The organism is Streptomyces sp. NBC_00820 (assembly GCF_036347055.1).
GTDB lineage: Bacteria > Actinomycetota > Actinomycetes > Streptomycetales > Streptomycetaceae > Streptomyces.
Genome location: NZ_CP108882.1, coordinates 1,604,196 through 1,660,264 on the forward strand (window position 1 = coordinate 1,604,196; position 56,069 = coordinate 1,660,264).

Here is a 56,069-nt window from a genome sequence, read left to right on the forward strand (position 1 = left end):
GCACGACCGGTCACGCAATTTTCGGTCGCGCTGGATGCGGACAGGTAACCCGCTGGTCGCCTATGTTGGCCGTGACGAAACTGTGGACGATGCCCGAGGGCCGGGAGGCACCTCGCAGGCATCATGTGGAGGAGGCGCTGTGAGCAGCGACCCGTGGGGCCGCGTCGACGAGACGGGGACCGTGTACGTGCGTACGGCCGATGGCGAGCAGGTCGTCGGTTCGTGGGCGGCAGGCTCCCCCGAGGAGGCGCTTGCCTACTTCGAACGCAAGTACGAGGGCCTGGTTGTCGAGATCGGCCTCCTCGAGAAGCGCGTGCAGACGACCGATCTGTCGGCGAAGGACGCCCAGACCGCCATCGACCACCTGCGCGAGCAGGTGGACGCGCACCACGCGGTCGGTGACCTGGCCGCGCTGCGGACCCGTCTGGGCAAGCTCGTGGAGACGGTCGAGACCCGGCGCGAGGAGCGCAAGGTCCAGCGGGCCAAGCAGTCCGACGAGGCCCGCAAGGCCAAGGAGGACCTGGTCGTCGAGGCGGAGCAGCTGGCGCAGTCCGACCAGTGGCGGGTGGCCGGTGAGCGGCTGCGGGCGTTGGTGGACACCTGGAAGGGCCTGCCGCGTCTGGACCGCAAGTCCGACGACGAGCTGTGGCACCGGTTCTCGCACGCCCGGTCGGCGTTCTCCAAGCGCCGCAAGGCGCACTTCGCGCAGCTGGACGCGCAGCGCGAGGACGCCCGCAAGGTCAAGGAGCGGCTGGTCGCCGAGGCCGAGGCGCTGTCGGGCTCGATGGACTGGGGTCCGACGGCCGCGCGCTACCGCGAGCTGATGGCGGACTGGAAGGCGGCCGGCCGCGCCCAGCGCGAGCACGAGGACGACCTGTGGAACCGCTTCCGCGGCGCCCAGGACGTGTTCTTCGCCGCGCGCAGCTCGGTGTTCGCCGAGCGGGACGCGGAGCAGACGGAGAACCTGAAGCTGAAGGAGGAGCTGGCCGAGGAGGCCGAGAAGATCCTCCCGGTGACGGACCTCAAGGGCGCCCGGGCCGCTTTCCGCTCGGTCAACGAGCGCTGGGAGGCCATCGGTCACGTCCCGCGGGACGCGCGTCCCAAGGTCGAGGGCCGGATGCACGCGGTCGAGCGGGCCATCCAGGAGGCCGAGGAGGCCGAGTGGCGCCGGACGAACCCGGAGGCACGCGCGCGTGCGGCGGGTCTGACCGGGCAGCTCCAGGCCGCCGTGGACAAGCTGGAGGCGCAGATCGAGCAGGCCCGCGCCCAGGGCAACAACTCCAGGGCCGACAAGCTGGCGCGTGAGCTGGAGGGCCGTCAGGCGCTTCTGGACCAGGCGCTGAAGGGCCTGGAGGAGTTCGGCGGCTGACGCCCCGCTCCCCCGCCCTCCCGGGCACGCATGCCGAAGGGCCCCGTACACGCCGTACGGGGCCCTTCGGCATGTGTCCCTGGACCTACGACCGGTTGCGCGCCGAGGTCACGCGGTAGACGTCGTAGACGCCCTCCACACCCCGTACGGCCTTCAGGACGTGGCCGAGGTGCTTGGGGTCGCCCATCTCGAAGGTGAAGCGGGAGGTGGCGACGCGGTCGCGGGAGGTCTGTACGGCCGCGGAGAGGATGTTGACGTGCTGGTCGGACAGCACGCGGGTGACGTCCGACAGCAGGCGGGAGCGGTCCAGGGCCTCCACCTGGATGGCGACCAGGAAGACCGAGGACTGGGTGGGCGCCCACTCGACGTCGAGGATGCGCTCCGGCTCGCGGGACAGCGAGTCCACGTTGACGCAGTCACTGCGGTGAACCGATACGCCGCTGCCCCGCGTGACGAAGCCGATGATCGGGTCGCCGGGCACGGGCGTACAGCAGCGGGCCAGCTTGACCCACACGTCGTCGACGCCCTTGACCACGACGCCGGGGTCGGAGCTGGAACGGCGCTTGCGGCCGCGGCCGCGCGACGGCGGGACGCTCTCGTCGATCTCCTCGGTCGCGGCCTCCTCGCCGCCGAGGGCCTGCACGAGCTTCTGTACGACGTTCGGCGCGGAGACGTGGCCCTCGCCGATCGCCGCGTACAGCGCGGAGATGTCGGGGTAGCGCATCTCGTGCGCGAGCGTGACGAGGGAGTCGCCGGTGAGGATGCGCTGGATGGGCAGGTTCTGCTTGCGCATGGCGCGGACGATGGCGTCCTTGCCCTGCTCGATCGCCTCGTCGCGGCGCTCCTTGGAGAACCAGGCCCGGATCTTGTTGCGGGCCCGCGGCGACTTGACGAAGCCGAGCCAGTCGCGGGAGGGGCCGGCGCTGTCCGCCTTGGAGGTGAAGACCTCCACCAGGTCGCCGTTGTCCAGGGTGGACTCGAGCGGGACGAGACGGCCGTTGACCCGCGCTCCTATGGTGCGGTGGCCGACCTCGGTGTGGACCGCGTAGGCGAAGTCGACCGGGGTGGCCCCGGCCGGGAGCGCTATGACGTCGCCCTTCGGCGTGAAGACGAAGACCTCGTTGCGGGACAGGTCGAAGCGCAGGGACTCCAGGAACTCGCTGGGGTCCTCGGTCTCCTTCTGCCAGTCCAGCAGCTGCCTGAGCCACGCCATGTCGTTGACGGCGTCCTTGTCCTTGCCCAGGCCCTTGGGGACGTCGGTGCGGATCTTGGAGGCGCCGGCGACGGCTTCCTGCTTGTACTTCCAGTGCGCGGCGATGCCGTACTCGGCGCGCCGGTGCATGTCGAAGGTGCGGATCTGCAGCTCGACGGGCTTGCCGTTGGGTCCGATGACCGTCGTGTGCAGCGACTGGTACATGTTGAACTTCGGCATCGCGATGTAGTCCTTGAACCGGCCGGGGACCGGGTTCCATCGCGCGTGGATCGTGCCGAGGGCGGCGTAGCAGTCGCGGACCGTGTCGACCAGGACCCGGATGCCGACCAGGTCGTAGATCTCCGCGAAGTCACGGCCGCGGACGATCATCTTCTGGTAGACGCTGTAGTAGTGCTTCGGCCGGCCGGTGACGGTCGCCTTGATGCGGGCGGCGCGCAGGTCGGCCTGGACCTCGTCGGTCACTATGGCCAGGTACTCGTCGCGCTTCGGCGCCCGCTCGGCCACCAGACGCACGATCTCGTCGTACATCTTGGGGTAGAGGATCGCGAAGGCGAGGTCCTCCAGCTCCCACTTGATGGTGTTCATGCCCAGGCGGTGGGCGAGCGGCGCGTAGATCTCGAGGGTCTCGCGCGCCTTCTTCTCCTGCTTCTCGCGCTTGAGGTAGCGCATGGTGCGCATGTTGTGCAGGCGGTCGGCGAGCTTGATGACCAGGACGCGCGGGTCCTTGGCCATGGCGACGACCATCTTGCGCACGGTCTCGGCCTGCGCGGCCTCGCCGAACTTGACCTTGTCCAGCTTGGTGACGCCGTCGACGAGGAGGGCGACGACGTCGCCGAACTCCCGGCGCAGATCGTCCAGGCCGTAGTCGGTGTCCTCGACCGTGTCGTGCAGCAGGCCGGCCATGAGGGTGGCCGGGTCCATGCCGAGCTCGGCGAGGATGGTGGTCACCGCGAGCGGGTGGGTGATGTACGGGTCGCCGCTCTTGCGCTTCTGGCCGCGGTGCCAGCGCTCGGCGACCTGGTACGCCTTCTCGATCTGCCGGAGGGTGGAGGTCTCGATCTTCGGGTCGTTGCTGCGCACTATGCGCAGCAGCGGTTCGAGCACCGGGTTGTACGGGTTCGCGCGCTGTACGCCGAGACGGGCCAGGCGGGCGCGGACGCGGTTGGAGGAGCCGGAGCGGGGCTGGCCCGCGGCAGGGCGCACGGGTGCGGCGGGCTTGGGGCGCGCGGCGTCCGCGGTCTTCTCGACGGGCGCGGACTGGGCGTGCTCGACCGTCCCGCGGCTGTCGTTCTTCGCGTCGGACGCGTTGGGCGCGGGCTTCACCGCGGGTGCCGAGGCGGACTCGGGCTTTGCGGCGGTCAGTGGCTGGGCCTCGTCTGGCAAGAGGACTCCTCGTGCGCGATCCGGGTCCCCCGGTCAGGCTCCGGAGAACCCATGGTAGCGATCCTGCGCCCCACCCTCGCCTCCGGGCGGACGGGAGAACCGTCTACCGGTGGAACACGAGGGACGCGCGCGGGATTCCAGGGGGCGGAATCCAGGGGGTGGACCGGTGGTGGCCGGCGGGTGCCGCGGACATGTCCGGTGGGTGGTGTTGCGGGTACGGCTGGGGCGGCGGGTATGGCTGGGGCGGCTGGGGCGACAGGTACGGCTGGGTCAGCGGGTGCGGCTGGTGCTGCGGGAAGCACGAAGCGGCCTCCGGGTCACCCGGGGGCCGCTTCGTGCGTGTGTCACGTCACCGCGCTCAGACCTGGAGCAGCGCCTCCAGCGGTGCCCCGTTCAGCGCGGACTCCAGGCGCGTACGGCCGCCCAGGAAGCCCAGCTCCATGAGCACCGCGAGACCCGAGACCTCGGCCCCGGCCCGCTGGATCAGCTGGATCGCGGCCTCGGCCGTACCGCCGGTCGCGAGCACGTCGTCCACGATCAGCACCCGGTCACCGGCGACCAGGTCCTCGGCGTGGACCTCGATCTCCGCGGAGCCGTACTCCAGGTCGTAGGCCTGCCGCAGGGTGGCGCCGGGGAGCTTGCCCGCCTTGCGGACGGGGATGAACCCGAGCCCCGCGCGGACGGCGACCGGCGCACCGAGGATGAAGCCCCGCGCCTCGAGACCGACCACCTTGGTCGACCCGGTGCTGGTGGCGATCTCGGCCAGCGTGTCGGTCAGTGCCGTGAACGCCGCCGGGTCCGCGAGCAGCGGCGTGATGTCCTTGAACATCACACCCGGCTCCGGATAATCGGCCACGTCACGGATTCGGCTGAGCAGCAGCTCCTGGATGTCTGTCATCGACGCTTTCCGGTGGATCGGCCGCGGCCCCGGTTGCGGGTCGCGGGCTGGTTACGCGGGCCCACCACGGCGGGCGCTGCGTCATCGTACTCGTCACCGGCGCCGGACCCCGCCTCGGCGGGGTCGCCCTCGGCGCCGGCCTGGGCACGCTTGGCCATGACCCGCTTACGCAGAGCCTTCATCGCCGGCTCGCGCTCCTTGAGGTCGGCGACGAGCGGGGTGGCGATGAAGATCGAGGAGTACGCACCGGCGGCGAGGCCGACGAACAGCGACAGCGAGATGTCGTTCAGCGTGCCGGCGCCGAGGAAGCCGCCGCCGATGAACAGCAGACCGGCCACCGGAAGCAGCGCGACCACGGTGGTGTTGATGGAACGCACCAGCGTGCCGTTGATCGACTGGTTGGCGATGTCGCTGTAGGTGAAGCGGGTCTGCTTGGTGATGTCCTTCGTCTGCTCCTTGAGACTGTCGAAGACGACGACAGTGTCGTAGAGCGAGTAACCGAGGATCGTCAGCAGACCGATGACCGTACCGGGCGTGACCTCGAAGCCCACCAGGGCGTAGATGCCGACCGTGATGGTGATGTCGTGGATCAGCGCGACGAGGGCCGCGACGGCCATACGCCACTCGAAGGCGATCGCCAGGTAGATCACCACGAGCACCATGAAGATGACCAGGCCTTCCCAGGCCTTGTTGGCGATCTGCTCACCCCAGCTGGGGCCGACCAGGTCGGCGTTCAGCTTCTCGGGGTTGAGGCTCAGGTCCTTGGCCAGCGTCTGCTTGATCTCGTCGGACTTGTCGGTGTCGATGCCCGCGATCTGGATGCGCAGGCTGCCGTTGCCGAGCTTCTGCACGACCGCTTCGTGGCCGGAGGCACTCTTGGCGAAGTCCTCGGCCTGCGCCACCGACGCGCTCATGTGCGTCGGCGTGGTGAAGACGGCACCGCCCTGGAACTCGATGCCCATGTTCAGGCCGCGCACCGCCAGGCCGACGATGGCCGTGATGGTGATCAGGATCGAGACGCCGTACCAGATCTTGCGCTTGCCGATGAAGTCGTAGCTGATCTCGCCGCGGTGCAGCCGGGCGCCGAGGTTGCCGAGTTTCGACATTCGCTCACGCCTCCTTCGGGTCGACAGGGCCGGCGGCAGGACCGGCGGAACGGCGGGTACGGCGCAGCGGCGGCTTGGCTCCCAGGCCCTTGGGGTCGAGCCCGGACCACTTGTGGCCGTTCGCGAAGAACTTGCGGCGCGCGAGGAGCGACATGAGCGGCTTGGTGAAGAAGAAGACGACGACCACGTCGAGCACGGTGGTCAGGCCGAGCGTGAACGCGAAGCCCTGCACCTTGCCGACGGTGACGATGAACAGCACGGCGGCGGCGAGGAAGGACACGAAGTCGGAGACCAGGATGGTGCGCCGGGCGCGCGGCCAGGCCCGCTCGACGGCGGGGCGCAGGCTGCGGCCCTCCCGGATCTCGTCCCGGATGCGTTCGAAGTACACGATGAACGAGTCCGCGGTGATACCGATGGCGACGATGGCGCCGCAGACGGCCGGCAGGTTCAGCGCGAAGCCGATGGCCGGGCCGAGGAGCGCCATGAGCACGTAGGTGAGGATCGCGGAGATCAGCAGGGAGGCCATGGCCACGAGCGACAGACCGCGGTAGTAGATCACCAGGTAGATGACGACCAGGGCGAGGCCGATGGCGCCGGCGAGCAGACCGGCGTGCAGCTGCTCACCGCCGAGCGCGGCGGTCACCGTGGTGACGGTCTCTTCCTTGAACGACAGCGGAAGCGCGCCGTAGGACAGCATGTTGGACAGGCTCTGCGCCTCCTGCTGCGTGAAGCGGCCGGTGATCTCGGCCTGGCCGCCGGTGATGGCGGTGCTCACGCTCGGGGCGGAGACGACGTTGCCGTCGAGGACGATGCCGAACTGGTTCTGCCCGGACTGCGCCTGCTGGGCGAGCTGGGCGGTGACGTCTCCGAACTTCTTCGCGCCGCTGGAGGTGAAGCTCATCTGCACCTGCCAGCCGGCGGCGCCCTGGGTGTCGAAGACCGCCTGGGCCTTCTTCACCTCGGTGCCGTCCACGGCGGCCGGGCCGAGCAGGTACTTGAACCAGACCTTGTCGTTCTCACCGCAGGCCACGGTGGGGGCGCCCGGCTTGGCGTTCTGGCCGGCCGTCGCGCGCTGGGCGGGCTTGGAGCAGTCCAGGGCGGCGTACTGGGCCTGGAGCTTGCTGGTGTCGCCGTCGGTGGGGGCGCCGGAGGACGTCGAGGACGGGTTCGCGGAGGACTTGGCGCTCGCGGACGACGAGGCGCCCGGGGTGGCGGAGGACGTCGCCTTGGCGTCGGCCTTCAACGCGTCGGTGACCGCGCGGCCCTGCGGGGTGGCGGGGGCGCTCGGGGACCCGGTGCTGGTCGAGGACGCCTTCTGCCCGCTGGTGGAGGCGCTGCCCGACGGGTTCGCGGAGGCGCTGCCCTTCGGGTTCGGCGTGGTGGAGGCGCTGGAGGAGGCACCCGGCGACGGGGTCGCGGCGGCACCGGTGGGCTCGGTGGCGAGGACCGGGCGGAAGTACAGCTTGGCGGTGGTGCCGACCTGCTGCTGGGCCTCCTTGGAGTTGGTGCCCTTGGGGATGTTGACGATGATGTGGTCGGTCCCCTGGGTCTGCACCTCCGCCTCGGAGACGCCAAGGCCGTTGACGCGGCGGTTCATGATGTCGACCGCGGTGTCCATGTTGGCCTTGTTGATCGCCGACCCCTGGTCGGCCTTCGCCTTGAGCGTGATGCTCGTACCACCGGCAAGGTCGATGCCGAGACGCGGAGTGGTGTGTCCGGAGGCGAACATTCCCCCGGCGAGCGCCACGATGGCGATCAGGATGAGGACCAGCGAGCGCCCTGGCTTGCTCTGAGCGCTCGCGCTCCGGCCCTTCTTAGGTGCTGCCACCTTCTCGTACTCCCTCTCGGGCCGCCCCGCGCCCGGTCGGCGCGGTCGGCCATGACATGGTGTCGGGATCCCGTGCGGGAAACAGACGCGCCCGGGGCGCGCGGGGCGCCGTCCTGCCGCGCCGCCACCGCCCCGGGGCGTGACTACTTGGTGCCGGAGTCGCCTTCGGTCTTCTTCGGCTCTTCGTCCGCCTCGGCCTCGGCGGCAGCGGGCGCGTCGGCCTTGACCTCGGCCTTGTCGGCCGTCTCGGCCTTGTCCTCGGCGGCCTTTTCCTCGGCCGGCTCGTCCTCGACGGCGTCCTTCTTGCCGAAGTCGACGGGCTTGTCGTCGGAGGCGGCGGCAGCGGCGGGCTCGTCGGTCCCGGTGAGGGAGGAGGCGTCGTCCGGGACGATGGAGACGTCGGACTTCAGGTCGTGCTCGACGCCGTGGACGATGCGGTTGTACTCGTCGTCGGTCAGGACGGCACCGATCGAGTTCTTGGCGAAGAGAAGGTCGACACCGGGGCCGGCGTCAAGGAGGACGGTGTCCTCGTTGATCTCCTTGACCGTCGCGTACATCCCCCCGATCGTGCGGACGCCGGAGCCGGGCTGCATCTCGTTCCGCATCTGGTTGGCCTGCTGCTGCTTCTTCTTGGCCGAGCGCGTCATCAGGAACATGGCCGCGATGAGCACGATGAACGGGAGAAGGGTCAAGGTATTCACGGGACGGGATTTCCTTCGCACGACCGCGGCGGACAGCGGCCTGATGGATGGGGGTGAGGTGGGCGCCGCCCGCAAGGGCGGCATCGGCGGAGTCTAAGCGAGTCCGCGTGCATGGAACAACGCTCAGCATGGCACCTGGGTTCCTGCCCCCGCCAATGCCCCCGCCGTCACGCCCTGAACAGGTCCTGTTGTCCGTTTCCCGAGGCCGCCGAGCCCGGCGGGGTCAGGCCGAGATGCGCCCATGCCGCGGGAGTGGCGACGCGGCCACGCGGAGTGCGGGCGAGCAGACCCTCCCGCACCAGGAAGGGCTCGGCGACCTCCTCGACCGTCTCGCGCTCCTCCCCCACGGCGACGGCGAGCGTCGACAGGCCGACCGGGCCGCCGCCGAACAGCTTCAGCAGAGCCTGGAGCACCGCGCGGTCGAGGCGGTCGAGGCCGCGCGGGTCGACCTCGTAGACGGCGAGGGCGGCCTCGGCGATCTCGCGGGTGATCAGGCCGTCCGCCTTGACCTGGGCGTAGTCGCGCACGCGGCGCAGCAGACGGTTGGCGATACGGGGTGTGCCCCGGGACCGGCCGGCGATCTCGGCGGCGCCGTCGGACTCGATCCCGACGTCGAGCAGGCCGGCCGAGCGGTGCACGACCCGCTCCAGCTCGGTGGGCTCGTAGAACTCCATGTGCGCGGTGAAACCGAAGCGGTCGCGCAGCGGGGGCGGCAGCAGGCCCGCGCGCGTGGTGGCGCCGACCAGGGTGAAGGGCGGCAGTTCCAGCGGGATGGCGGTGGCGCCGGGGCCCTTGCCGACGATGACGTCGACCCGGAAGTCCTCCATCGCCATGTACAGCATCTCCTCGGCGGGCCGGGACATGCGGTGGATCTCGTCCAGGAAGAGGACCTCGCCCTCCTGGAGGGAGGAGAGGATCGCGGCGAGGTCGCCGGCGTGCTGGATGGCGGGGCCGGAGGTGATGCGGATGGGGGCGCCCATCTCGGCCGCGATGATCATCGACAGGGTGGTCTTGCCCAGGCCGGGGGCGCCGGAGAGCAGGACGTGGTCGGCGGTGGCGCCGCGCGCGCGTGCGGCGCGCAGGACGAGGTCGAGCTGTTCGCGGACCTTCTCCTGGCCGATGAACTCGCCGAGGTCCTTGGGGCGCAGGGCCGCCTCGACGGCCTGGTCCTCCCGGTCGGCGACCGAGTCCACCAGCCGCTCCTCGGCGGGGCCGCCGAGCCGCTCCTCGGCGGGGGGTTCGGTCGTGTCGTCCCAGTTCACTGAAGTACTCCTAGCGGGGTGGCGCAGGTCAGCGGGCGCGGTTCAGGGTCTGCAGGGCGGCCTTGAGCAGCGCGCCCACCTGGGGTGTGCCCTCGGCGGCCTCGGCCTGGGGGGCCACGGCGGACACGGCTTCGTCGGCCTCGCGACCGGCGTAGCCGAGGCCGACGAGGGCCGCGTGCAGCTGGTCGCGCCAGCCCTGGGTGACCGGGGTGCCGGCCACGGCGGCGCCGGTGGGCGCGCCGAGCCGGTCCTTCAGCTCCAGCAACAGCTTCTGCGCGCCCTTCTTACCGATGCCGGGGACGGCCGTGAGGGCCTTCTCGTCGCCGGTGGCGACCGCGCGGCGCAGGGCGTCCGGGCTGTGTACGGCGAGCATGGCCTGGGCGAGGCGGGGGCCGACTCCGCTCGCGGTCTGCAGCAGGACGAAGACCTGGCGCTCGTCGTCGTCGGCGAAGCCGTACAGGGTCAGGGAGTCCTCGCGCACGACGAGCGAGGTGTGCAGCTTGGCGGGCTGCCCCAGGCGGAGCCTGGAGAGCGTGTCGGGCGTGCACTGCAGGGACATGCCGACGCCGCCGACCTCGACGACCGCCGCGTCCGGGGCGAGTGCGGCAACCGTGCCGCTGACGAAGGCGATCATGCCGTTCGGCCTTTCGGTGATGTCGGTGATGTCGGCGAGGTCCGCGAGGCCGGTGCCTTGGCGGTGTGCAGGGCGACGGCCTGCTGGAGCCGGTTCTGGGCGGGGGCCCGCCAGATGTGGCAGATGGCGAGCGCGAGGGCGTCCGCGGCGTCGGCGGGCTTGGGCGGGGCGGACAGCCGCAGGAGGCGGGTGACCATGGCTCCGACCTGGGCCTTGTCGGCGCGGCCGCTGCCGGTGACGGCGGCCTTGACCTCGCTGGGGGTGTGCAGGGCGACCGGGATGCCGCGCCGGGCGGCGCACAGCATGGCGACCGCGCTGGCCTGGGCGGTGCCCATGACGGTGCTCACGTTGTGCTGGCTGAAGACGCGCTCCACGGCGACGAACTCGGGCCGGTGTTCGTCGAGCCACTGCTCTATGCCCTGCTCGACGGCGAGCAGGCGGTGGCTGAGTTCGGCGTCGGGGGGCGTGCGGACGACTCCGACGCCGATCATGGTCAGCGGGCGTCCGGCGACTCCCTCGACCACTCCGACACCGCATCGGGTCAACCCCGGGTCCACCCCCAGTACGCGCACCCCAGCCCCTCCTTCGATCTCCTGTTTGCGCAGGCTATCGGGTGCCACTGACAACGCGGTGCAGCCGCCCCCGGCAAGGCGACGGGCCGACGGGGTGTCCCGTCGGCCCGTGAGACCCTGCGAAAAGCGCGCCCGGTGTCAGGCGTCGACCTTCTCCATGACCTCGTCGCTGACATCGAAGTTGGCGAAGACGTTCTGCACGTCGTCGCTGTCCTCGAGCGCGTCGATCAGCTTGAAGATCTTCTTGGCGCCCTCCTCGTCCAGCTCGACCTGCATGGTCGGGACGAAGTTGGCGTCGGCCGAGTCGTAGTCGATGCCGGCCTCCTGGAGGGCGGTGCGGACCGCGACCAGGTCGGTGGCCTCGCTGAGCACCTCGAAGGACTCGCCGAGGTCGTTGACCTCTTCGGCACCGGCCTCCAGGACGGCGCCGAGGACGTCGTCCTCGGTCAGCTCACCCTTGGGGACGACGATGACGCCCTTGCGGTTGAACAGGTACGAGACGGAGCCCGGGTCGGCCATGTTGCCGCCGTTGCGGGTCATGGCGACGCGGACGTCGGAGGCGGCACGGTTGCGGTTGTCGGTGAGGCACTCGATGAGCACCGCGACGCCGTTCGGACCGTAGCCCTCGTACATGATCGTCTCGTAGTCGGCGCCACCGGCCTCGAGACCGGCGCCGCGCTTGACCGCGGAGTCGATGTTCTTGTTCGGGACCGAGCTCTTCTTGGCCTTCTGAATGGCGTCGAACAGGGTCGGGTTGCCGGCCGGGTCGGCGCCGCCCGTACGGGCCGCGACCTCGATGTTCTTGATCATCTTCGCGAAGAGCTTGCCGCGCTTGGCGTCGATCACGGCCTTCTTGTGCTTCGTCGTAGCCCATTTAGAGTGGCCGGACATCTGCCTGTCTCCTTCGCGTAACCCAACTCTGTACGAACCCCAGAGATCCTACTAGGCGTCCGGTGTCCGGTTCGCTCGCACCATGTCGACGAACAGGGAGTGCACGCGGTGGTCGCCGGTCAGCTCCGGGTGGAACGACGTGGCGAGCGCGTTGCCCTGCCGGACCGCGACGATGTGGCCGCCGTGCTCGGCGAGCACCTCGGCCCCGGCCCCGACGGACTCGACCCAGGGGGCGCGGATGAAGACGCCCTCCACAGGGGCGCCCGTGACGCCCTTGACGTCGACCGCCGCCTCGAACGACTCGTTCTGCCGGCCGAAGGCGTTGCGGCGCACGATCATGTCGATGCCGCCGACCGTCTCCTGGCCCGAGCGCGGGTCGAGGATCTTGTCGGCGAGCATGATCATGCCCGCGCAGGTGCCGTAGACGGGCATGCCGCCCCGCACGCGCGCGCGAAGGGGCTCCATCACGCCGAAGAGGACGGCCAGCTTGGAGATGGTGGTGGACTCTCCGCCGGGCAGGACGAGACCGTCCACCTCGGCGAGTTCCTCGGGGCGCCTGACCGGCCTGGCCACGGCGTCCGCCGCGGCCAGGGCGATGAGGTGCTCCCGCACGTCGCCCTGGAGGGCCAGGACGCCGATGACGGGGGTGTTCATGGGTGTCAGTGCCTTACCAGCCGCGGTTGGCGTAGCGCTCGGTCTCGGGGAGGGTGTCGCAGTTGATGCCGACCATGGCCTCGCCGAGGTTGCGGGACGCGTCCGCGATGATCTTCGGGTCGTCGTAGAAGGTGGTGGCCTTCACGATGGCGGCGGCGCGCTTGGCCGGGTCGCCGGACTTGAAGATGCCGGAGCCGACGAAGACGCCCTCGGCGCCGAGCTGGCGCATCAGGGCGGCGTCGGCCGGGGTGGCGACGCCACCGGCGGAGAAGAGGACCACCGGGAGCTTGCCCAGCTCGGCGACCTCCTTGACCAGCTCGTAGGGGGCGCGCAGCTCCTTGGCGGCGGCGAACAGCTCGTTGTTGTCGCAGCCGCGCAGCTTGGCGATCTCGCCCTTGATCTGGCGCAGGTGACGGACGGCCTCGACGACGTTGCCGGTGCCGGCCTCGCCCTTGGAGCGGATCATGGCCGCGCCCTCGGCGATGCGGCGCAGGGCCTCGCCCAGGTTGGTGGCACCGCAGACGAAGGGGGTCGTGAAGGCCCACTTGTCGGAGTGGTTGACCTCGTCGGCCGGGGTGAGGACCTCGGACTCGTCGATGTAGTCGACGCCGAGGGACTGCAGCACCTGGGCCTCGACGAAGTGGCCGATGCGGGACTTGGCCATGACCGGGATCGAGACGGCGTCGATGATGCCCTCGATCATGTCCGGGTCGGACATACGGGCGACACCGCCGTCCTTGCGGATGTCGGCCGGGACCCGCTCCAGGGCCATGACCGCGACGGCGCCCGCGTCCTCGGCGATCTTCGCCTGCTCCGCGTTGACGACGTCCATGATCACGCCGCCCTTGAGCTGCTCGGCCATGCCGCGCTTCACGCGGGCGGTGCCGGTCTCGGGAGCCTGGTTCTCATTGGTGGACACGGGGTGACCTCACTGACGGTGAAGAGGGTTTGTGCATCAGCGAGGAAACGTGAACCGACCAGGCCAAAGCAAGGGCCAATGGCAAGCCGGTGGATCGTTTTGGCCGGACCTGACCCGAACCTGGCCCCCCGCGCGTGGCCGGAGGCGCTGCCGAACCGTGCTCTTCAGGAGGCCGGTGCGGCTAGGGGGTGTCGTTTGGATCAGCTCGGGTCCGCGACGCCCGGCACGGCACCTCGCCGCGTTGTCGGATCGGCCGAGTACGTCCGGTACGCGGCAGATCCTCCGCCTTGCGAGGCACCGCACCGGACGCCGCGGCCTGATCCGAACGACACCCCCTAGGCCATGCGCTTCACGAGGGCCGCGGGCGGCTCGTCGTCCATCTCGAAGGCCAGCGGGAACGGGGCGTGGCCGGCCAGCCGGAACCAGCGCACCTTGCGGTGCTCGCGGAGCCTGCGGGCGGCTCCCACGGCGTCGTTGAGGAAGCGGCGGGCCATCGGGACCCTGCGCACCGCCTCGGCCAGCTCACGGGCCGCCTCCTCGCCTCCGGGGGCCATGCGGACGGCCTCCACCTGCCCCGGGTCCCCGAAGACCGCGCGCAGGGCCTGGCTCAGCTCGCTCTCGGCGACCTCCCGGTGGTCCTCCTCGGCCTGGCGGGCGGCGTGCGCGGCCTCGTAGAGCACGATCGAGGCGGCCGGGTCCAGCACACCCGAGGTGGCCAGCTCCTGCGCCACGGAGGCTCTGCGCAGCAGCTGCGCGTCGAGCGCGGCGCGGGCGGCGTCCATGCGCACGTGCAGCCGGTCCAGCCGTCCTGCCGTCCAGCTCAGGTACACGCCGATCGCGACGAACGCGACGAGGATCCAGATGAGTGTTGCGGTCACGGGCGAAGGCTATCGGTGGGCCGGCGGCCCACCCGCATCCCCGTCCGGGCCGGGCGGTGCCGGCACGGCGTCCCCGCGGTCCGTCGCGATCCCGCGAGGTACGCCGCGTGCCGCGCCCCGCGCCGTCGGTGCCTCAGTCCCGGGCCAGCCCGAAGCGCGCCCACAGCCCCGTCCGCTCGTCGGCGTCGACCGCGCTCGTCCCCGCGGTGACCGTCTCGTACACCGACAGGATGTCCGCGCCGACCGTCGACCAGTCGAACCGCCGCACGTGCGCGCTTCCGCGCTCGCGCAGTTCGGCCCGCCGCGCGGGGTCCGCGAGCAGGCGTACGGCGGCCTCGGCGAGGGCGTCGGCGTCCTCGTTGGCGAAGACCTCGCCGGCCGCGCCCCGGTCGAGGACCTGGACGAAGGCGTCGAGGTCGGAGGCGAGGACGGGGGCGCCCGCCGACATGGCCTCGACGAGGATGATGCCGAAGCTCTCGCCGCCGGTGTTGGGCGCGATGTACAGGTCGACGCTGCGCAGGAGGCTCGCCTTGTCCTCGTCGCTGACCATGCCGAGGAACTCCACCCGGGACCGCAGTTCCGCGGGCAGCTCCGCGACGGCGGCCTCCTCGTCGCCCCGGCCCGCGACCAGCAGCCGCGCCCCCGGCCGGGCCGCCAGGATCTTCGGCAGGGCCCGCATCAGGACCGGCAGGCCCTTGCGGGGCTCGTCGATACGGCCGATGAAGCCGATCGTCTCGCCCTGCCACCGCGCCTTGGCCTCGGCCTTGGCGAAGAAGCCGACGTCGACGCCGTTCGGGATGACCACCGCGTCCCCGCCCAGGTGCTCGACCAGGGTGCGGCGCGCGTACTCGCTGACGGCGATCCGGGCGCTGATCTTCTCCAGCGCGGCCTGGAGGATCGAGTACGCGGCGATCATCGCGCGCGAGCGCGGGTTGGACGTGTGGAAGGTGGCCACGATGGGGCCCTGCGCCGCCCAGCAGGTGAGCAGGCCCAGCGACGGCGAGGTCGGCTCGTGGATGTGCACCACGTCGAACGCGCCGTCGTGCAGCCAGCGGCGCACCCGCGCGGCGGACAGGAACCCGAAGTTCAGCCGGGCCACCGAGCCGTTGTACGGCACCGGGACCGCTCGGCCGGCCGAGACGACGTACGGCGGCAGCGGTGTGTCGTCGTCGGCGGGCGCGAGGACGGACACCTCGTGGCCGAGGCCGATGAAGTACTCGGCGAGGTCGCGGATGTGGAACTGGACGCCCCCGGGCACGTCCCAGGAGTACGGGCAGACGATCCCGATTCTCACGACGGTCCCTTCGCCGGGTCGAGGTCGGCGAGCCACAGACGCTGGAGCATGTGCCAGTCCTCCGGATGGTCGGCGATCCCGGTGGCGAAGGCGTCGGCCAGCGCCTGTGTCATGACAGACGTCTTCTCCGCCCGGGTACCTGATTCCGGCACCTCGATCGGAGCGTGCACCTTTCCCTGCATGACGGGCGATTCGTCGTACCAGAGCGTGACCGGCAGCAGCAGCGCGCCGGTCTGCTGGGCGAGCAGGGCCGGGCCGGCGGGCATCCGGGTCCGCTCGCCGAAGAAGTCGACCTCGACGCCGGAGGCGGACAGGTCACGGTCGGCGACCAGGCAGACCAGGCCGCCGTCACGCAGCCTGCGGGCCAGGGTGCCGAAGGCGGAGGCGCCGTTGTGCGCGAGCACCTCCATGCCGAGGCCCTCGCGGTAGGCGACGAAGCGGTCGTACAGCGTCTCGGGCTTGAGGCGCTCGGCGACCGTGGTGAAGGGGGTCTCCAGTTTCGTGGTGACCCAGGCGCCGGCCAGGTCCCAGTTGGCCAGGTGCGGCAGGGCCAGTATCACGCCGTTTCCGGCGGCGAGCCCGTCGACCAGGTAGTGCTCGCCCTTGGGGTCGAAGCCGCCCTTGATCCGCTCGGGGCTCCAGGCCGGGAGCCGGAAGGACTCCATCCAGTAGCGCAGGTAGGAGCGCATGCCCGCGCGGGAGAGTTCTGCGAGGCGCTCGGGGGTCGCGTCCGGCACCACGCGCGCGTAGTTGGCCTCCAGGCGCTGGACGCCCTTGCCGCGCCGTTTCCAGGCGAGGTCGGCGATGGTCCGGCCGAGGCGGACGGCGACGGGCTCGGGGAGCTTCTTGACGGTGCTCCAGCCCAGGCCGTACAGCGTGTCGGTGATCCGTTCGGTGGTGCTCACTCGGCAGCCCCGCTCCCCCGGACCGCGTCCTGCCGCGCCGCCTCCGCGTCCGCCTCGGCGGACTCGCGGCGGACGGTGACGACCCGCTGGACCAGCGTGACGAGGCTCCCCACGGCGACGATCCACAAAGCGATCGGCAGCAGCCACTGGATGCCCGGCACGCCGAACTTGTGCAGGCCCGCGAAGCCGGCCGCGACCAGCGAGATCACCAGCCGTTCGGCGCGCTCGACGAGCCCGTTGACGGCCACGGGCAGCCCGATCGACTCGCCGCGCGCCTTCGTGTACGACACCACCTGGCCGCTGGCCAGGCAGAAGATCGAGACGGCGCACATGACGTTGTCGTCGCCGCTGCCCGCGTACCAGAGGGCGAAGCCGCCGAAGATCGCGCCGTCGGCGACCCGGTCCAGGGTGGAGTCGAGGAAGGCGCCCCAGCGGCTGGAGCGGCCCAGCTGGCGTGCCATGTTGCCGTCGACCAGGTCCGAGAAGACGAAGAGCGTGATGACGATGGTGCCCCAGAAGAACTCGCCCCGGGGGTAGAAGACCAGCGCGCCCGCGACCACGCCGGCCGTGCCGAGGAGCGTGACCGTGTCGGGGCTCACGCCTCTGCGGATGAGAAACGCGGCGAACGGTGTGAGGACACGCGTGAAGAATGCACGCGCGTACTTGTTCAGCATGGCCTTCCCGAGGGTCGGTGTAGCCGCGGCCCCTGGTGGCCACCGGCTGGCCCATCGTAGCCACGCACGCGGGCGCGTGGCGGGCGGGCACCCGCGGTCCGCGCCGATCCGGGGCACCCGGGCCCGCGCGGGGGCGCATGGCGTGATCGCCGTCCGCCGTATGGACGCGGCATGACGGGAGTGGAAAGCTCGAAGGACCGCGGGCGTCGCAGGAGCCGCCAGTGCACGCGGTACCGCGTGTCCGCGCCCACAGTGACCTCACCGTGCACGGGAGGCAGGATCATGGGCGACAAAGCACAGTCACACCCCGGAGCCGCCGGCAGGGCTATGGCGGCCGACCACCCCGCGTCCGTAAGGAATGTGGTGCTGGTCGGCCACTGCGGATCCGGCAAGACGACCTTGGTGGAGGCCCTCGCGCTGACCGCGGGGGCGGTGAACCGGGCGGGCCGCGTGGAGGACGGCGGCACCGTCTCCGACTACGACGACATCGAGCACCGGCAGCAGCGCTCGGTACAGCTCTCGCTGGTCCCGGTCGAATGGGACGGCATCAAGATCAATCTCCTCGACACCCCCGGCTACGCCGACTTCGTCGGGGAGCTGAGGGCCGGTCTGCGGGCGGCGGACGCGGCCCTCTTCGTCGTCTCGGCCTCGGACGGGGTGGACGGCTCGACCCGGATGGTGTGGGACGAGTGCCAGGCCGTCGGCATGCCCCGCGCGATCGTCGTCACGCACCTGGAGTCCGCGCGCGCGGACTTCGAGGAGATGACCCGGGTGTGCGCGGAGGCCTTCGGCGGCGACGACCCCGACGCCGTGCTCCCGCTGTACCTGCCGCTGCGCGGGGCGGAGGGCCCCGACGGACACGCTCCCGTGACCGGGCTGACCGGGCTGCTGACCCGGAAGCTGTTCGACTACGCGTCCGGGGAGCGCAAGGAGTCCGAGCCCGGTGAGGACCAGCTTCCGGGCATCGAGGAGGCCCGCAACCGGCTCATCGAGGGGATCATCGCCGAGAGCGAGGACGAGACCCTCATGGACCGCTACCTCGGCGGCGAGCAGATCGACGTCAAGACGCTGATCGAGGACCTGGAACGGGGCGTGGCACGCGGCACGTTCTTCCCGGTGGTGGCGGCCGCGCCGGCCGCCGAGGGCGCCCGGCAGGGGCTCGGCACCATCGAACTGCTGGAGCTGGTCACCCGCGGCTTCCCGACCCCGTTCGAGCACCCCATGCCGGGGGTGACCACGATCGACGGCAGGCCGCGCGAGCTGAAGGCGTGCGACACGGACGGACCGCTGGTCGCCGAGGTCGTCAAGACCTCCTCCGACCCCTACGTCGGCCGGGTCTCCCTGGTCCGCGTCTTCTCCGGCACCCTGCGCCCCGACGACACGGTGCACGTCTCCGGGCACGGCCTGACCGACCGCGGGCACGAGGACCACGACGTCGACGAGCGGGTCGGCGCGCTGTCCATGACGTTCGGCAAGCAGCAGCGCCCGGTGCCGCACGCGGTCGCGGGCGACCTGGTGAGCGTGGCCAAGCTCGGCCGGGCCGAGACCGGGGACACGCTCTCGGCCAAGGACGACCCGCTGCTCATGGAGCCCTGGCAGATGCCCGACCCCCTGCTGCCGCTCGCCATCCAGGCGCACAGCAAGGCGGACGAGGACAAGCTCTCCCAGGGCCTTGCCCGGCTGGTCGCAGAGGATCCGACGATGCGGCTCGAACAGAACCAGAACACCCACCAGGTGGTGCTGTGGTGTCTGGGCGAGGCCCACGCGGACGTCGCCCTGGAACGGCTGCGCAGCCGGTACGGCGTCCAGGTCGACGTCGTACCGCACAAGGTCTCGCTGCGGGAGACGTTCGCGACGAAGGCCGGCGGGCGCGGCCGGCACGTGAAGCAGTCCGGCGGGCACGGCCAGTACGCCATCTGCGAGATCGAGGTGGAGCCGCTGCCGGGCGGCTCGGGCATCGAGTTCGTGGACAAGGTGGTCGGCGGTGCCGTACCCCGCCAGTTCATCCCGTCCGTGGAGAAGGGTGTACGGGCCCAGGCCGCCAAGGGGGTCGCGGCCGGTTATCCGCTGGTCGACGTGCGGATCACGCTGCTGGACGGCAAGGCGCACTCGGTGGACTCCTCCGACGCCGCGTTCCAGACGGCGGGCGCGCTGGCCCTGCGCGAGGCCGCGGCCGACACGCGGATCCATCTCCTTGAGCCGGTGGCCGAGGTGACCGTGCTGGTCGCCGACGACTACGTGGGCCCCGTGATGAGCGATCTGTCGAGCCGGCGCGGCCGGGTGCTCGGCACCGAACAGGTCGGTTCGGGGCGGACCCTGGTCCGGGCCGAGGTCCCCGAGTTCGAGATCGGCCGCTACGCGATCGACCTGCGCTCCCTGTCGCACGGCACGGCCCGCTTCAACCGCGTGTACGCGCGGCACGAGCCGATGCCGCCACAGGTCGCCGACCGCATCCGCGAACAGGCGGGCGAGACACCGTAGTCCACCACTGACACACACCGTGCGCCGGCGGGCGGCTTCGGCCGTCCGCCGACGGACTGTCAGTGCCTGCGGATACGCTGACCGACGGATCACGTCGTGCCGGCGTCGTGCGACAGCGCCATACGGCACGGTACTGCGGCCTGTTCAACATTCGGCCTGTTCAACAGGTGTGCGGAGCGCGGAAGTCGGGAAGGCCGCAGGAGCGGCACCGGCGGCGATGGGGGCGGGAATGTCGGTCGGAACGGAGTGGGACGGGCCTCAGGTGCCCGTCTCCGGCGACGAGGGCCAGGCGGCGACCTTCGCACTGGCCTCGGCTGCCTACCGGGACAACGAGTACGGGGAGATCAAGAAGACCGACAACGAATGGCACGAGTCGACCGTCAAGGACGGCAGGATCCGTCTGCTCCGGCCGAACCTCGGCGAGGCCTTCTCCCGGGCCGTCGTCGACCGCATGCTCACGAGCGGCCGCAAGCCGCTCATCCAGTCCTTCGGCACCGATCCCCAGGTCGTCGTGGAGCACTGCCTGGCGGCGAACAACATCCGCCGCGAGCGCGACAACCGGCTGGCCGCCGTGATGGTGGTGTGCGGGCTGATCTTCCTGCCCGGCCTGATCGGCTGGCTGCTCGTCTTCCAGTTGCGCACCTACCTCGCCAAACGCGACGACAAGCGGGCCGGGACGCTGGCCACCGCGCTGCTCGCCGGGGTCGGCGTGCTGGCCGCGCTGTTCCTGCTGAAGATGCCGTTCACCGGATTCTGGGCGTGGTACGCGCGCGCGGCCGTCATCGCCCCGGTACTGGGCTGGTACTGGGCCAAGCAGATCTGCGAGCGCACCGCGAAGGACCTGCGGGCACGCTGGGACGGTCTGCTCTCGGGCAGCAGCGTCGGCGCCAAGGTCCCGGAGGCCGTGCCGCGCGCCCCCGGCGAGACGGCGGCCGAGCAGCTGCGCCAGTCGCTGGCCCGGCTCAGCGCCGAGCAGCAGTCCAACTCCGTCTTCTACGCCGGTCCCAAGGGCATACTCGGCATGGGCACCCGCTGGGGTTCCTGGCAGCTGGCCGAGGACCTGGTCGCCGCCGACCCCACCCGGGAGATCCACCCGTTCCGCAGCTGGGACGTCATCCGGTCCATCCACGACAAGCTGCGCATGCTGGAGCGGGGCCCGCTGAACACCGGCGGCTTCCCCAAGCCGTCCATACGGCACTGGATCGTCACGCCGATCGGCGAGGGCGCCAAGGCGGTGTCCCGGCCCGAGGGCACGGACGTCGAGGCCTTCCAGGTCAAGCCGCACGCCATACAGGACATCTGCAACAAGCAGCAGTTCGGCAGCGGTGACCGGCACTACCTGGGCGTGCAGTGGACGCTGTGGGACGGCCAGTTGATCCTCACCATGATGATCACGGTGACCGTGCTGCACGAGACGCTGCGCATCGAGGTGACGGGGCACGCGCTGGGTCCAGTAAACCCGCTGTTCACCACCAAGCCGGAGGCGCCGACCAAGGAGGTCGCCAAGTCCCTCAAGCCCTGGGAGAACCGCACGATCAAGCTGCCGCTGGTCCCCGCCGACGAGGTGGTAAGGCTGGCCGCGCGCGCCCCGCTGACCTGGTACCCGCCGGCGCTCAACTGGCTCGGCGGCTCCATCGCCCTGCCCGAGCCGTTCGGCCTGCGGCACGCCTGGGCCGACCAGCCCTGGCGGCACCGCTTCATGGCCGACGACGCGCTGCGCGCGGCCACGCCGGTGCTGCGGGTGGTGCACGCCTCCGCGCTCAGGGTCCTCGAGGAGAACGGCGTGAACACGGAGAAGTTCGGCAACCGGTCGTCGATCCTCAGCGGACTGGTGCAGGACCCGACGCCGCGGAAGGCGGACCTCTACGACGCGTAGGCCTCCGGCGGTTCGGCGGGGGCGTACGGGTTCTGACGGTGGGGTTGCTGGGGGCTGCCGCCCCCAGGCCCCCGCTTTCGGCCCTTGAGGGGCCTCGTCCTCAGACGCCGGACGGGCTGAGTGGTGCGGGCGGTGTCGAACGCGGTGGCGGTCAGGCCGTGGGCCAGGCGTCTGCCAGCATCTTGCGGGTGTCCGCGAGGAGCTGCGGCAGGACCTTGGTGTGGCCCACCACGGGCATGAAGTTCGTGTCGCCGCCCCAGCGGGGGACGATGTGCTGGTGCAGGTGGGCGGCGATGCCGGCGCCGGCCACCGTGCCCTGGTTCATGCCGATGTTGAAGCCGTGGGCGCCGGAGGCGGTGCGCAGGGCGGTCATGGCCTGCTTGGTCAGCTCGGCCAGTTCGGCGGTCTCCGGACCGGTCAGGTCGGTGTAGTCGGCCACGTGCCGGTAGGGCACGGTCATCAGGTGGCCGCCGTTGTACGGGTAGAGGTTCAGTACGGCGTACACGTGATCGCCACGGTGGACGATCAGACCGTCCTCGTCGGACTTGGCCGGGATCGAGCAGAACGGGCAGCCGTCGTCGGCTCCCGGGCCGCTCGGCTTGTTCTCGCCCTGGATGTAGGCCATCCGGTGGGGCGTCCACAGGCGCTGGAACGCGTCCTGCGTCCCCACTCCGATCTGCTGCTCCGGCTCACTCGTCATGCAAGGCAGCATATGGCTTCCCCCGTTCGCGGCGTGTCGGCGGGGCGGAGGGAGCGCGGTGACCGGCCAAGCTTGGCCGGTGGACGACGACAGCCGTATGCGGCGCTGGCAGCGGTGGACGGACCGCCCGCTGGCCGTCGCCTCACTGGTCTATCTCGGCGCCTACGCGGTGCACGTCCTCGCGCCGGGCCTGCCCGGGCCCGTGCACGACCTGCTGCTGTCGCTGTCGTGCGCCGCCTGGGCGTTCTTCGTCGGCGACTACGTGGTGCGCTGGCGGCTCAGCGGCGAGAGGCTGCCGCGGTTCGTGCGGCGGCACTGGCTGGACACGGTGGTCATGGTGCTGCCACTGCTGCGGCCGGTACGGATCGTGCGGACGTACGAGCTGGTCGAGCGGCGGCACGGACACACGCAGCTGCCCCTGCAGGCGCTCGTGATGCTCTACGCCGGGATGTCCTCGGTGCTGCTGGGCTTCGCCGGCGCACTGCAGGTGTACCAGTTCGAGCACACCGCCCCGCACGCCTCGATCCGTACCTTCGGGGACTCGGTGTGGTGGGTCTGCTCGACTCTGTCGACGGTCGGGTACGGCGACGTGGTGCCCGTGACGCCCAAGGGGCGGATCGTCGCGGTGGTCCTGATGATCTGCGGCCTGGCACTGCTGGGCGCGGTGACGGGCTCGTTCTCGTCGTGGCTGATGCAGCGGTTCGCCGGCGGCAGCGACAGGGAGGGCCCCCGGGGAAGTGATCCCCGGGGGCCCTGACGCCGTGCGCGCCGACCGGATGAGCAAGCGTCCGGATCAGACCTGGACGCGCTCCTCCACGACCTTCGCGATCTTCGCGATGGCCTCGTCGAACGGGATGCCGTTCTCCTGCGAGCCGTCGCGGTAGCGGAAGGACACCGAGTTGTTCGACATGTCCTCGTCGCCCGCGATGACCATGAAGGGCACCTTCTGCTTCTGGGCGTTGCGGATCTTCTTCTGCATGCGGTCGGAGGAGGAGTCCACCTCGACCCGCAGGCCCTTCTTCTTCGCCTCGGCCGCGAACTTCTCCAGGTACTCGATGTGGCCGTCGCCGATCGGGATGCCGATCGCCTGGACCGGGGCGAGCCACGCCGGGAAGGCACCCGCGTAGTGCTCCAGGAGCACCGCGAAGAACCGCTCGATGGAGCCGAACAGGGCGCGGTGGATCATGACCGGGCGCTGCTTGGAGCCGTCGGGGCCCGTGTACTCCAGGTTGAAGCGCTCGGGCAGGTTGAAGTCGAGCTGGATGGTCGACATCTGCCAGGTCCGGCCAATCGCGTCCTTGGCCTGGACGGAGATCTTCGGGCCGTAGAAGGCGGCGCCGCCCGGGTCGGGCACCAGGGGCAGGCCCTGCTTCTCGGCGACCTGGCGGAGCGTCTCGGTGGCCTCTTCCCAGGCCTCGTCCGAGCCGACGAACTTCTCCGGGTCCTTGGTGGAGAGCTCCAGGTAGAAGTCGGTCAGACCGTAGTCGCGCAGCAGGCCGAGGACGAAGGTGAGCGTCTTGTCGAGCTCCTCCGCCATCTGCTCGCGGGTGCAGTAGATGTGCGCGTCGTCCTGGGTGAAGCCGCGGGCACGGGTCAGGCCGTGCACGACGCCGGACTTCTCGTACCGGTACACGGTCCCGAACTCGAACAGACGCAGCGGCAGTTCGCGGTAGGAGCGGCCGCGCGCGTCGAAGATCAGGTTGTGCATCGGGCAGTTCATGGGCTTGAGGTAGTAGTCCACGCCCTCGTCGAGCTGCATGGGCGGGTACATGCCGTCGGCGTACCAGTCCAGGTGGCCCGAGGTCTCGAAGAGCTTCCCCTTCGTCGCGTGCGGGGTGTAGACGAACTCGTAGCCCTCCTCCTCGTGCCGGCGGCGCGAGTAGTCCTCCATCACGCGGCGGATGATGCCGCCCCTGGGGTGGAAGACGGCGAGGCCGGAGCCGATCTGCTCGGGGACGGAGAAGAGGTCCAGCTCGGAGCCGAGCTTGCGGTGGTCGCGCTTCTCGGCCTCGGCGAGGAAGTCCAGGTGCGCCTTGAGCTCGTCCTTGGACGGCCAGGCGGTGCCGTAGATGCGCTGGAGCATCGGGTTCTTCTCGCTGCCGCGCCAGTAGGCGGCCGCGTTGCGCATCAGCTTGAACGCCGGGATCAGCCGGGTGGAGGGCAGGTGGGGACCGCGGCAGAGGTCCTTCCAGCACAGCTCGCCGGTCTTGGCGTCCAGGTTGTCGTAGATCGACAGCTCTCCGGCGCCGACTTCGACGTCCGCGCCGTCGTCGGAGGAGGCCGAGCCCTTGAGGCCGATCAGCTCCAGCTTGTACGGCTCGTCGGCCAGCTCCGCGCGGGCCTCCTCGTCGGTGACGACGCGGCGGGAGAAGCGCTGGCCGCGCTTCTGGATCTCCTGCATCTTCTTCTCGATGGCCTTGAGGTCATCGGGGTGGAAGGGCTTCTCGACGTCGAAGTCGTAGTAGAAGCCGTCCTTGACGGGCGGGCCGATACCGAGCTTGGCCTCGGGGAACAGCTCCTGCACGGCCTGCGCCATGACGTGCGCGGTGGAGTGGCGCAGGATGTTCAGACCGTCCTCGGACGAGATCTCGACACCCTCGACCTCGTCGCCGTCGGACAGCTCGTGACTGAGGTCCTTCAGCTCGCCGCCCACACGCGCGGCAACGATCGAACGTTCGCCCGCGAAGAGGTCGGCGGCCGTAGTGCCCGTCGTCACCACGCGTTCTTCCCGCTCGGAATCGCGTTGGATGATCACACGGACGTCTGACACCGGTCTCTCCTGACTGAAGGTGGAAGCGGCGCCATACCAGGAGCGCGCGCACAAAGGATCGTACCGACCCGACACCGCCGACCGCGAAACGGTTACCGGCGGCCCTCGGTCAGGCCTCGCTCCCGTAGCCCTCGTCACAGGCCTCCCCGCAGGCCTCCTCGAAGAAATCGAGGTTCTCCTGGAGGGACTTCATCAGCCGGTCCCGCTCGGCCTCGTCCACCTGGACGGGTACGACTCCGGTGGCCCCGGTGAGCCTGCGGAAGCCACCCCGGCGCTCCAGCCGGCCGTGCACCCGCACCGGGAGGCCGACGAGGTGGGCATGGCCGGCGATGCGGTAGTCCTCCTCACCCAGGGTGACGCGGACATGCGGTACCTCGGCGCCGGCGAGCACGCGCAGCCGTACGGTGCCCTCGCCGCGCGGCGCGGACCGGTGCAGGCGGACCACGACGCCGGTGACGCGGACCGGCACGGAGGGTTCCTCCCGCAGGTAGCGCAGGCCGGCCGCGCACAGCACGGGCAGGTCGCCGGGCGAGAACTCGACGGGTTCGGCGGAGGCGGCGCAGCCCTCGGGGACGCCTGCTCCGGGGGCCCAGGCGACGGCGACGCGCGCGCCCTCGGTGCCCCGGACGAGTGTGCCGAGCGCCTCGGTCAGTTCGCGGCTGACGCCGGCCTCGACGGCGCCGTCGAAGGCGTCCATGCCGCCGGTGGCCCGCTGGTAGTCGATGGCCTCACGGGCGGCGTACAGGGCCTGGTGGAGGCGGACGGCGAGGGGGCGGGCGGCGGGCGCGGGCACGAAGGCGGTCAGTCCGCCGTCCCCGGCGGCGGGGCCGACCAGGACGTTCTCCAGCAGGGCGGCGGCGGGGCGCCGGTGCCGGGCGCCGTAGTAGCCGGCACGCGCGCGGGTGGCGAGCGCGGCCGCGAGCAGCATCCGCCGGGCCGCGGCACGCAGTTCCCCGTCCACGGTCCAGGGCGCGGCGCCGACCGGACCGCGGGGGGTGTCGCGCCACCAGCGGATCTCGTCGCTGGGCACGGCGAGGGAGATCAGCACTTCGCGTGCGGAGGGGGTGTCGCTGCGGGCGAGGGCCGCGAGGGCGTCGCCGAGCAGGTCGTCGCTGTCGGGGAAGGCGCGGCTCTCCGGGACCAGCAGGCTGGTCCCGGCGCCGGCGGGGTCCGGCGGGGTCCAGCGGCCGTACCGCCCGGGGGCGCCGCCGCGCCGGTGCCAGCCGTGCCGGCGCAGCAGGGCGCCGAGGACGGCCGGGTCGACCCGGGCGGGGTCGGGGGGCTGGTTCCAGGGGACGGTTCCGGGAGAGGTGTCGGGGTGCGGCCGCACCTGCCGGAGCGGCTCGTCGTACGGACGGCTCCTCATGGCCTGCCTCCGGTTCCGACCCGCGTCATGATCTCGCACAGCGCCCGGTCGTCGAAGATGCGCGAGGTCGGTATCCGCACGGTGGTCCGGTGCCGTCCGGTGACGGGGTGACCGGCGAGGTTGACCCAGTAGCAGCAGTGCCGCAGGTCGAGCCGGTCGTGGCCGGCGCGCAGCCAGTCGTCCTGGGAACGCGGGACGAGCATGACGACCAGGATCTTGTGCACCGAGACGGGTGTGCGGGCGAGTTTGCGCAGGTGGTCGTTGTCGAGGGTGAAGGAGAAGGAGGGGCCCGGGGGGTTGGGCGCGATCTGGTAGGTGCATTTGAGCTGCACCTTGATGGTGACCTCGTCGTCGACGGTGTGGCCGGGCGCGCTGTGGCTGACGTGCCAGTCGATGCCGTTGTCCGGGAACGGCTGGGACAGCGAGCAGCCCGCCGCGGCGGCGACCGCGTGCAGATAGCCGACCTGCAGGGTCTCCATGCAGGCGGTGGTGGCGAGGGTGCCGCGAAGGGCGCCCGAACGGTCGGGCAGCAGCCCGCCCCGCTCGGGCTGCGCTATGGCCATGACCAACAGCCTTCCAAACCAAGACTCTCCCCGGTGCGGGCCGCTGAACTGCAAAGACCCGTACTCCTGTTGTGTCCTTCCGGCGTACGGCGCAAACGGCCCGGGTATCACCAAACGGGCAGAAGACGGTACGTCATCTGCCGTGGGTGAACAAGGAGTTGGGTGGGATGGCGAACTGGTACGAGGGGCCGCTCGCGGCCTTCGACACGGAGACGACGGGCGTGGACGTCGAGACCGACCGAATCGTTTCGGCCGCCGTCGTCGTCCAGGACGCGCCGGGTACCCGGCCGCGGGTGGTCCGCTGGCTGGTGAACCCGGGGGTGCCGGTGCCCGAGGCGGCGACAGCGGTGCACGGGCTGACGGAGGAACACCTTCAGCACAACGGCCGCTGGCCCGCGCCGGTGATGTACGAGATAGCCGAGCAGCTGACGGAGCACGCGGCGATGGGCCGTCCGCTGGTGGTGATGAACGCTCCGTTCGATCTGACGCTGCTGGACCGGGAGTTGCGCCGGCACCGCGCGTCCTCGCTGGAGCGCTGGTTCGAGTCGACGCCGCTGCGGGTGCTGGACCCGCGGGTGCTGGACAAGCACCTGGACCGCTACCGCAAGGGCCGGCGCACCCTGACCGACCTGTGCGAGCACTACGGCGTGACGCTGGAGGGCGCGCACGACGCGGCGGCGGACGCGCTCGCCTCGCTGGACGTCGTACGGGCCCTGGGCCGTCGGTTCGCGGCCCGGCTGGAGCGGTTGTCCCCCGCCGAGCTGCACTCGCTGCAGGCCACCTGGCACGCGGCGCAGGCGCGCGGGCTGCAGGCGTGGTTCGCACGCAGCGGCTCGGAGGAGACGGTCAGCACGGACTGGCCGCTGCGGCCGGAGCTGTCGGCGGCGGCGTAGGGCGTCGGCGTAGGGCGTCGGCATCTGGGCCGGCGTCTGGTGGTGTTCGTGTTGTTCGTGTTGTTCCTGGTGGTGTTCGCCGTGCCCGGCCGCCCCGGATGCCCGGGCGGCCGGGTACGGCGTGTCACCAGGAGCCGCCGCCTCCGCCGCCCGATCCTCCGCCGACGCTGCCGGAGGAGCCGCTGTTGAACGAGCTGCCGCCGGAGCTGCCCGAACTGCTGCTGGCGGGCCGCGTGTGCGTGCGCGCGCATGCCGAGTGGAGTCCGAGGGCCAGGCTGGGCTCCAGGGTCCTCACCGTCGAGGTGCGGCGGGTGGTGGTGACGGCGGAATCCTCCAGGGCGCGTTGCCAGCTGCTGCCCAGGCCGAGGGCCACCGCCCACGCCGTGTACCGCTCGACCTGCCTGTCGTCGAGGTGTCCGGAGTCCGGGAGGGCCGCCGGGTCGGCGAGGTAGCGCCGCAGGGCCTCGACGCGGAGCCAGAGCCTGGTGCCCGCGGGCGTGCGGGAGTGGAGCTCCATGCCGAAGAGCGCCGCGGCGAGGCCTGCGCCGAGGGCGATCGCGCCCGCGAGGAGGGCGGGATCCCCGGCCGGGTTGCGGCCGCCGCCGAGCACGGCGCCCACGACGGCGGTCACGAAACCGGCCCCGGCGAGGGCTGTGCCGACGCGCCGTACGACGGTGACGCGGCGCGCGGCGCTCTCGTCCCAGTTTCCGCTGCTGCCCTGCCATCTCTCCAGGTGGCTGCCGATCGCCTCCCAGGCCGCGAGGAAGCCCGGGTCGTAGCGGCCGAGGGTGAGTTCGTCGAGGCCGCCGAGCATCCGGCGCAGGATGTCCCGGGTGTCCGGGTCGGCCGTCGCGATCCCGGTGCCGCGCCTGATGGTCGGAGCTTGCGTGGAGCCGGACAGGGTGATGTGCCCGTCGACGGCGGCGCCGAGCAGCCACGCGATCCGGTGCTCGGGCTCGACCCGTTCGGCGAGCAGGACGCCGCCCTGAGCGGGGGTCAGCCCCTCGGGGAGTGCGGCGCTCGGGGTGAGGGCGGAGATGAGTCCGCGGTGCCCGACGCGTCGCGCTCTGCCGGGAGTCCCGTCGGGTCCCTCGGGCGCGTACCGGTCGCGGCCGGCGACCCGGAGCAGCCCGCACGCGATCACGGCGGCGGCCAGGGCGGCGCCGACGGCGAGCAGCACGGCCTTCAGGGGCCGCTCGACGGTGGTGCCGACGGCCTTCCCGGTGGGCGGCGCGGGCAGCCGGTCCGCGGCGCCGGTCCCCTTTTTGCCGCCGGTGGCGTACAGAGTGACGCCTTCTTTGCCCTTGAGCACGGCGAGCCGGACGCTCAGCGCGCCGGGTCCGGTCCGCTCGACCCGGCAGCGGTCGGTGGCGTTCCACCCGCCGTGCACACAGCGGGTGCCCGTGAGGCCGTAGGGCGCCACGACGTGGATCTCGACGTCCGCGCGGTCGACCCGCCAGCCGGTCCCGACCGCGTCCCAGGCGAGCTTGCCGTTCTTCACGACGTCCTGGAGCGTGTACTGCACCCGGTAGCGGTGCAGGCCCTCGACGCCGCCGCCGGGGTCGCCCACCTTGATGCGGGTCGCGATCTCGTCGCCGCCGTCCTGTCTGCGGTAGTGGTCGCCGTAGTCGAGCTCCCACGGCACCACGGCGCCGTCCTCGGTGGCGCGGACCTTGGCCTCTTCGTGGTCGTAGGGCAGGTCCGGCAGGTCCCGGTAGATACCGTGCCGGGGGGTGTCCCTGTAGCCGAAGTCGTAGTCGATCACCTCGGTGATGCGGGCGCTGCCGTCCTCGGCGATCTCGGCGCCCACCCACATCCTGGTGACCCGCTCCTCGTTCCCCAGCAGGCGTGCGACCCCCACGGACGCGGCGAGCACCAGCAGGGCGGCGAGGATGCCGATCAGGCCTCGGATCCTGCGCCGCCGTACCGAAGTTCTCCGGCCGGGTCTTCCTCCACGTGTTCCGTCGCTCACGGCGCCCCCCTCAAGACGTACCTGTGAACAAAGCAGAAGAGCCGGTCCGCGTTGACGGACCGGCTCTCTCCCGGTGGGCGATACTGGGTTCGAACCAGTGACCTCTTCGGTGTGAACGAAGCGCTCTCCCACTGAGCTAATCGCCCGGGAACGCACTGAACAATACAGGTCCTGGCGGGGTTGGTTCAAACCGCTGCCGGATGACGGAGCGGTTCGCGCCCGCCGGCCCGCGTCATCGGGCGGTGGCCGACGCGGAAGGTGAGCTGCCCCGGGCGGCCGGCCATCGGGGCGAGGGCCCGCGGACCTCGGCGATCCGTTCAGGGACCACAGGGCGGAGGCGGCAGTGGGTCCCGCCTAGGAGTCGAGCCCGCCCGGCCGGCAGTGGGTCCTGCCCAGGGGCCGAGCCCGCCCGGGCGGCCGCCGGGGATTCTGAGTACGCGTACTCATGCGCCGCGCCGTGACGCGGACCACACTCGGGGCGAGCGCCGCCGCCCGTGCGACGGCGCTCGTCCGGCATCGATGTGACCGGGCCTCAGATCACCCTCTCGCACAGGGCACTTGAGGTCGTCGAGAATTTCCCCCATGTCGCGCTTCCGGGGAAATCCGACAGCATTCCTGAATAGGTCCGGGGAATTTTCCGCCGGCGACCGGAGGCGGGAACTCCCCGCCGGAAGGAAGGTCGGTCGCGGGTAACGGATCGTCACCGTCCTCTTTCCGGTGGGGCGATCGCCTCGCACGCATACGACGACGACCCACCTGCTGTTCGCAGATGGGCCGTCGGTCCGGGTGGGCGATACTGGGTTCGAACCAGTGACCTCTTCGGTGTGAACGAAGCGCTCTCCCACTGAGCTAATCGCCCGGGCACAGGAAGAACATTACCCCATGTCAGGGGGTGCCTCCGACCAGGGACGGACCCGGTGGACGGGGGAGGCCGGACCGGCGGGCTCGCGGTCCGGCCCGATCGGCGCCGGGGTCCGGGCCCACGGGCGGCCGCAGCGCCCGCGCCGGATCACTGGTCCTTGATCTTCCAGGGCATCACGGCGCCGAACTTCCACACGTAGATCCCGAGCAGGACGCCCACGATCACCAGACCGAGCACCGTGAGGACGATGTTGCGGCGGCGCACCCTGGGGTCGAGCGCTCGCTGGGCCGCCTCGGTCACCTTGCGTTTCGTCCAGCGGAGCACGAGCTGGGCCCAGACGAACTCGGTCGCCCAGATCGCCATGCCGCCGAAGATCACCAGCCAGCCCGGTCCGGGCAGCGGCAGCATCACGACGCCGGCCACGACGACCGCGAGGCCGACCACGAAGACGCCGACCTGCCAGCTCAGGTGCAGGGCCCGGCGGGCCTTGATGAATTCCGGCGCCCGGGAGCCCAGCCCCGGCCCGGACCGCTGATCGCCCGCCTCCACCGCACCCGCCTCGTCCGCCGTCTCCGTCCGGTCCGTCCGGTCCGCCCGGTCGACCGTCACGACAACCTCGCCCGACTCGTCACTCCCCGTATTCATACAGACAAACCCTACCGGAGTGAATCCGGTCACTGGAATGGTCGTAGACCTCGTCGGAGTTCTCGGCCGGAAGGGTTACGTAAAGGCACGCAAAACCCTCAGAGGGGTTTACAACGGCACCGTAGGTGGCATGTCGATTTCGCCGACGTGCGAATCCCCGAGCGCACACTGAGCGAAAGGCCCTGGCGCTTATGAACACCACGGTCAGCTGCGAGCTGCACCTGCGCCTCGTTGTGTCGAGCGAGTCCTCCCTGCCTGTCCCCGCAGGCCTGCGGTACGACACGGCCGACCCCTACGCCGTGCACGCCACCTTCCACACCGGAGCCGAGGAGACCGTCGAGTGGGTGTTCGCCCGCGACCTCCTCGCCGAGGGGCTGCACCGGCCCACGGGCACCGGCGACGTCCGCGTCTGGCCATCGCGCAGTCATGGTCAGGGCGTCGTGTGCATCGCCCTCAGTTCTCCGGAGGGCGAGGCTCTGCTCGAGGCCCCGGCGCGGGCCCTGGAGTCCTTCCTGAAGCGAACCGACGCCGCCGTGCCGCCCGGCACGGAGCACCGCCACTTCGACCTGGATCAGGAGCTCTCGCACATCCTGGCGGAAAGCTAGCCGCGCCCCTTCAAGCAGCCCGGCGCCGTCCACTCGGGGAGACGGCTCGGGCCAAGACAACCGCATACGGCACAGGCCGACGCCGTCACCGTGAGCGTTCGCGGGACGGCGTCGGCCCGTGCGCGTTTCCTGACGGGCCCCTACCGGCGCCGGGAGCCCGGGGCGGGCCCGGTGGGCACCCCCGGGCGGCCGGGGCGCTCCAGCGGCCCCCGCGGCGGGGTGAGGGCCGATAACGCCGGGCCCGGATGTCGCTACCATCGGCCAGCACCGGCGGGCGCCCGCGCCCGCCCCCAGGCCAGGGAGCGAAACGTGCTGATCACCCACGACACCCGGTGTGCGCTCGACACGGTGGTGGATCTGGTGAACACCGCACCGGAGGACGACACGGCGAAGGACGGACTGCCGGACGTCACGACGCTCGCCGATTTCGTACGAAGCCACAAAATCAGTGATGTCGGGGTGCTCTCCGAGATCGACCTGGCGGCGGTACGCGGGGTCCGGGAGCGGTTCGCCGGGATCTTCGCGGCCCCCGAGCCCCGGTCCGCCGCCGGGATGATCAACGAGCTGATCGCCGCGGCGGGGACCACTCCGCGCCTGACGGACCACGACGGCTACGACTGGCATGTCCACTACTTCGCCCCGGGCGCCTCGGTCGCCGACCATCTCGCCGCCGACTGCGGGATGGCGCTCGCCTTCTTCGTGGTGGCCGGGGAGCAGGAGCGGCTGCGGCGCTGCGAGGCACCGGACTGCCGGCGGGCCTTCGTGGACCTCTCCCGCAATCGCTCACGCCGGTACTGCGACAGCCGCACGTGCGGGAACCGGCTGCACGTGGCCGCCTACCGGGCCCGGCGCAAGGAGGCCGCGGGCTGATCCGCGGGCGAGCGTGCCGGACGCCAGGCGCGTGGCGAACGTCTGACGGACGCCGGGCGCGTGGCGAACTTCTGGCGCGTGCCGGCTCGTGTGCTCGCAGGGGGGCGACGCCTGTCCCGGCGGGTGGCGCCGGGACGGACGTGTACGGCTCACAGCAACAGCAGATCGTGCAGCGCTGCCATGAGGATGAGACACCCGATCACCGCCAGGAAGATCATCAGCGGTGGCTGGGAAAGGGCGAAGAGGCACCCGCGCGGCTCGTCCTTCGGCGGCGCGGCCTCGCTCTGTGTCGTGTCCAGCATCTCGCCGCCGATGATGACCCAAGGGGCCCCCTTTACGCGATCAACACTCCTGTAAAGTGCGGTAGTTCGCGGAAATCGCCCCGTCCCGCTCGAGTTGCTCCGTGTCGTGAACGGTTTCCGGACACACCGGGACGGTCTGTGTCGTTCAGCTCGTCATGAGCGGGTCATATGCCGTGCTTCTTGAGAATGGCCTCGATGTCGCTGAAATCCTCGGCGGAACCCGCGGAGCCCGCGGAACCGGCCGACCCGGTGGCCCGGGGCGCTGTCGCGGTCCGGGCGGCGGGCCGGACGCCCTGGCCGAGAGCCGGGGTCGGCGTCGTGGTCGTGGTCGTGGCCACCACGCCGCTCTGTCCGGCGGCGGCCGCGGCCTCGCGCTCGGCACGCGTGCCGCCGCGCCGGCGCTCGACGGCGCGTGTGCCGGCGAACAGGAGCCAGGCGGCGCCCAGCACGCCGAATCCCGCCCAGGCCACGGGGCTGAACGCGGTGCCGGAGAGCCAGCCGACGACTCCCGTCATCACCAGGCCGACCGGCACCAGCGCGTACGCCGCGATGCGGGCGGCGGCCAGGAAGCGCTTGCGGTAGGCCGTGACCACAGCGATACCCAGGCCCGCCGCGGACACGGCGGAGCAGACGGTCTCGGCAATCATCCGGTCCTCCTGGCGGGCTCGGTCGTACGGCGGGGGACGCGGGGCACGGACAGGTGCGCCTCGTCCCTTCCATCCTGCACCGCCCGGTGCCCGCGATGCCATGCTCCGGCCCGACATCAGGGACATCTCCGGGTCGGCTCCTCCGGGGGTGTCGGGGGCGTGCGCGGTCGTACGACCGTGATCGCGAGGCCTTCGGGCCGTGATTGGGTGGCCCGCGTCCGGCCTGGAAGACTGGGACTCATGAGCGACTCCTCCCCCGTACCCACCGAACCCCTCGTCCTCGACGTCTGGTGCGAACTCCAGTGCCCCGACTGCCGCGGCGCCCTGGACGACGTCCGTGCCCTGCGTGCCCGCTACGGCGACCGGCTCGAGGTGCGGCTGCGGCACTTCCCGCTGGAGAAGCACAAGCACGCCTTCGCCGCCGCGCAGGCCGCCGAGGAGGCGCTGGAGCAGGGCAACGGCTGGCCGTACGTCGAGGCGGTGCTGGAGCGGGTCGAGGAGCTGGACGGTAAGGGAGAACCCTTCCTGGTCGAGGTGGCCCGGGAACTCGGTCTGGACGCGGAGGAGTTCGACACCGCGCTGATCGACGGCCGGCACATCCTGATCGTGGACGCCGACCAGGCCGAGGGCAAGGCGATCGGAGTGACCGGCACCCCCACCTACGTCATCGGCGGCGAACGCCTCGACGGCGGCAAGAGCCAGGAAGGCCTGCGCGAGCGCATCGAGGAGATCGCGGACCGGCTGCTGTCCGGCGAGGCCTGACCCGCGGTCCTACAGCAGGGGCTTGGCGAGGGTGCGGCTCACCGTCTCGTACCCGAGTGACTCGTAGAGCCGCTCGGCCGGCGCGTTGTCCGCGAACACGTTGAGCCCGAGGACCGTCCGGCCGGCGGCCGCCGCCCGGCGCTCCGCGAGCAGCATGAGGGTACGGCCGTGACCCCGTCCGCGATGCGCCACGTCGGCTTCGACGTCGAAGACGAACGCCTTGGCGTCCCCGAGGGCCACCCACAGGGTGCCGACCCGCGACCCCTCGTGCTCCAGGACGCTGAACTCCATGCCCTCGGTGTCGAGACCGCGCGGGAGCAGCGTCTCGTGGTCGCGACGGGCCTTGGCGCGGGCCGCCGCCTCGGGGACGCCTCGTTCGATCCACGTCCGGGCGTAGTGCTCGGACTCGTACGCGTGCCACGCCTCGAACTCGGCCGGGGTCATCGGGCGCCCGTGGCTGCCCGGGGGCAGTGCGGGCGGCGTCTTCCCCAGGCGCTTCTCCATGCCGCGGTTGCGCATCGTGTAGCCGAGGGCGCCGACGAGCCGCAGCGCGGCCTCCGCCTCGGCGGGCACCAGGGCCTCGATCTGCGCGCAGCCCCAGCCCCGCGCCACCTCCTCCGCGGCGAGCGCGGCCACCGTGCCCCGGCCGCGCCGCCGGTCGGGCTCGTCGACGCGCAGTTCGATGATGCGGGCCACCGAGTCGCCGAGTGAGGGCGAGGTGCCGAGGTGGACGCCGCCGACGGGACGGCTGTTCACGCACACCTGATAGCGGCGCGAACGGGTTCCGTCGGCGTGCTGCTGGAGCGGCTCGACCGGCCGCAGGGTCGTCGTCATCACGGATGTTCTACCCGCTGCGCGACCCCCGGTCAGCCGGATTTCCCGTCCCCGTCAGGGATCCAGGTCGTCGCCCGACCGCTCGGCGAAGATCCGCATCGCCTTGGCGGTCACCGGGCCGGGCGCGCCGGCCAGTTCCTGGTCGTCGATCCGGTGCACGGCCTGTACGTCGCGCAGGGTGGAGGTCAGGAAGACCTCGTCGGCCCGGTCCAGGACGTCCAGCGGCAGGTCGGTCTCCTTGGCGCCGGTCCACTCCACGGTCAGGGCGCGGGTGATGCCGGGCAGGCAGCCGGAGGCGACCGGCGGGGTGTGGATCTCGCCGTCCAGGACGACGAAGACGTTCGACCCGGTTCCTTCGCAGAGCTGCCCGACCGTGTTGGCGAACAGGGCCTCGGAGGCGCCGTGTTGGTGGGCGCGGGCGAGGGCGACGACGTTCTCGGCGTACGAGGTGGTCTTCAGGCCGGTGAGCGCGCCGCGCTCGTTGCGGGTCCACGGGACGGTGATCACGGATGTCGTGTCGGGGCGGCGGGTGGTCTCGCCGAGGGCGACGACCAGGGTCGGGCCGTGCTCTCCGCGGTCGGAGCCGAGCGGGCCGTGGCCGCCGGTGTAGGTGATGCGCAGCCGGCCCAGCGGCATCGGGTTGGCCTTCACGACCGCCGCGCAGGCCTCGCGCACCTGGTCGTGGTCGGGGTCGGGCAGGCCGAGGCCCCGGGCCGAACGGGTCAGCCGGTCGAGGTGGCGGGTGAGCGCGAACGGGCAGCCTTCGACCGTCTTCACGGTCTCGAAGATGCCGTCGCCCACGGTCAGCCCGTGGTCGAAGACGGAGACGCGGGCGGACTCGAGGTCCTGCAGCCCGCCGTCCAGCCAGATCCTCATGTGAGTGCCTCTCCACTTGCCTCTTACGCGCCGCTTGCCTCGTACGCACCATCAGCCTCGTACGCGCCCGACGCTACCGCGAGCAGGCGGGACGCCTTCAGCTCGGTCTCCCGCCACTCCCCCTCGGGGTCGGACCCCCAGGTGATGCCGGCGCCGGTACCGAAGCGCAGTCGCGCCGCGCCGTCGCGGGACCGGTCGATCCAGAAGGTGCGGATGCCCACGGCCAGCTCGCCCACGCCCCGGTCGGCGTCGACCCAGCCGATGCCGCCGCAGTACGGACCGCGCGGCGCGGTCTCGAGCGCGTCGATGATCCTGAGGGCGCTCGACTTGGGGGCGCCGGTGACCGAGCCGGGCGGGAAGGCGGCGCCGAGCAGTTCGGGCCAGCCGGCGCCGTCGCGCAGCTCGCCCCGGACGGTGGAGACCAGGTGGACCAGGCCGGGGTGCTTCTCGACGACGCACAGGTCGGGGACGGTCACGCTGCCGGTGGCGCAGACGCGCCCGATGTCGTTGCGGACCAGGTCCACGATCATCACGTTCTCGGCGTAGTCCTTCTCCAGGAGGTCCGCCTCGGTGCGGCCGGTTCCCTTGATCGGGCCCGACTCGACGGTCCGTCCGTCGCGGCGCAGGAACAGCTCGGGCGAGGCGGTGGCGATCTCCACCCCGTGATCCGGCAGCCGGATCGTGCCCGCGTAGGGGGCCGGGTTGCCGCGGGCGAGGAGTGCGGTCAGGGCGTCCACGTCGGCGTCGCGCGCGAGGGGCGCGCCGAGCACCCGGCAGAGGTTGGCCTGGTAGACCTCGCCGGCCGCGATGTGCTCGCGGATCCGGCGGACGGCGGCCGTGTAGGCGGCGTGGTCCAGGGAGGAGGTCCAGTCCCCCACCGCCGGTCCGTGCCAGCCGCCCGGCACGGGCGCGGGCACGGGCTCCTCCCTCACGTGCGCGAAGCGGGCGCAGGTCAGGCGCCCCTCGAAGTCCGCGGCGACCGCCCAGAAGCCGGTGGAGTCCAAAGCGGCCGGGTCGCTGGTGACGTCGACGAGGCCGGTGGCCACGCGGTCACCGAAGCGGGCAAGAGGGGCCGGAAGAGGGAGGGAGGGCGGAAGGGGGAGCACGTGGTCGAGTCTAGGTCGGGGGTCCGAAAGGCGACTCGAGGATGTCCCTGAGGGGGCCCTGACCACGTCCTCCGCCGAGTGCACCGCAGCACGCTGCGCAAACGCGTTTTTGTACTGGCCCAGGAATCCGCTAGAGTTCAACACGTCGCCGGGACGCGGAAGCGAAACGGAAACGACAAGCGGACGTAGCTCAGTTGGTAGAGCGCAACCTTGCCAAGGTTGAGGTCGCGAGTTCGAGCCTCGTCGTCCGCTCGAAGGAAGTAGGGGTCATCCCGATCCCCCACACTCCTGGTGGAGTGGCCGAGAGGCGAGGCAACGGCCTGCAAAGCCGTCTACACGGGTTCAAATCCCGTCTCCACCTCCAAGGACGATTAGCTCAGCGGGAGAGCGCTTCCCTGACACGGAAGAGGTCACTGGTTCAATCCCAGTATCGTCCACTTGATCCTGCCTCCCCGGACGATTAGCTCAGCGGGAGAGCGCTTCCCTGACACGGAAGAGGTCACTGGTTCAATCCCAGTATCGTCCACTGGTCCGCAAGGACCTTGATCGGCAAGGATCATCCCGCGCGATTAGCTCAGCGGGAGAGCGCTTCCCTGACACGGAAGAGGTCACTGGTTCAATCCCAGTATCGCGCACGCAGTGTTCACGATCGGCTCCACGGAGCGATCGTGGTCCCGAGGACGATTAGCTCAGCGGGAGAGCGCTTCCCTGACACGGAAGAGGTCACTGGTTCAATCCCAGTATCGTCCACACGCCAAGGAGCCCCCGGCCGTCTCGTACGGTCGGGGGCTCCTTCGTGGTCGTGGTCCGTCCGCCCCTGGCAGGCTCAGCTGGAGAACAGCATGTGGCCGAAGCTCTTGTGGCGGTGGTGACCGTAGTGGCCGCCGTGGCCCCCTCCGTGGCCGCCGTGCGGGGCGCCCCAGGCGGGCGCGGGCGGGGCCGGGTACGCCTGCGGGGCGGGCGGCGCCGGCGGGCCGGGCTTCGTCCACTGGGACTCCAGCTGGGTCAGCGCCTCCAGCTCGCCGTAGTCGAGGAAGATGCCGCGGCAGCCGCTGCACTGCTCGATCTGGACGCCGTTGCGGTTGTAGGTGTGCATCGGCGCATGGCATTTCGGACACTGCATGCTCGGCTCAACTCCTCGCCGGTCGGTCTTGCTTGGTGTTTCCCCTGGACAGACTCCCGTCGGGCCCGGGTCGGTTGCAGCCTACTTCGGGAATCAGTGCGTCAACTAATGTGGAACAGCCGTCATTCGGGCACAGGCGTCCACCACGGACCGCTCCACCTCGTCCAGCGGGCGGCCCGCCGCGAGTGCCTTCGCGAGGGCCAGGGCGGCGGTCTGCACGGTGAGCGCGCGGGCCGGTACGTCCAGGGCCGGCCAGGGATCGCCGTCCGGCGGTACGGCAGGCCCGTCGGCCTCGCGGTAGGCGTTCAGGAAACGGGCCCACTCGTCGGGCGCGAGCAGCCCGCACGCGAACCAGGCGGCGGGCCGGGCGAGGTCCCAGGCCGGTACGCCGGTGCCGAGGTCGTCCACGTCGATCAGCCGCCACGGGCCGTCCGGTGCCGGGTACCGGACCAGCTGGCCGAGATGCAGATCTCCGTGGCAGAGGACCGGCGGACCGGGCATGGGCGCCTCGGCCCGGGTCCAGGCCGGCAGGGAGGCCCAGGCCCGCAGGACCGAGGGTGCGGCCGCCGCGTCGCCCGCCGCCGTGCGGGGCGCGGCCTCCAGGGCCTCTCGCAGCCGGCCGACGGCGCGGACGGCTTTGGCGGGGCCGCGCATCGGGGGCAGTACTGCCGGAGGGGCGGCGCGGTGGAGCCGGGCGAGCAGGGTGGCGGCGGCTTCCCAGGGGGCGGCGTCCGGGTCGTCCCGGTCCACCGGGGTGCCGTACGGCCAGAGGGTCACGAGCCGGCCGCCCAGGGGTTCCGGTGCGGCCGTGTGCGGGGCGAGCAGGACGTCCGGGAGCCGGGCGGCGGTGGCGAGGCGCAGGGCCAGCGCGGTGGGTTCGGTGTCCGCGGCGTGGGCCTTCGCGACGGTGCCGCCGTGCCGGACGACGGTGGCGTCGGGGCGATCGGCGAGGGTCGTACGGGGGCAGTCGCAGCGGTCCCCGCCATCGCCTGGACTGTCAACGCGGAGCCCGTCCCCGCCGGGACCGTCAACGCGGAGCCCGTCAATGCGGAGCCCGCCATCGCCGGGACCGTCAGCTCGGGGACCCTCGCCGCCGGGATGCGCGGCGGTTCTGGCCCTCGCGGTCAGCGCGTCGGGAAGGACGGGGGTGTCAGTGGTCACGGGGTCCTCGCACGGATGGGCGGTCACGAACGGCTAATGCCGGCGCAGCTCCCCAGCCGCGCCGGCATCTGTGCCGTCCGCCGTACCCCCGTCCCCACGGGGTTTCATGGATGGATGTCCCCGCCCGGACCGCTCTTCCGGGCCTGGGGTCGCCGCTCAGCGCCCCAGCATCGCACCCACGGACGACGCCTGTGTGGCCACCGTCTCCCAGCCGTCGAAGACGAGCAGGAGCAGGGCCGCCAGGGGAAGGGCCATGAGCGTCGCCACCAAGGGGTGGCGGCGACCCGTGCGGCGGGTGGCGAACATCGTGCGTCGCGGTGCCGTGCGGGCCATGGTCCCTCTCCTGACCGATTCGGTTGTCCTCTGCGGCGGCGGGTGTTTGACCTCGGGGGACGAGTGCTGCACCCGCCGCTTGACTTCAAATCTAGGCGCGCGGCGCCCCGCGTACGTCATGCCCTCGTATCGAATCCCGGGCCTCCCGGAGGATGAGCCGTCTCCCGGCGAGTACTCCCCTGGGTGGAGACGCGGCCCCGGGTCTCGGGGTCATCCCGGAGGGGTTGCCCGGTGTGCCCCATGATGCCCGGACACTCCGATGACCGGATTCGAGTGACTTCGATCACTTAGGGCGCCTTGCGGAGGTCTCCCGCGTCCAGGGGGCGGGCCACCCCGCCCCGGCCCTGCCGCCCGCCGTCCCACCCCCGTGACCGACGGCCCCCACACCTGGTCAACCGCGCCGTGACCAACGCCCGCACACCGGCGCCGGGTTGGAGTCGCCCGAGACACAAAGACACCATCGGGAAAGGTGTCCTGACCGTCTTTCACCTCACACGCGCCGCACGCACAATCCGTCCGCCCAAGAGGGCGCGGCCTCTGCGCGCCGACGGCCGTGGAATCGTAAGCTGTGCCACGTCACAGAGGCCGGGCAGCGGGGATGAACATGGCGATGATGCGCCTGAGGCGCGAGGACCCGCGCGTCGTCGGCTCGTTCAGACTGCACCGGCGACTCGGCGCGGGCGGGATGGGCGTGGTCTATCTCGGCTCGGACAAGAAGGGGCAGCGGGTCGCCCTGAAGGTGATCCGGCCCGACCTCGCCGAGGACCAGGAGTTCCGTTCGCGGTTCGCCCGCGAGGTCTCGGCCGCGCGCCGGATCAGGGGCGGGTGCACGGCCCGGCTGGTCGCGGCGGACCTGGAGGCCGAGCGGCCCTGGTTCGCGACCCAGTACGTGCCCGGCCCGTCCCTGCACGACAAGGTCGCCGACGAGGGGCCGCTGGGCGCGGCCGACACGGCGGCGATCGGTGCGGCCCTGTCCGAGGGGCTCGTCGCCGTGCACGAGGCCGGTGTCGTCCACCGGGACCTGAAGCCGTCCAACATCCTGCTGTCCCCGAAGGGGCCCAGGATCATCGACTTCGGCATCGCCTGGGCCACCGGCGCCTCCACGCTCACCCACGTCGGCACGGCGGTCGGCTCCCCCGGCTTCCTCGCCCCCGAGCAGGTGCGCGGCGCCGCCGTCACCCCGGCGACGGACGTCTTCTCGCTGGGAGCCACGCTCGCGTACGCCTCGACCGGCGACTCGCCCTTCGGGCACGGCAGTTCCGAGGTGATGCTGTACCGCGTCGTGCACGAGGAGCCGCAGCTGCACGGCGTGCCGGACGCGCTCGCCCCGCTGGTGCGGGCCTGCCTGGCCAAGGACCCCGACGACCGGCCCAGCACCCTCCAACTCTCGCTGCGACTCAAGGAGATCGCGGCCCGCGAGGCCCAGGGCCTGAGCGACGTACGGACGCCCGCTCCCCGCGCGGGTGAGGAGGACCGGCCCACCGGGCGGCTCGCCGACACCTACCCGGAACAACAGCGGACCCAGCGCCGGACCTCCCCGGGCACCCCGGTGCCGCGCGGCGGGCCCGCCCGGGGGCCGGTGCCCTCGCGGGGCGGTGGCGGTTCGCGCGGCGGCGTCGTCTCACGGCCGGGCGGCGCCCGGCCCACTCCGGCGCCGCGCGGTGGCGGCCCCCGCTCCGGCAGCGGCAGCCGGCCCGCCCCACGCAGCGGTGCCGGGCGCCCGGCACCGCGTACGACGGGTACCGGGCTGCGCCCGGCCAACCCGCGGCTGCTGCGGCAGCGGCTGTTCGTGTTCGTGGTGGTGACGCTGCTGGTGGCGCTCGGCATCGCGGTCGCCCAGGGCTGCCAGGGCCCGGCGCGCGGACTCGGCGGCCACGGGACAGGCGTCGTACAGCGGCAGCAGACACACCACAGGCTGACGCCAGTTGGAACGCCCGGCGGGACGCTCGGGCAGAGGTCCGGGCAGCCGCACGGACAGACGGACGGCCGGTCGGACGGACGGACGGACGGCGCGGAGCGGATGGCTCAGCGGTACGGCACGGAGTAGCGGACCGGCGTCGGCCCCGGCGGCGAGAAGTAACCCCGGGGCGCGATCAGGGCTCGGGGCGGCATCAAGCCCCCGGGCGAGGCCAGGACTCCGGTCAGGCCAGAGCCCCTGGCGGGGTCAGGACCCCAGGCGGAGCCAGGACCGGGGCGAGGCCAGGTCAGGCCCCAGGGCGGAGTCACGACCCCTGGCGCGCCAGGACCCGGGGCGAAGTCAGAACCCCGGGCGGGGTCACCACCCGGGGCGAGGCCAGGACCCCGGCATGGTCAGGACTCGGGGCGTCCCGTCGCCACCGCGTAGAACGCGACCGCCGCCGCCGCGCCCACGTTCAGGGAGTCGACGCCGTGGGACATCGGGATGCGTACCCAGGTGTCGGCGGCACCCAGGGCCTTGGCGGACAGCCCGTCGCCCTCGGCGCCGAGCATGAGGGCGACCCGGTCCATCTTCTGGGGGGCCACCTCGTCGAGCGCGCGGGCCTTGTCGGCCGGGGTGAGCGCGAGCAGCGTGAAGCCCGCCTCGCGGACCGCGGCCAGGTCCGCCGGCCAGGTCTCCAGGCGGGCGTACGGCACGGAGAAGACCGCGCCCATGGAGACCTTGACGCTGCGGCGGTACAGCGGGTCGGCGCAGTCGGGCGAGAGCAGCACCGCGTCCATGCCGAGGGCGGCCGCGGAGCGGAAGATCGCGCCGATGTTGGTGTGGTCGTTGACCGCTTCCATGACGGCCACCCGGCGGGCGGGGCGCAGCAGTTCGGCCGCCGTGGGCAGCGGCTTGCGCTGCATGGAGGCGAGGGCGCCGCGGTGCACGTGATAGCCGGTGACCTGTTCGGCGAGCTCCGGGCTCACGGTGTACACGGGGACGGACAGTTCGTCGACGACGTCGCGCATGACGTCGATCCACTTGGGGGTGAGCAGCATGGAGCGCATCGCGTAGCCGGCGTCCGCGGCCCTTCTGATGACCTTCTCGCCCTCGGCGATGAACAGGCCCTCCGCGGGCTCGCGCCTGCGGCGCAGCTCGACGTCGGTCAGGTCCGTGTAGTCGCGCAGGCGCGGGTCGTCGGGGTCGTCGATGGTGATGAGCTCGGCCACGGGTCGATACTGCCTTGTCCTGGGTGTGGTGCCAAAGATGGGAAGCGGCGCGGGCGGTCGCGTCCGCGCCGGTGGTGGGGGGTCAGGCCCGGGGCGGCGAGCCCACGGTCACGACGTCGCCGATGACGATGACCGCCGGCGGCCTCACCTCTTCGGCCCGTACGGTCTCGGCGACCGTGGCGAGGGTCGCGTCCACGCGTCGCTGCGCGGCCGTCGTCCCCTCCTGGACCAGTGCGACGGGGGTCTCGGGGGACTTCCCGTGCGCGACGAGCGTCTCGGCGATCTTCCCTATCTTGTCGACGCCCATCAGGATCACCAGCGTACCGGTGAGCTTCGCGAGCGAGGGCCAGTCGACCAGGGAGCGCTCGTCGTCGGGGGCGACATGACCGCTGACGACGGTGAACTCGTGGGCGACGCCCCGGTGGGTGACCGGGATGCCGGCCGCGCCCGGCACCGAGATGGAGCTGGAGATGCCGGGGACGACGGTGCACGGGATCCCGGCCTCGGCGAGCGCCTGGACCTCCTCCATGCCGCGGCCGAAGACGAAGGGGTCGCCGCCCTTGAGCCGGACCACGGATCTGCCCTGCTTCGCGTGCTCGATCAGGGCGTTGTTGATGGCCTCCTGGGCCATGTACCGGCCGTACGGGATCTTCGCCGCGTCGATGACCTCGACGTGCGGGGGCAGCTCGGCGAGCAGGTCACGCGGGCCGAGCCGGTCGGCGATGACGACGTCGGCCTCGGCGAGGAGGCGGCGGCCGCGCACGGTGATGAGGTCCGGGTCGCCGGGTCCACCGCCGACCAGGGCGACGCCGGGCGTACGGGTGCGGTGGTGCGGGGCGACCAGGGTGCCGTCGCGCAGGCCGGCCACGACCGCGTCGCGGATCGCGGCGGTGTGGCGGGGGTCGCGGCCGCGCGCGTCCGTGGTCAGGACGGCGACCGTCACGCCCTCGCTGGTTCCGGTGGCCGGCGTCCAGGCCGTCGCCCGGTCGGCGTCGTCGGAGCGGACGCACCAGACGCGTGCGCGCTCGGCCTCGGCGGAGGCGGCGGCGTTGGCGTCCGGGTCGCTGGTGGCGATCAGGGCGTACCAGGCATCGGTGAGGTCGCCCTCGGCGTACGGACGCTGCTCCCAGCGGATCTCCCCCGCGTCCGCCATCGCCTCGACCGAGGGGGTCGCCTGCGGGGACACGAGGAGGACGTCCGCGCCGGCCGCGATCAGGGCCGGCAGGCGCCGCTGGGCGACCTGGCCGCCGCCGAGGACGATCACACGGCGGCCGGAGAGGCGGAGACCTACGGGGTAGGCGGGGTGTTCGGCCATGAGGTACGGCTCCTCGTGCAGCTCTGGCGTGGGCGCGCTGCGGCTCCGAAGCGGCCCTGACGTGCGGATCTTATGGGGTGGGCAGGATGTACGGCAGGGGTGGTCCGGCTGTTGAACACCGGACCACCCCTGCCGCGACGCCTGCTTCCCGCTTCTCGGTCTACTTCTCGGTGACGCCTGCCGAGTCGAACGTCGCCACCTCGTGCATCGCCCGGGCCGTGCTCTGGACCAGGGGCAGTGCGAGCAGGGCGCCGGTGCCCTCGCCGAGGCGCAGGTCGAGGTCGACCAGCGGGCGCAGGCCCAGCTTGTTGAGGGCGGCGACGTGACCGGGCTCGGCGCTGCGGTGGCCGGCGATGCAGGCCGCGAGGACCTCGGGGGCGATGGCCCGGGCGACGAGGGCCGCGGCGCCGGCGCTGACGCCGTCCAGGATCACCGGCGTACGCAGGGAGGCGCCGCCGAGGAGCAGGCCGACCATGGCCGCGTGCTCGAAGCCGCCGAGGGCCGCGAGGACGCCGACGGGGTCGGCCGGGTCCGGCTGGTGGAAGTCGAGCGCGCGGCGCACGACCTCGGTCTTGCGGGCGAGGGTCTCGTCGTTGATGCCCGTGCCCCGGCCGGTCACCTCCGCCGGGTCGGCCCCCGTGAAGACGGAGATCAGCGCGGCGGACGCGGTCGTGTTGGCGATGCCCATCTCGCCGGTGAGCAGGGCCTTGTTGCCGGCCGCGACCAGGTCGCGGGCGGTCTCGATGCCGACCTCGATGGCGGCCTTGGCCTCCTCGCGGGTCATCGCGGGGCCGGTGGTCATGTCGGACGTGCCGGCCCGGATCTTGCGGGGCAGCAGGCCGGGCGTGGCCGGGAGGTCGGCGGCGACGCCGACGTCGACGACGCACACCTCGGCGCCGACCTGGGCGGCGAAGGCGTTGCAGACGGCGCCTCCGCCGAGGAAGTTGGCCACCATCTGGGCGGTGACCTCCTGCGGCCACGGGGTGACGCCCTGGGCGTGCACGCCGTGGTCGCCCGCGAAGATCGCGACGGCGGCGGGCTCCGGGATCGGCGGCGGGCACTGCCGGGACAGCCCGGACAGCTGTGCGGAGATGATCTCCAGCATGCCCAGCGCGCCGGCCGGCTTGGTCATGCGCTTCTGGCGCTCCCAGGCCTCGCCGAGCGCCTTGGCGTCGAGCGGGCGGATCTGTGCGACGGTCTCGGCAAGCAGGTCGTGGGGTTCCTCTCCGGGAAGGGCGCGGCGCCCGTATGTCTCTTCGTGCACGACCCACGACAGCGGGCGTCGCTTGGACCAGCCGGCCTGCATCAGCTCGGGCTCGTCCGGGAATTCGTCGACGTACCCGACGCACAGGTAGGCGATGACCTCCATGTGCTCGGGCAGGCCGAGTGCGCGCACCATCTCGCGCTCGTCGAAGAAGCTGACCCAGCCGACGCCGAGGCCCTCGGCGCGGGCCGCGAGCCAGAGGTTCTCGACCGCGAGCGCGGCGGAGTACGGCGCCATCTGCGGCTGGGTGTGCCGGCCGAGGGTGTGGCGGCCGCCGCGGGTGGGGTCGGCGGTGACGACGATGTTGACCGGGGTGTCGAGGATGGCCTCGATCTTCAGTTCCTTGAACTGCTTGGCCCGGCCCTTGGGCAGCGACTTGGCGTACGCCTCGCGCTGGCGCATGGCCAGTTCGTGCATGGCCTGCCGGGTGTCGGCGGACCGGATGACGACGAAGTCCCAGGGCTGCGAGTGACCGACGGAGGGCGCCGTGTGGGCCGCCTCCAGGACACGCAGCAGCACCTCGTGCGGGATGGGGTCGGAGCGGAAGCCGTTGCGGATGTCCCGGCGCTCGCGGATCACCTTCAGGACGGCTTCGCGCTCGGCGTCGCTGTAGGCGGGCGCGGCCGGTCCGGTGGACTGTCTTGCCTCTTCCACCGCGGCCGCACCCTCTTCCTGGTCCGCGGCCCTGGTCTCCAGGTCGTCCGCGTGCTGTACGACGTCGGGGGCGTCCTCGCCCTCCTCCGACGCGGCCGGTTCGGCCTCGCGAGGCGCGGGCACCGCGGCGACGGGTCCCTGCGGTGCGCCGTCCTGTTCCTGTGTGGGAAGGATCAGGGGGTGCGGCGGGGTCGGGGCGAGATGCGGTGCGGTCGGCACCAGGCCGTCGACGGCCACGAACTGCCCGAGCGGCTGCTCCGGGTGCGGCTCCAGCGAGACGTGGGAGGGCAGCGGGTCGGGATGACCGGCCGGGACGGGCTCGGCGGGCGCGACGGGTACGGCGGGCGTGGCCGCGATGGAGCCGGTCCCCGCCACGGCCTCGCCGGCGGGCGGCGCGGGGGTGGCGTCGGCGTGCTGGAGCAGGGGGCCGGCGGGGGTGCCGGCGGCCGGGGTCGCGTGGTCAGGGGCGCCGTCGCCGGGGGCCGGGGCGGCCGCCGGGGTCGGCTGGTCCTGCCCGGGTACCGGCGGCTGCTGCTGGGGGGCCATCGCTGTCACCGTCTCGGCGTCGTGCGCGAAGGCCGGGGCGAGCTGCGGCCCCTGCGCCTGGAGAAGTGCCGGGTCGTGCACTCCGGAAACCCCGGCCGCGGCGGGGACGTCGTCGGCGGACGCGTCCGGTGCCTCCGGTGCGGCCAGTGCCTCCGGTACGACTGCTTCGATCTGGACGGCGAGGGGCTCGGCGTCCGGCGCCTCCGTCACGGGAATGCCGGGGGCCTGCGCCGCGGGCTCGCCGGCCTGCGCCGGGACGGCGAGGGGGGCCGGTGCGTCCACGGCGTCGGCCGGGACGGGTGTGGGCTGGACCTCGATGGTGCCGGTGGCGTGCGGGGCGGCCTGCGCGGACGGGTCGGCCTGCGCGGGGGCGAAGTCCGCGGCACCGGCGGCCAGGGGCACGCCCTGGGCGGCCACCAGACCGACGGCTTCGGCCGCGACCTGCGCGGGCACGGCTCCGACGGCCTCGGGCATGCCCTGCGGCGCCTCGGCGACCTGGGCGGCCTGGGCGGCATCCTCCGGCTGCGTGGGTGCTTCGGGAAGCGCGGCGTCGGGGGATACGGCCTGCGGCGCGGCCTCGGGGGCCTCGACCGGCTCGGCGATCTCGATGACGTCGGCCGTCTCGATGACGGCGACCGCCTCGACCGCCTCCACGGCCTGCGCGCCCTCGGGTGCCTGGGCCTCGACGGCATCGCCCTGCGGCTCCTGAACGGGAGCGCCCTGCGCCGCAACCTCCGCGGCGGGTGTCTCCTGCGCGGCAGCCGGAGCCTCCGCGACCTGCCCGGCCTCGGCGGCCTCGTTGACCGCCACGGCTTCGGGGACCTCGGTGGCCTCGACGACCGTCACGGCTTCAGCTGCGGGGACCCCGGCGTCGGCGACCGGTGCGTCTGCGTCTTCCTGGGACTCGGCGAGCGCCGGTGCCTCACCGAAGCCCGTGTCCGCGAACTCGGCCTCCACAGCGGCCTCGGCCACCTCAGCCGGGACCTGGACCGATACCTGAACCTGATCCTGGACGGAACCCTGAGCCGACTCCTGGACGGAACCCTGAGCAGGTTCCTGAGCCGCATCCTGAGCGGGTTCCTGCGCGAGTTCCTGAGCAGGGTCCTGCGGAAGTTCCTGAGCCGGAGCCGGAACCGGCTCCTGAGCGCCCTCGACGCCGTACCCCATGTCGGGCCCGTGCGCCGGCTGAAGGCCTTCGTGGCCGTGCACGGCGTCGGGCTGTCCCGGGGCCGCGACGGCGGCCTCGACGGGAACCTGCGCCACCGCCTGCGGGGCGAGGGGGTTCATGGCGGCCCCCTGCGTGGCGTCGGTCGCGTCGGCGAACGGCTCGGCCGCCGGGCCAACCGTTTCCGCAGCCGTGGCCCCGACACCGGCCTGAGCCGGGGCGGGCTGTGCCGCGCCCCAGGGGGCCGCGCTCGGCGGGGTCATGTGGCTCGGGGGCTGGACGTCCAGGTACTCGGGCCCCATGGTGGGCGGTCCCGGCTGCCGTACCGGCGCTCCCGCGGGGCCGCGGTCGGCGAGGGAGCGGACCGGGCTGGCGGAGGCGTCGGGGATCGGCGGACCGAGGTGCAGCGGCCGGCGCGGCGGCTGCGGCGCGGCCGACGGGTCGTGCGGGGCCGAGAGGATGGGCGACTGCGGGACGGAGACGGGCCCCGAGTCGGGCAGTCGTACGCCGCTGAGGTCGACGGAGCCGCTGTCCCGGCCGTCGGTCTCGTGCGGGCCGGGCTGATGGACGGCCTCGACGACGGGTTCCGGGGCGGGAGGCGGTACTTCGTTGCCCCACGCGCCCTGGGCACCCGGAAGCAGCAGGTCCTCGTCCTCGGCGGGCGCCTCGGCGAGGTAGGTGTACGCACCGTGCGCGGGAACGCCCGGCTGCTCCACCATGCCTGCGCTCTCCGGCTGCCCCTCGCCCGGGACCTGGCCGGTGTCCGTCATGCGTACCCCTCGCCCATCGGTTAGTGCTCCTACGACCAGCTCATCCGGAGCGGCGCACCGACCGCCCCGCAGTGAAGTAACGAGCGTCCGTGCCCAGCGGCACGAACGACCCGCCGGAAATGGCGACAAAGCCATTCAGTGGCATTGTCCCGGTCGATACGCCGTCGCGACAGCGTGATCCGCGACAGCCCGCTGTGGACTGCGCCACTTTGCGCGCCCACCGGCTCCGCCGTACCCCACCCACCCCAAAACGGGCGTGCTTTCCGGACATTGACGAACGAACTTCCGGGCCACCGGTGCGGTACAACGATCGGCCAGCCTACCGCGCGCAGTACGACAACAGGATCACGGGGCGCGTTCGGGCAGGACTCCACTCAGCAGGAACGCGACGCTCCGCTCGGTCTCCGTCCAGGCCCGGGTGTCGAGTTCGACGGACTGGAGCAGGGCGCACTGGACGCGATATCCGTGCTCCGTCAGGTCCCGGCCGACGAGTTCGGCGGCGTCACGGGTCGCGGCGTGGGCGACGATCCGCCGCGGGCGTCGGTCGGCCACCGCGGAGACCACGGCGGCTCCCCCGCCGCCGACGCGCACGACGTCCGGTTCGGGCAGGTTCTCCAGGACGTGCGGGGCGGTGCCCCGGACGATCTGGAGCTGGACCCCGAAGGCGCGGGCGGCCGCCTCGGTGCGGGTGCAGGCCGCGAGATCGTGGTCGACGGCGATGACGGCGGCCCCGGCGCGCGCGGCCTCGGTGGCGAACGCGCCCGAGCCGCAGCCGATGTCCCAGACGAGGTCGCCCACCCGGGGGCCGAGGTGGGCCAGTTGGGCGGCGCGGAGCAGTTCGGTCTCCCCTTCGCCGAGCCCGCCGCCGTACGCATCGTCGGGCTGTACCCAGCCGCGTGGGCCGGTGGCGGGGTCGCGGCCGGCGATCCAGCCGCCGCCCTCGCCGCCGGCGCCCGGTGCGGCGGGGCCGCCGATGACGATGACGACGTTGGGGTCGCGCCAGGCGTGGTCGGTGGCCCGGTCGGAGGTGACGACCGTGACCCGCTCGCGTTCGGTGCCCAGTTCCTCGCAGATGACGAAGGTCCGGTGGACCTCGTCGAGGAGCAGGCCGAGTTCGGCGGGGCCGGCGCCCGGTGAGGTGAGGACGGCGACCTTGGCGTGGGCGCGGCACACGTTGACGGCCCGGCGCAGGGTACGGGGGTGGGCGACGACCACCTGGGCGTCGTCCCAGGGCATGCCGGCGCGGGCGAAGGCGGCGGCCACGGAGGAGACGGCCGGGACGACCTCGACCTCCAGGCCGAACTCGGGTGCGCGCAGGGTGCGTACGACACCGAAGAAGCCGGGGTCGCCGTCGGCGAACACGACGGCGGTGCCGCGGTGGCCGGCGATCCGGCGGGCGGCCAGGGAGACGCTGCCGAGGCGGACGCGTTCGGCGGCGGGCGGGACCTCGGGCAGCGCCAGGTGGTGGGCCGCGCCGGCCACGAGTGTGGCGGCGCCGAGGGCGCCGCGTGCCGCGGCGGTCAGCGGCGAGCCGTCCCAGCCGATCACCGTGACCCGGTCGGCCATCGTCGTCAGTCTCCAGGTCTTCGCAGGTCGTCAGGGGCACGGGGCCCGTGCGCGGGCTCCGTGAGAGTACCTGGTGGGCGGCCGCGGGCGCGCGGGGCCGGGGCCGTGACGGCCGGTCCGCCGGACTCGTCCGGCAGGGCGGGGCTCGCCGGGGTCAGTTCCAGTCGGCGTACGACGTGAAGCCGCCGGTGTCGGCGAACTGCTCGTCGGTGCCCTCCAGGTCCTCGGGGAGCAGGCTCCACACGATGAAGTCGGTGCGCAGGTCGGCCCAGGTGCCGTCCTCGGTGCGGACGTGCACTATGCAGGCGTTGCGCAGGACGCCCTCGCTGATGCAGCCGATCTTCTGGGCGACCTGCTGGGAGGCGGTGTTGTCGGCGGCGGTGCGCAGCTCGATCCGCTCGAACTTCTGGTCGCGGAAGAGCCAGTGGGCGGTGGCGAGCGCGGCTTCGGAGGCGTAGCCCTCGCCGCGTGCCCAGGGGGCGATGACGTACGACAGTTCGGTGGAGCGGATGTCCCAGTTGGTCTTGCCCAGCTGGACGATGCCGACCAGGCGCTGGGTGAGGAACTCCGTGACCGCGAGGTCCAGGCCCCGGCCGGCGGCGCGTTCGGCGGGCGCGTACTCGGTGATCCAGCGCCGGGCGGCTTCCTCGGTGCACGGCTGGGGTACGTCCGTCCAGGCGGCGACCTGTTCGTCGTTCATCATCTCGGCCAGGGCGGGCACGTCGTCCTCGTCGAGGGGACGCAAGCCCAACCGCTCCGTGCTGATGGAGATGGTGGGGAAGGTGCTCGTCATGCGCCGCTCCGTAACCTTCGGAAACTTCTTGAGGGACCGTCAGGGCCCTGCTGAAATGCCCAGCATGCAGCATGAAACCACTGAACCGCACGACGGGCCCCACTCCGGGTGCTGAGCGAGTGGGGCCCGTCGGCGGCGGCACGCCGTGCTCGGCGCGTTCGGTCCGAGGTCAGTTCGGGGTCACCGGCAGGACGGATCCCTGGTACTTGTCCTCGATGAACTTCTTCACCTCGGGCGAGGTGAGCAGTGCGGCGAGCTTGCGGACCCGGGGGTCGTCCTCGTGGCCGCGCTTGACGGCGAGGAGGTTGGCGTAGGGGTTGTCCTTGGCCGACTCCAGGAGGATGGCGTCCTTGGTGGGCTTCAGGCCCGCGTCCTGGGCGTAGTTGTTGTTGATGACGGCCGCGTCCACGTCGTCGAGCGAGCGCGGCAGTTGGGCGGCCTCCAGCTCCTTGAACGTCAGGTGCCGGGGGTTGGCGGCGATGTCGGCCGGTGAGGCGTCCGCGCCGGCGCCCGGCTTGAGCTTGATGACGCCCTCGGCGGCCAGGAGTTTGAGGGCGCGGCCTTCGTTGGTGGTGTCGTTGGGCACGGCGACGGTGGCTCCGCGCGCGAGCCCGGTGACGGCCTTGGCCTTGTGGGAGTAGACGCCCATGGGCGGCAGGTAGGCCTTCACCACCGACACCAGGTCGGTGCCCTTGGACTTGTTGAACTCGTCGAGGTAGGGCTGGTTCTGGTAGAGGTTCGCGTCGAGCGAGCCCTCCTGGAGCGCGGTGTTCGGCAGGACGTAGTCCGTGAACTCCTTGATCTCCAGCTTGAGTCCGGCCTTGGCGGCGAGGTGGTCCCTGACGTAGGTGAGCACCTCGCCGGCCGGGACGGGGGTGGCGCCGACGACGAGGGCGCCGTCCTTGCCACCTCGGTCGCCGGAGTCCGAGCCGGTTCCGCAGGCGGTGAGGCCGGCGGACAGTGCCGCGGTCACCGCGAGTACGACGGTCTTGCGCATGAGTCGATCCCCCTGTCGGTCAGACTGCCGGAAACTGTCAGAACGACGGGATGACCGAGCCCTGGTACTTGTCCTCGATGAACTTCTTGACCTCGGGCGAGGTGAGGAGCTTGGCGAGCTTCTTCACGCGCGGGTCGTTCTCGTTGCCCTGCTTGACGGCGAGGAAGTTGCCGTAGGGGTTGTTCTTCGGGGACTCCAGGACGAGGGCGTCCTTGGCGGGCTTGAGGCCGGCGGAGATGGCGTAGTTGCCGTTGACGACGGCCGCGTCCACGTCGTCCAGGGAGCGCGGGGTCTGGGCCGCCTCGACCTCCTTGAACTGGAGGTGCTTGGGGTTCTTGACGATGTCCTGCGGGGTCGCCTCGTTGCCGACGCCGCTCTTGAGGGTGATGAGCTTGTCGTCGGCGAGGAGCTTGAGGGCGCGCGCCTCGTTGACGGCGTCGTTGGGGACGGCGACGGTCGCACCGCTCTTCAGGGCGTCGGCCTTCTTGACCTTGTGGGAGTACAGGCCGAGCGGCTCCAGGTGCACCGTGACGACGGGCACGATGTGCGTGCCGCGCTTCTTGTTGAAGTCGTCGAGGTACGGCTGGTTCTGGAAGTAGTTGGCACCCACCGAGCCGTCCTCGGTCGCCGTGTTCGGGACGATGTAGTCCTGGAACTCCTTGACCTCAAGGTCGAGTCCCGCCTTCTTCGCCAGGTGGTCCTTGACGAAGTTCAGGATCTCGGCGTGCGGGGTCGGGCTCGCGGCGACGATGAGCGGGCCGTTGTGGTCGGCGGAGGCGGAGTCCTTGCCGGAGCCGCAGGCGGTCAGCCCGAGGGCGAGGGCTCCGAAGGCGACGGCGGCAGTGGTGAGCTTGGCGGTGTTACGCACGAAAAGTGCCTTTCCTTGGGTGGTGCGGTGGCGCGACCCCGTATGGGGTGGACGGGGAGTCTGCGGGGTTGGGCTTTACGCGACCTTGCCGACCTCGGCCGTCGCGGGTTCCTTGGCCTTGAGCAGGCGGAGCCTGGGCGCCGGGCCCGAGCGTCCGCCGCGGCCGTGCAGGGAGCGGGCCGCGTAGTCGCCGGCGAACTGAATGAGCGAGATGACGACGGCGAGGATGGCCACGGTGATCCACATGAGCTGGGTCTCGAAGCGCTGGTAGCCGTAGCGGATGGCGATGTCGCCGAGGCCGCCCGCGCCGACCGTGCCGGCCATGGCCGAGTAGCCGATGAGCGCGACGATCGTGGTGGTGGTGGAGGAGATCAGCGACGGCAGGGACTCGGGGACGAGCACCTTGCGCACGATGGTCCAGGTGTTGCCGCCCATCGACTGCACGGCCTCGACGAGTCCGCCGTCCACCTCACGGACAGCCGTCTCGACCAGGCGGGCGAAGAACGGGATCGCTCCGATGGCGAGCGGCACGATCGCTGCTTCCCGGCCGATGGTCGTCCCGGTGATCAGGCGGGTGAAGGTCATGAGCGCGACCATCAGGATGATGAACGGCATCGAGCGGGCGATGTTCACCACCTGGCCGATGACCTTGTTGACGACGACGTTCTGCAGCAGGCCGTCCTTGTCCGTGAGGACGAGGAGGATGCCGAGCGGAAGACCGCCGACGATGGCGATCGCCGTGGACCAGCCCACCATGTAGAGGGTGTCCCAGGACGCCTGCGACAGCAGCGGCTGCATCTCCGACCAGGTCACTTCGCGCCTTCCTTCACCAGCAGGGGCTCCTGGCCCTCGTGTCCGACGACGTCGATCTGCAGGCCCTGCTCGCGCAGGAACCCGACCGGCACCACGTTGTCCTCGTAGCGGCCGGGCAGTTCCAGGCGCATGCGGCCGATCTGGAGGCCGCCGACGGTGTCGATGGCGGCGCCGAGGATCGAGATGTCGATGTTGTACGTGCGCGAGAGCTGGGAGATGACCGGCTGGGTCGCGGCCTCACCGTGGAAGGTGACGTCCAGGACGGTCCGGTCGGCGCCGGTGGCCTCGCCGCCCACCGGGAACAGCGCGGCGGCCAGCTCCGAGCCCGGCGTGGCCAGCAGCTCGCTGACCGTGCCGGACTCCACGATCCGGCCCCTCTCCATCAGGGCGGCCGAGTCGCAGACCGACTTCACGACGTCCATCTCGTGGGTGATGAGCAGGACGGTGAGGCCGAGCTGCTGGTTCAGGTCGCGCAGCAGCTGGAGGATCGAGCGGGTGGTCTCGGGGTCGAGGGCGCTGGTGGCCTCGTCGGAGAGCAGGACCTTGGGGTCGCCGGCGAGGGCGCGGGCGATGCCGACGCGCTGCTTCTGTCCGCCGGAGAGCTGGGCCGGGAAGGCCTTGGCCTCGTCGGCGAGGCCGACCAGGTCGAGGAGTTCCAGCGCCTTGCGGGAACGTTCCTTCCCGGAACTGCCGAGGATCTCCAGCGGCAGTTCGATGTTGTCCTGCACGGTCCGCGAGGACAGCAGGTTGAAGTGCTGGAAGACCATGCCGATCCGGCTGCGCGCGTGCCGCAGCTGCCGGCCCGCGCGGGGTCCGCGGCCGGCGAGGGCCGTGAGGTCCTGTCCGTCGACGCTCACCGTCCCGGATGTCGGACGCTCCAGGAGGTTGACGCAGCGGATGAGGGAGGACTTGCCGGCGCCGGACTGGCCGATGACGCCGTAGACCTCGCCTTCACGGACGTGCAGGTCGACGCCGTCGAGGGCGGTGACCTCTCGGCCGCTTGAGCGGTAGACCTTGGTCAGGCCCGAGGTGGTGATCACAGGATTTCCGTCACTGTCGAGTGCGCGGGTGTGAGTGTGCCCGAGCACGGGTGCATTGATCGCGTTCGTTCGGGGACGCGGCACGGCTCTCGCGGGGGCGGTGAACCAGGTGAGAACACCAGGGAGAACGTCGTGTGCGCGGGGGCGGCGTGAGTCCCGTACGGCGACGTTGCCGACGTGGGACGCCGCGGCACTCGCTTCGGGGCGCGAGGCTCAGACGGTGCGGGGGCCCTCTAGAAGGCGCACATTCGACACATACAACGAGCACCGGGCGTCGTGGTCGCCTCGGTCGCAAGGGTGCGGCTGCTCGTCGTGGTCATGTGAATCAGTAAAGCAGAAGGACGCTCCTGACCGGAGGACGCTGTCCATATGCTGGACAGACGCGGACATGGCCGCGGACCTGCGGGGATCTCCCCGACGGTGCCGCCGCGCAGTGCGGACAAGGGCGGCAGGCTCCTCGCCGCCGGGTCCGCGCGCGGCTCCCGGCCGGCGGTCTGTGGCCAACGCCACGACCGTCCGCCGGGTGGAGAGAGGCGCGCGCGACGCGCGGGCCGGGGCGGACGGCGGGGGCGGCGACGGCGGGCCATTTCCGCCGTAATAAGGTCACCGCATGCTCAATGCCCTGACGCTGGTGACCGGGATCACCGCGCTGCTGCTCGCCGCGTGGTGCGGCTGGGCCGCCTACCGGCACCAGCCGACCAAGGACTGGCACTTCATCGGCATGGCCGTGGTGTCGCTGCTGGCCGTGATCCAGCTGGTCGTCGGCATCGTGCGGCTGGCACAGGGCGACAAGCCCGAGCAGGGCACGGCCATCTTCCTGGCGTATCTGCTGGGCGCGTTCGCGTGCGTACCGACGGCGGGCTTCATGTCCCTGGCCGAGCGGACGCGCTGGGGTTCGGTGACCGCGGCCGCGGGCGGCGTGGTGCTCGCCGTGCTCGAGGTGCGGCTCTTCGACATCTGGGGAGGCTGAGATGACGGCGGTGGAGGAGAAGCCGGCCCGCTTGATCAGCGGGCCGGGGATGCTGCTCGTGTGGTTCTACGGCGTGATGGTGGTCGCCGCGATGTCGCGCTCGGCGTACCAGATCGCGACGGACTTCGACCGGGCGCCGCTCGCCTACACGCTGTCGGCGGTGGCGGGCGTGGTCTACGGGTTCATCACCTACAGCCTGGTCCGCGGCGGCGAGACCGCCCGCCGGGCGGCGCTGCTGTGCTGCGCCGCCG

General features: G+C 71.9%; 49 protein-coding genes and 8 tRNA genes (1 of these 57 only partly in view). 17 read left to right on the forward strand and 40 right to left on the reverse strand.

The genetic code is table 11. The features are described 5' to 3' along the window. The first annotated feature begins 139 nt into the window (after positions 1 to 139). A complete protein-coding gene (locus OIB37_RS07335; protein ID WP_330456714.1) occupies positions 140 to 1,369 on the forward strand; it encodes a DUF349 domain-containing protein in 1,230 nt (409 codons plus the stop codon). 85 nt (positions 1,370 to 1,454) lie between these two features. Here the strand turns inward: OIB37_RS07335 and OIB37_RS07340 are convergent, their stop codons facing one another. The 15 genes from OIB37_RS07340 to pgsA form a co-directional block, all read right to left on the reverse strand. Next, on the reverse strand, positions 1,455 to 3,965 hold the full coding sequence (locus OIB37_RS07340; protein WP_330456715.1) for a RelA/SpoT family protein: 2,511 nt from the start codon (positions 3,963 to 3,965) through the stop codon (positions 1,455 to 1,457). A 358-nt stretch (positions 3,966 to 4,323) separates the two neighbouring features. Next, the gene (locus tag OIB37_RS07345; protein ID WP_330456716.1) at positions 4,324 to 4,863 is read right to left on the reverse strand and encodes an adenine phosphoribosyltransferase; all 540 of its coding nucleotides are present in this window, start codon (positions 4,861 to 4,863) and stop codon (positions 4,324 to 4,326) included. After that, a complete protein-coding gene (gene secF / locus OIB37_RS07350) occupies positions 4,860 to 5,969 on the reverse strand; it encodes a protein translocase subunit SecF (protein WP_330456717.1) in 1,110 nt (369 codons plus the stop codon). The genes OIB37_RS07345 and secF overlap by 4 nt, the downstream gene beginning before the upstream one ends. A gap of 4 nt (positions 5,970 to 5,973) precedes the next feature. Continuing rightward, positions 5,974 to 7,797 (reverse strand): protein translocase subunit SecD, encoded by a 1,824-nt coding sequence (gene secD / locus OIB37_RS07355; RefSeq protein WP_330456718.1) that lies wholly within the window; start codon positions 7,795 to 7,797, stop codon positions 5,974 to 5,976. Positions 7,798 to 7,940: 143 nt separating this feature from the next. Then, positions 7,941 to 8,498 (reverse strand): preprotein translocase subunit YajC, encoded by a 558-nt coding sequence (gene yajC / locus OIB37_RS07360; RefSeq protein ID WP_330456719.1) that lies wholly within the window; start codon positions 8,496 to 8,498, stop codon positions 7,941 to 7,943. A gap of 167 nt (positions 8,499 to 8,665) precedes the next feature. After that, positions 8,666 to 9,760 carry a Holliday junction branch migration DNA helicase RuvB gene (gene ruvB / locus OIB37_RS07365; RefSeq protein WP_330456720.1) on the reverse strand — a complete coding sequence of 365 codons (1,095 nt, stop codon included), beginning with the start codon at positions 9,758 to 9,760 and terminating at the stop codon, positions 8,666 to 8,668. Between the two features lie 28 nt (positions 9,761 to 9,788). After that, positions 9,789 to 10,394: a Holliday junction branch migration protein RuvA gene (ruvA, locus tag OIB37_RS07370; protein ID WP_330456721.1), complete on the reverse strand. Its 606-nt coding sequence runs from the start codon at positions 10,392 to 10,394 to the stop codon at positions 9,789 to 9,791. After that, the gene (ruvC, locus tag OIB37_RS07375) at positions 10,391 to 10,966 is read right to left on the reverse strand and encodes a crossover junction endodeoxyribonuclease RuvC (RefSeq protein ID WP_330456722.1); all 576 of its coding nucleotides are present in this window, start codon (positions 10,964 to 10,966) and stop codon (positions 10,391 to 10,393) included. The genes ruvA and ruvC overlap by 4 nt, the downstream gene beginning before the upstream one ends. 138 nt (positions 10,967 to 11,104) lie before the next feature. Next, entirely contained in the window at positions 11,105 to 11,857 is a 753-nt protein-coding gene (locus tag OIB37_RS07380) for a YebC/PmpR family DNA-binding transcriptional regulator (RefSeq protein WP_330456723.1), read from the reverse strand. Between the two features lie 51 nt (positions 11,858 to 11,908). Beyond that, a complete protein-coding gene (gene pdxT, locus OIB37_RS07385) occupies positions 11,909 to 12,511 on the reverse strand; it encodes a pyridoxal 5'-phosphate synthase glutaminase subunit PdxT (RefSeq protein WP_330456724.1) in 603 nt (200 codons plus the stop codon). A 13-nt stretch (positions 12,512 to 12,524) separates the two neighbouring features. Beyond that, positions 12,525 to 13,430: a pyridoxal 5'-phosphate synthase lyase subunit PdxS gene (gene pdxS / locus OIB37_RS07390; RefSeq protein ID WP_443058124.1), complete on the reverse strand. Its 906-nt coding sequence runs from the start codon at positions 13,428 to 13,430 to the stop codon at positions 12,525 to 12,527. 335 nt (positions 13,431 to 13,765) lie between these two features. Further along, entirely contained in the window at positions 13,766 to 14,308 is a 543-nt protein-coding gene (locus tag OIB37_RS07395; RefSeq protein ID WP_330456725.1) for a hypothetical protein, read from the reverse strand. A gap of 133 nt (positions 14,309 to 14,441) precedes the next feature. Continuing rightward, a complete protein-coding gene (locus OIB37_RS07400) occupies positions 14,442 to 15,602 on the reverse strand; it encodes a glycosyltransferase family 4 protein (RefSeq protein ID WP_330456726.1) in 1,161 nt (386 codons plus the stop codon). Further along, positions 15,599 to 16,507 (reverse strand): phosphatidylinositol mannoside acyltransferase, encoded by a 909-nt coding sequence (locus OIB37_RS07405; protein ID WP_330456727.1) that lies wholly within the window; start codon positions 16,505 to 16,507, stop codon positions 15,599 to 15,601. The genes OIB37_RS07400 and OIB37_RS07405 overlap by 4 nt, the downstream gene beginning before the upstream one ends. Continuing rightward, positions 16,504 to 17,181, reverse strand: coding sequence for a phosphatidylinositol phosphate synthase (gene pgsA / locus OIB37_RS07410; protein ID WP_443058125.1), 678 nt, complete (start codon positions 17,179 to 17,181; stop codon positions 16,504 to 16,506). The genes OIB37_RS07405 and pgsA overlap by 4 nt, the downstream gene beginning before the upstream one ends. Before the next feature lie 282 nt (positions 17,182 to 17,463). Here pgsA and OIB37_RS07415 point away from each other — a divergent pair, with 282 nt between their 5' ends. Together OIB37_RS07415 and OIB37_RS07420 are read left to right on the forward strand one after the other, a co-directional pair. Continuing rightward, complete coding sequence (locus OIB37_RS07415; RefSeq protein ID WP_330456728.1) at positions 17,464 to 19,662, forward strand: elongation factor G-like protein EF-G2; 2,199 nt, start codon at positions 17,464 to 17,466, stop codon at positions 19,660 to 19,662. Positions 19,663 to 19,891: 229 nt separating this feature from the next. Further along, the gene (locus tag OIB37_RS07420) at positions 19,892 to 21,538 is read left to right on the forward strand and encodes a hypothetical protein (protein WP_330456729.1); all 1,647 of its coding nucleotides are present in this window, start codon (positions 19,892 to 19,894) and stop codon (positions 21,536 to 21,538) included. A gap of 151 nt (positions 21,539 to 21,689) precedes the next feature. On the opposite strand, the gene OIB37_RS07425 is transcribed toward OIB37_RS07420, so the two are convergent. Further along, a complete protein-coding gene (locus OIB37_RS07425) occupies positions 21,690 to 22,250 on the reverse strand; it encodes an HIT family protein (RefSeq protein ID WP_330456730.1) in 561 nt (186 codons plus the stop codon). Between the two features lie 67 nt (positions 22,251 to 22,317). Between OIB37_RS07425 and OIB37_RS07430 the strand changes: the two genes are divergently transcribed. Further along, positions 22,318 to 22,995 (forward strand): potassium channel family protein, encoded by a 678-nt coding sequence (locus OIB37_RS07430; protein WP_330461787.1) that lies wholly within the window; start codon positions 22,318 to 22,320, stop codon positions 22,993 to 22,995. 36 nt (positions 22,996 to 23,031) lie between these two features. Here OIB37_RS07430 and thrS read toward each other — a convergent pair whose 3' ends face one another. The 3 genes from thrS to OIB37_RS07445 form a co-directional block, all read right to left on the reverse strand. Further along, positions 23,032 to 25,008 carry a threonine--tRNA ligase gene (thrS, locus tag OIB37_RS07435; protein ID WP_330456731.1) on the reverse strand — a complete coding sequence of 659 codons (1,977 nt, stop codon included), beginning with the start codon at positions 25,006 to 25,008 and terminating at the stop codon, positions 23,032 to 23,034. 109 nt (positions 25,009 to 25,117) lie between these two features. Next, complete coding sequence (locus OIB37_RS07440) at positions 25,118 to 26,374, reverse strand: hypothetical protein (protein ID WP_330456732.1); 1,257 nt, start codon at positions 26,372 to 26,374, stop codon at positions 25,118 to 25,120. Then, on the reverse strand, positions 26,371 to 26,937 hold the full coding sequence (locus OIB37_RS07445; RefSeq protein WP_330456733.1) for a DUF4365 domain-containing protein: 567 nt from the start codon (positions 26,935 to 26,937) through the stop codon (positions 26,371 to 26,373). Before OIB37_RS07445 ends, OIB37_RS07440 begins: the two co-directional genes overlap by 4 nt. A 167-nt stretch (positions 26,938 to 27,104) precedes the next feature. Between OIB37_RS07445 and OIB37_RS07450 the strand changes: the two genes are divergently transcribed. Further along, a complete protein-coding gene (locus OIB37_RS07450; protein ID WP_330456734.1) occupies positions 27,105 to 27,830 on the forward strand; it encodes a 3'-5' exonuclease in 726 nt (241 codons plus the stop codon). A gap of 124 nt (positions 27,831 to 27,954) precedes the next feature. Here the strand turns inward: OIB37_RS07450 and OIB37_RS07455 are convergent, their stop codons facing one another. From OIB37_RS07455 to OIB37_RS07470, 4 genes are all read right to left on the reverse strand, one after another. Beyond that, positions 27,955 to 29,802 carry a DUF2207 family protein gene (locus tag OIB37_RS07455; protein ID WP_330456735.1) on the reverse strand — a complete coding sequence of 616 codons (1,848 nt, stop codon included), beginning with the start codon at positions 29,800 to 29,802 and terminating at the stop codon, positions 27,955 to 27,957. Positions 29,803 to 29,876: 74 nt separating this feature from the next. Next, positions 29,877 to 29,948: transfer RNA gene (locus OIB37_RS07460), tRNA-Val, on the reverse strand. A gap of 641 nt (positions 29,949 to 30,589) precedes the next feature. Beyond that, a tRNA-Val gene (locus OIB37_RS07465) sits at positions 30,590 to 30,661 on the reverse strand. Positions 30,662 to 30,811: 150 nt separating this feature from the next. Continuing rightward, positions 30,812 to 31,309: a TIGR02611 family protein gene (locus OIB37_RS07470; protein WP_330456736.1), complete on the reverse strand. Its 498-nt coding sequence runs from the start codon at positions 31,307 to 31,309 to the stop codon at positions 30,812 to 30,814. A gap of 191 nt (positions 31,310 to 31,500) precedes the next feature. Between OIB37_RS07470 and OIB37_RS07475 the strand changes: the two genes are divergently transcribed. Both OIB37_RS07475 and OIB37_RS07480 read left to right on the forward strand, forming a co-directional pair. Continuing rightward, positions 31,501 to 31,914 carry an SsgA family sporulation/cell division regulator gene (locus OIB37_RS07475; protein WP_004002642.1) on the forward strand — a complete coding sequence of 138 codons (414 nt, stop codon included), beginning with the start codon at positions 31,501 to 31,503 and terminating at the stop codon, positions 31,912 to 31,914. A 309-nt stretch (positions 31,915 to 32,223) separates the two neighbouring features. Beyond that, the gene (locus tag OIB37_RS07480) at positions 32,224 to 32,784 is read left to right on the forward strand and encodes a CGNR zinc finger domain-containing protein (protein ID WP_330456737.1); all 561 of its coding nucleotides are present in this window, start codon (positions 32,224 to 32,226) and stop codon (positions 32,782 to 32,784) included. Positions 32,785 to 32,933: 149 nt separating this feature from the next. On the opposite strand, the gene OIB37_RS07485 is transcribed toward OIB37_RS07480, so the two are convergent. Beyond that, the gene (locus OIB37_RS07485) at positions 32,934 to 33,086 is read right to left on the reverse strand and encodes a hypothetical protein (RefSeq protein WP_164932512.1); all 153 of its coding nucleotides are present in this window, start codon (positions 33,084 to 33,086) and stop codon (positions 32,934 to 32,936) included. Positions 33,087 to 33,250: 164 nt separating this feature from the next. Beyond that, positions 33,251 to 33,733: a hypothetical protein gene (locus OIB37_RS07490; RefSeq protein ID WP_330456738.1), complete on the reverse strand. Its 483-nt coding sequence runs from the start codon at positions 33,731 to 33,733 to the stop codon at positions 33,251 to 33,253. A gap of 240 nt (positions 33,734 to 33,973) precedes the next feature. Between OIB37_RS07490 and OIB37_RS07495 the strand changes: the two genes are divergently transcribed. Beyond that, positions 33,974 to 34,495 (forward strand): DsbA family protein, encoded by a 522-nt coding sequence (locus tag OIB37_RS07495; protein WP_330456739.1) that lies wholly within the window; start codon positions 33,974 to 33,976, stop codon positions 34,493 to 34,495. A 9-nt stretch (positions 34,496 to 34,504) separates the two neighbouring features. Here OIB37_RS07495 and OIB37_RS07500 read toward each other — a convergent pair whose 3' ends face one another. From OIB37_RS07500 to OIB37_RS07510, 3 genes are read right to left on the reverse strand one after another with little or no spacing between them, the layout of a single operon-like run. Next, complete coding sequence (locus OIB37_RS07500; RefSeq protein ID WP_330456740.1) at positions 34,505 to 35,329, reverse strand: GNAT family N-acetyltransferase; 825 nt, start codon at positions 35,327 to 35,329, stop codon at positions 34,505 to 34,507. 54 nt (positions 35,330 to 35,383) lie between these two features. After that, positions 35,384 to 36,205 (reverse strand): aminotransferase class IV, encoded by an 822-nt coding sequence (locus OIB37_RS07505; protein ID WP_330456741.1) that lies wholly within the window; start codon positions 36,203 to 36,205, stop codon positions 35,384 to 35,386. 23 nt (positions 36,206 to 36,228) lie between these two features. Beyond that, entirely contained in the window at positions 36,229 to 37,311 is a 1,083-nt protein-coding gene (locus OIB37_RS07510; RefSeq protein WP_330456742.1) for a chorismate-binding protein, read from the reverse strand. 179 nt (positions 37,312 to 37,490) lie between these two features. Between OIB37_RS07510 and OIB37_RS07515 the strand changes: the two genes are divergently transcribed. From OIB37_RS07515 to OIB37_RS07540, 6 genes are all read left to right on the forward strand, one after another. Beyond that, positions 37,491 to 37,563: transfer RNA gene (locus tag OIB37_RS07515), tRNA-Gly, on the forward strand. Positions 37,564 to 37,601: 38 nt separating this feature from the next. Continuing rightward, a tRNA-Cys gene (locus tag OIB37_RS07520) sits at positions 37,602 to 37,675 on the forward strand. Position 37,676: 1 nt separating this feature from the next. Then, positions 37,677 to 37,748, forward strand: a tRNA-Val gene (locus OIB37_RS07525). Between the two features lie 17 nt (positions 37,749 to 37,765). Next, a tRNA-Val gene (locus OIB37_RS07530) sits at positions 37,766 to 37,837 on the forward strand. Positions 37,838 to 37,874: 37 nt separating this feature from the next. Continuing rightward, positions 37,875 to 37,946: transfer RNA gene (locus OIB37_RS07535), tRNA-Val, on the forward strand. A gap of 43 nt (positions 37,947 to 37,989) precedes the next feature. Continuing rightward, positions 37,990 to 38,061 (forward strand) — tRNA-Val (locus tag OIB37_RS07540). 76 nt (positions 38,062 to 38,137) lie between these two features. Here OIB37_RS07540 and OIB37_RS07545 read toward each other — a convergent pair. From OIB37_RS07545 to OIB37_RS07555, 3 genes are all read right to left on the reverse strand, one after another. Next, a complete protein-coding gene (locus tag OIB37_RS07545; RefSeq protein ID WP_330456743.1) occupies positions 38,138 to 38,434 on the reverse strand; it encodes a TFIIB-type zinc ribbon-containing protein in 297 nt (98 codons plus the stop codon). Between the two features lie 105 nt (positions 38,435 to 38,539). Beyond that, a complete protein-coding gene (locus OIB37_RS07550) occupies positions 38,540 to 39,595 on the reverse strand; it encodes a phosphotransferase enzyme family protein (RefSeq protein ID WP_330456744.1) in 1,056 nt (351 codons plus the stop codon). 156 nt (positions 39,596 to 39,751) lie between these two features. Beyond that, the gene (locus tag OIB37_RS07555; RefSeq protein WP_330456745.1) at positions 39,752 to 39,928 is read right to left on the reverse strand and encodes a hypothetical protein; all 177 of its coding nucleotides are present in this window, start codon (positions 39,926 to 39,928) and stop codon (positions 39,752 to 39,754) included. A gap of 598 nt (positions 39,929 to 40,526) precedes the next feature. On the opposite strand from OIB37_RS07555, the gene OIB37_RS07560 reads away from it, so the two are divergent. Then, positions 40,527 to 41,975 carry a serine/threonine-protein kinase gene (locus tag OIB37_RS07560; protein ID WP_330456746.1) on the forward strand — a complete coding sequence of 483 codons (1,449 nt, stop codon included), beginning with the start codon at positions 40,527 to 40,529 and terminating at the stop codon, positions 41,973 to 41,975. A 263-nt stretch (positions 41,976 to 42,238) separates the two neighbouring features. On the opposite strand, the gene OIB37_RS07565 is transcribed toward OIB37_RS07560, so the two are convergent. From OIB37_RS07565 to OIB37_RS07605, 9 genes are all read right to left on the reverse strand, one after another. Further along, complete coding sequence (locus OIB37_RS07565; protein WP_330456747.1) at positions 42,239 to 43,057, reverse strand: TrmH family RNA methyltransferase; 819 nt, start codon at positions 43,055 to 43,057, stop codon at positions 42,239 to 42,241. 82 nt (positions 43,058 to 43,139) lie between these two features. Next, positions 43,140 to 44,372: a uroporphyrinogen-III C-methyltransferase gene (gene cobA, locus OIB37_RS07570; protein WP_330456748.1), complete on the reverse strand. Its 1,233-nt coding sequence runs from the start codon at positions 44,370 to 44,372 to the stop codon at positions 43,140 to 43,142. 160 nt (positions 44,373 to 44,532) lie between these two features. After that, positions 44,533 to 48,771 carry a nicotinate-nucleotide--dimethylbenzimidazole phosphoribosyltransferase gene (gene cobT / locus OIB37_RS07575; RefSeq protein WP_330456749.1) on the reverse strand — a complete coding sequence of 1,413 codons (4,239 nt, stop codon included), beginning with the start codon at positions 48,769 to 48,771 and terminating at the stop codon, positions 44,533 to 44,535. A gap of 345 nt (positions 48,772 to 49,116) precedes the next feature. After that, a complete protein-coding gene (cbiE, locus tag OIB37_RS07580; RefSeq protein ID WP_330456750.1) occupies positions 49,117 to 50,337 on the reverse strand; it encodes a precorrin-6y C5,15-methyltransferase (decarboxylating) subunit CbiE in 1,221 nt (406 codons plus the stop codon). A 154-nt stretch (positions 50,338 to 50,491) separates the two neighbouring features. After that, a complete protein-coding gene (locus OIB37_RS07585; protein WP_330456751.1) occupies positions 50,492 to 51,130 on the reverse strand; it encodes a GNAT family N-acetyltransferase in 639 nt (212 codons plus the stop codon). A gap of 169 nt (positions 51,131 to 51,299) precedes the next feature. Then, on the reverse strand, positions 51,300 to 52,127 hold the full coding sequence (locus OIB37_RS07590) for a MetQ/NlpA family ABC transporter substrate-binding protein (protein ID WP_330456752.1): 828 nt from the start codon (positions 52,125 to 52,127) through the stop codon (positions 51,300 to 51,302). 37 nt (positions 52,128 to 52,164) lie between these two features. Beyond that, complete coding sequence (locus OIB37_RS07595) at positions 52,165 to 52,995, reverse strand: MetQ/NlpA family ABC transporter substrate-binding protein (protein WP_330456753.1); 831 nt, start codon at positions 52,993 to 52,995, stop codon at positions 52,165 to 52,167. A 75-nt stretch (positions 52,996 to 53,070) separates the two neighbouring features. After that, positions 53,071 to 53,808: a methionine ABC transporter permease gene (locus OIB37_RS07600; protein WP_330456754.1), complete on the reverse strand. Its 738-nt coding sequence runs from the start codon at positions 53,806 to 53,808 to the stop codon at positions 53,071 to 53,073. After that, the gene (locus OIB37_RS07605) at positions 53,805 to 54,848 is read right to left on the reverse strand and encodes a methionine ABC transporter ATP-binding protein (RefSeq protein WP_330456755.1); all 1,044 of its coding nucleotides are present in this window, start codon (positions 54,846 to 54,848) and stop codon (positions 53,805 to 53,807) included. The genes OIB37_RS07600 and OIB37_RS07605 overlap by 4 nt, the downstream gene beginning before the upstream one ends. Before the next feature lie 610 nt (positions 54,849 to 55,458). Here OIB37_RS07605 and OIB37_RS07610 point away from each other — a divergent pair. Next, positions 55,459 to 55,818, forward strand: coding sequence for a hypothetical protein (locus tag OIB37_RS07610; protein ID WP_330456756.1), 360 nt, complete (start codon positions 55,459 to 55,461; stop codon positions 55,816 to 55,818). Between the two features lies 1 nt (position 55,819). Continuing rightward, positions 55,820 to 56,069: the 5' portion of a hypothetical protein gene (locus OIB37_RS07615; protein ID WP_330456757.1), read on the forward strand. The gene runs 170 nt beyond the window's last position; the window shows 250 of its 420 coding nt (coding positions 1–250); it begins with the start codon at positions 55,820 to 55,822; its stop codon lies off the right edge, out of view.

Excerpts from the sequence above, each read along its gene's own strand:
- OIB37_RS07345 (WP_330456716.1), bottom strand. The coding sequence starts at position 4,863 with ATGACAGACATCCAGGAGCTGCTGCTCAGCCGAATCCGTGACGTGGCC.
- secF (WP_330456717.1), bottom strand. The coding sequence starts at position 5,969 with ATGTCGAAACTCGGCAACCTCGGCGCCCGGCTGCACCGCGGCGAGATC.
- ruvA (WP_330456721.1), bottom strand. The coding sequence starts at position 10,394 with ATGATCGCCTTCGTCAGCGGCACGGTTGCCGCACTCGCCCCGGACGCG.
- OIB37_RS07380 (WP_330456723.1), bottom strand. The coding sequence starts at position 11,857 with ATGTCCGGCCACTCTAAATGGGCTACGACGAAGCACAAGAAGGCCGTG.
- pdxT (WP_330456724.1), bottom strand. The coding sequence starts at position 12,511 with ATGAACACCCCCGTCATCGGCGTCCTGGCCCTCCAGGGCGACGTGCGG.
- pgsA (WP_443058125.1), bottom strand. The coding sequence starts at position 17,181 with ATGCTGAACAAGTACGCGCGTGCATTCTTCACGCGTGTCCTCACACCG.
- OIB37_RS07415 (WP_330456728.1), top strand. The coding sequence starts at position 17,464 with ATGGGCGACAAAGCACAGTCACACCCCGGAGCCGCCGGCAGGGCTATG.
- OIB37_RS07420 (WP_330456729.1), top strand. The coding sequence starts at position 19,892 with ATGTCGGTCGGAACGGAGTGGGACGGGCCTCAGGTGCCCGTCTCCGGC.
- OIB37_RS07425 (WP_330456730.1), bottom strand. The coding sequence starts at position 22,250 with ATGCTGCCTTGCATGACGAGTGAGCCGGAGCAGCAGATCGGAGTGGGG.
- OIB37_RS07440 (WP_330456732.1), bottom strand. The coding sequence starts at position 26,374 with ATGAGGAGCCGTCCGTACGACGAGCCGCTCCGGCAGGTGCGGCCGCAC.
- OIB37_RS07445 (WP_330456733.1), bottom strand. The coding sequence starts at position 26,937 with ATGGCCATAGCGCAGCCCGAGCGGGGCGGGCTGCTGCCCGACCGTTCG.
- OIB37_RS07450 (WP_330456734.1), top strand. The coding sequence starts at position 27,105 with ATGGCGAACTGGTACGAGGGGCCGCTCGCGGCCTTCGACACGGAGACG.
- OIB37_RS07470 (WP_330456736.1), bottom strand. The coding sequence starts at position 31,309 with ATGAATACGGGGAGTGACGAGTCGGGCGAGGTTGTCGTGACGGTCGAC.
- OIB37_RS07475 (WP_004002642.1), top strand. The coding sequence starts at position 31,501 with ATGAACACCACGGTCAGCTGCGAGCTGCACCTGCGCCTCGTTGTGTCG.
- OIB37_RS07485 (WP_164932512.1), bottom strand. The coding sequence starts at position 33,086 with ATGCTGGACACGACACAGAGCGAGGCCGCGCCGCCGAAGGACGAGCCG.
- OIB37_RS07490 (WP_330456738.1), bottom strand. The coding sequence starts at position 33,733 with ATGATTGCCGAGACCGTCTGCTCCGCCGTGTCCGCGGCGGGCCTGGGT.
- OIB37_RS07495 (WP_330456739.1), top strand. The coding sequence starts at position 33,974 with ATGAGCGACTCCTCCCCCGTACCCACCGAACCCCTCGTCCTCGACGTC.
- OIB37_RS07500 (WP_330456740.1), bottom strand. The coding sequence starts at position 35,329 with ATGACGACGACCCTGCGGCCGGTCGAGCCGCTCCAGCAGCACGCCGAC.
- OIB37_RS07505 (WP_330456741.1), bottom strand. The coding sequence starts at position 36,205 with ATGAGGATCTGGCTGGACGGCGGGCTGCAGGACCTCGAGTCCGCCCGC.
- OIB37_RS07545 (WP_330456743.1), bottom strand. The coding sequence starts at position 38,434 with ATGCAGTGTCCGAAATGCCATGCGCCGATGCACACCTACAACCGCAAC.
- OIB37_RS07555 (WP_330456745.1), bottom strand. The coding sequence starts at position 39,928 with ATGGCCCGCACGGCACCGCGACGCACGATGTTCGCCACCCGCCGCACG.
- OIB37_RS07560 (WP_330456746.1), top strand. The coding sequence starts at position 40,527 with ATGAACATGGCGATGATGCGCCTGAGGCGCGAGGACCCGCGCGTCGTC.
- cobA (WP_330456748.1), bottom strand. The coding sequence starts at position 44,372 with ATGGCCGAACACCCCGCCTACCCCGTAGGTCTCCGCCTCTCCGGCCGC.
- cobT (WP_330456749.1), bottom strand. The coding sequence starts at position 48,771 with ATGACGGACACCGGCCAGGTCCCGGGCGAGGGGCAGCCGGAGAGCGCA.
- cbiE (WP_330456750.1), bottom strand. The coding sequence starts at position 50,337 with ATGGCCGACCGGGTCACGGTGATCGGCTGGGACGGCTCGCCGCTGACC.
- OIB37_RS07585 (WP_330456751.1), bottom strand. The coding sequence starts at position 51,130 with ATGACGAGCACCTTCCCCACCATCTCCATCAGCACGGAGCGGTTGGGC.
- OIB37_RS07590 (WP_330456752.1), bottom strand. The coding sequence starts at position 52,127 with ATGCGCAAGACCGTCGTACTCGCGGTGACCGCGGCACTGTCCGCCGGC.
- OIB37_RS07610 (WP_330456756.1), top strand. The coding sequence starts at position 55,459 with ATGCTCAATGCCCTGACGCTGGTGACCGGGATCACCGCGCTGCTGCTC.